We start from the raw sequence: 57,671 nt of genomic DNA, 5'->3' as shown, positions 1-57,671 counted from the left end.
GTCCAAAATGCAAGGTATGCAATACAAAGTAGTGATACATACGTAATTTCAAACGCGCTTGCCCCAGCTATAAATGCACCTATAAAAAATGGTAGCATTAAACACACTATTACTGCTAAAAACCTTACCGTTATACGTGCGCCCCACAAAGCAAAGTACGATTTAGCCGTAGTAACCAGTAAGTCGTGCCTGCCGCTAGTGCGCTCATTTGCAAATAAGTCATGAAACAGCAAAATAATAACCAGTGGTGCTAAGGCGCTAATTACAAATACAAAATCAATTTTACCGGCTTGTGCCAGCTCGGCATTTTGCGCATCGCTTTCGTAAATTTGCCCCTCTATGGCCAATAAATTAATACGGTGTTTCCACGGGAATATATCGCGCTCCCCTAATGCAGCAAATGCAAGGTTAGATGGCTGAGAATACGTTAAATGAAAACTGTAATAAGCCAACATGCCCGGATCGTCTTGCTTTTGCTGCACTTTAGCGCGATCGCTTTGATCTGCAGCTTTTAAACGCTCTATTGTTTGCTGCTGCGCGCTTACTTCGCTAAGCCCGCTGTATATTGCAAAGCCCGATAAAACAAAGCTACATAACAGCAATACCACAAGGTACTTTTGACGCAGTAAAAAGCCCCACTCTCGTGTAAGTTGTGTAATTAAATAACTCATATCAAACGTTTTCCTACCAATTTAATACCGCCTACAAGTACTACAATCCACAGTATTAACTGTAAAAAAGCAGGTACACTTCTTTGCGCGCGAACATCTGCGCTATCTACATCAAAGGTAAAGTTTTGCAGTATTTGCCAGTTCTCTGATCCTACGCGTGCTTTTTTAGTAGCCTCGGTATTGGCGTTTCGGTTCATATCAACTTGGTAATCAAGCTTTTCAATGTGTACTTTGTTAAGCCCTTGCACAAAATCAAAGCGCAGCTGTTCGGTTTCACGTAAAAAGCGATGATGGGTTTCTATGCTGGTACCCACTACAATCATCGACAGCGAGCGAATAGCCACCATAGGCGATACCCAACCAAAGTAACGCGATACCTGCGTTTGTTTAAGCTCACTTTGCATGCGCTGCTCGGCAAACTGGTTTAATACCTTAGTTTGTTTGGCCTCTGATTCACTGGCCACTAACCCTCTAAAGTTTACTGGTAGCTCATCAATGCTGCTTACGTTGTATTTTTTAAGCAGAGATTGTTTAAATTGCTTAAAGGCGGGATCGTTGGTGTTATGGCCATCACCTAGTTTTCTAAGCTCAGCTTTTACTGCAAAGTCGGTTTCTATTTTACCGGCCGATGGCACAGCCGTAGAGGCACTGGTACTTGCTACGCGCGGCATAACAATGCACAGTAAAATCCACACAAACGCAAGCGCTGTAAAGCTACCACTATTTTTACTAAACACGCTCGATGCTAATAAAACAACTAACACCCACACGCTTAAATACAATGCATAGCCCACAATAAAACTAACAACTGCTAAAAGGCTCTCACCCGCGCTAAGCGTAAATAACGCCGACACCGCTAATGGCGCAATGATTAACCCAACAACACACAAAAGGGCCAGCCCTTTACCCGCAATAAGCGTGCTGCCCTTGGTGCCTTGCGCCAATAAATACGACAACGTTTGCGATTCGCGCTCACGGCTAATAGAGCTGTAACCAATTAAAATAAGCAGTAACGGCGCTAATGTTTGCACTATAAAAGCTGGCGTTAAGCTGCCAAGTTTTGTTAAAGCTGTGCCTTGGCGCTGCTCGGCAAACATTGCACTATTTTGCCTATGCCCTTCTAAAAATATTGAGTTACCTGTGTAGGCATCAATCCCCGGATCTAGGGTGCTAAGTGGTGTTGGCGTTCTAAAAGCGTAATGCCCGTAATGCACCATTCTGTGTGGGTGGCGATCGGGTTGCTCAGCAAAGCTTTGCTCGGCATTACTTTGTAATTCATTACGAGTGTGGCTAAGTTCGTGCATTGTTATGGCAGTAACCACCACAGATGATAGCGTAAGTAATAAACCAATGGCTAAAACAGTCATCGCCAGTTTTGAGCGAAGCCAATAGCGCCACTCATCTTTGGCAACTATCACCATCTTTGAAAAATTATTTTTGCTCATTACGCGCCTCTTTGTGCAAACGCGGCATGGACTTGCTCGGTATCAATTCGGCCGTTTTGAGGCGCGTCAAATTCGCCCACCAGCTCGCCCGCTCTTAATAAACCAATTCGGTTTGCAACTTGGCATGCGCCGTATACATCGTGCGTTACCATTAAAATAGTAGCGCCGGTTAATGCAAGCTCACGCACTAACTGGTTAAACTCATCAATAGCAACAGGGTCAAGGCCCGATGTAGGCTCATCGAGTAAAAATATGGGGGCTTGGCGTAAAATAGCCAGTGCAATCGCGGTTTTTTGCCTCATGCCTTTAGAATACGTTTGCATAGGACGCTCCCATGCAGCTTGTTGTAGCGCTACACGGTTAAACGCAGCATTAATTTGCTCATCGGTTTTTTTAATATCAGCAAGCGATAAAAAATACGCCACGTTTTCGCGGGCAGTTAAATGCGGATATAACGTTGCCGACTCTGGCAAATATGCTGTTTTGCCGCGTACAAAATCAAGTGCGTGTGTTACCTCTTTGCCCGCTACTTTTACAGAGCCTTGAGTGGGTTTATTAAACCCAAGCAAAGTTTTTAGCGTGGTTGATTTACCCGCGCCGTTACCGCCAAGTAACGCGTAAATTTCGCCCGAGCCTACGCTAAAGTTTAGGTTTTTTAAAATGGCGTTGTTTTTAATGCTAAAACTTAACGAGTCCACTTCAATAATGGCTTCGCTTTTAACTGCTTGAGTTGTATTTAGGGCTTCATTACGTGTTTGTTCCACACGTGAAGATTCTTTCGGTGATGTTTGATTAACAGCTGTAGGTGTACTCACATTCAAACTCTATTAAGGGAAATTAGAATGCGGTGAATGTTATACTATATCAAACACGTAATGCAACACTATAACATATTAATAATTAACAAATGATGCAGAGGTTTTAATAGTGTTACCCACGTTGATTTATTCAACGGGTTTTGTCTATTACAAAATCCATAACCATTTAGGCTAAAATCATTCATAACGCAGCGTTTAATATTAAGTACTTAAGTTATTTACGCCTTACCTTTAAAGTAAATTGAACTATTAAGTTTTCAATTGCTAAAATGCCCACCTATTTTTCTATCAAGAGATACAATGGCAAATTTCAATACTCATCTTAATACTGCAGTCATCATCACAGGTTTAGGCTCGGCCACTTTATTAACTGCAGGCCATATTGATTTAAACGGCGCACTTTGGTTATGGTTTTTAGGCTCAATTGGCGGCTTATTACCCGACATAGACTCAGATAACTCAACCTCGCTCAATACTATTTTTAACTTATTCGCACTGAGCGCTGTATTACTGGTGCTGCATTACATAACCACCGAGCTAATAATCGAAATTAGTTTTATAGAGCTAATCGTAGTGCCGTTATTGGTGTACGGGTTTATGAAATACATTATTAGGCCTATTTTTGAATGGATCACTGTGCACAGAGGCAGCTGCCACTCATTATTATTTTTAGTGCTATGCGCGCTGTTAACAACGCAAGTAACGTGGCAACTAAACGAGCAAACAACCACACAAGCAGCCACCTTTGCCTGGTTAACAGGTGGGTTTATTTTAATCGGCGGGTTAATTCATTTATTACTCGATGAAATTTACAGTGTAGATTTAAGCAATGTCACCATTAAACGCTCCTTTGGCACCGCGTTAAAAATAGCCGACTTCGACAATAAATTAATTACCTTGGCATCAATAATTGCCATTGCAGGTTTAATCTATGTAGCCCCGCCTACAGAGCAAACTATTACAGCATTAAGTGATTGGTCTCATTTTAGGCTTTTATCTTAATAAATAACATTTATAAAAATACCCATAAACATTGTTTGTGGGTATAAATGCTTTATTAAGCGATTGTTTTAATCACCTCTCGAATAAACAGCCGCTTTAGTTAGTCGAAGTCACTCCAACATTTAATTTAAAAGTTGATTCACAAAGAGGATAAGAGGCGCCTCGCTTTTATAGGCTTAACAGCTTAACTCAATGCGGCTTTGCCAATTTAAGTTTCATTAAAAGCGCAAGTTTTAGCCTATTTGATATTAATTATTATTTTTATTGGTTTTAGTGAAATAATTACTCCGCTTTACCTGTCTTATAGCAGCAATACTTTCATCTGTTTGATGTATGCAAAGCAACTGCAACTGCAACTTTTAAAGCGTCAAATATAAAATTATAAGAGGTACATAATGGAATTTACACATAAACGCACCACCCTAATTACAGCATCGTTATTGTTGGCGTTGGCGATAACTCAGGCTATTTTTACTGCCCTTTACAGTGCTGAAATTAGCTTTTCAAGACAGTATGCATGGGGACTAGAAGCCGTGCTGTTTACTGTGCTTGTGGCCTTTGCAAGTACCACTATGGTGCAAGCTAAAAACGCTCAACTAGGTTGGTCGGCTATCACATTTAGCGCAATACTTAACATAGTACAGGTAAGCATTGGCCTAACGTTGTTTTCAACATTTGGCAAAGTAGCAGGCACTGTAGAAGGCGCACAACCTTTAATTGGTGGTGTGGTGTCTTTATCATTCATGATTTACTACGCAGCTAAATTATTATTAGGATTAGCAGCTGTTGTTTTTGGCCTATCTTTCATTGCTAAAGGTGGCAAAGCCATTGGCGGCCTTTCAGCCCTAGCAGGCGCGGTTGCAATGCTTGCAAATGCTATTTTAATTATTGCTGGGCGTGATGGGTTCTTACCATCAGGCGTTGCTGGTGCATCGGGTATGATTGCAACATTACTTTTAGCAATCTGTTTATTTAGCCTTAACCGTAAAGCAGACTAAGGTTTAATACCTTTTTAGTTAGGTAGTTACTTAAATAAGTTATAAACATCGGCGTGTATTAGTGGTGCTAATTCGCCGATGTTTTATGTTTAGAGCATTGCCCGATTGCAATAAGTGGCTTTTTCAAAGTCGCTTATATTCATAGCTATATTCGGTACATCAGGAAACAAATCCACCAGCTTATTAACTATTTGCTCTGAAAGATTCGCTTTCTGCTCAGTTGTACGCCCTTGCATTATATGCGCAAAAATATAAATAAAGCTTTCCCGCTTATTACCCACACAGTAAGTTTTGAATGGATTTATTCTTACTTTTTATCACCCTCATCAAATAGCCCTGTTGAATAGCTACACGGTGAAATGAAGTCAAGATTTGACCCCGTTGTCTTCCATTGTCTTTAGAGGGTATTTCATGTGAAAATGTTAGACATTAATTACATTCCCCACGTAATACGGACCAACACCATATTCATCATTATTTAAATCATCTAAAGCCATTGAGGTACAAAGTATTATTTGAAAGTCTTTTTTATCTTTAAACATTTCTACGATGGAACGTTGAAAGTTATGACTTCTAAAAGCTTTCATGCCACCATTTTCAATGGCATCCAGCATTAAAAATCTCGGTAGTCTGTAAAGCGGATCTGACAATGACTCTAGTAAAGCAGCAAGATAAAAAGCGTTCTTTTTTATATAGTTAGAGCTACCTGAAAATTTCACCCTTCCATCTATTAGTGTTCTATCTCTTGAAAAATCAATTTCAATATCATTACTCCCCGCAGCCGCGAAAACTTCTTCATAAGGCTTTCCATTATCTCGTAAATCGGAGTGAAGAATAGGTAACATATTTTTACAGATTCCTAGGTTAACCTTATCTCTTCTCTTTTTGCTAGAGACTGCAGCGGCTACAATTTTTTCACGGAGATCTGTAATTGTGCTATTCAGCTCGGATTTCTTAGATTTATATTTATCTAAATCGCTGATTATTTTGATTTGTTTTTCAATATTTTTAATTTCAGACTCTAAATACCCAATCTTCTTTGATCTTTTAATCAACCCCTGAGTTTCTATATCTACAGTTTTTGAACTTGACTGTAACTCACTTTGAGAATTTTTTAGGTGAGACTCTGCAATTATATGTGCAGATTTTAGACCTTCTAAATGGCTTTTGTAATCACCTAAAACTTTCGCATTGCTTTTAATTTGAAAATCAAGCTCTGTCAAAATTTGCATATAATTATTCGAATGATTAGACGCTTTATTTGGGGCATTACATAAATGGCAAGTATCCTCATTTGAAGAATTAATCTCTTCCAAGCAGCAAGGACAGTGTGTGTACTTCATTGCACCTATGCAATCAAAAGCAGATTTTGATTCTAACAATGATTTTTTTCTAAAATCGAGTGAGTCTCCAAATAGTTCACAATCAACTATTTCACCAGTTGTTGCTTGTATTTCAATATTTAAAGACTGAAGTTGTCGGCTAAAAAGTTCGACTTTCTTTTCTAGATCCTTGTACTTAGATGCAGAATCGACTTCAATTTCAGTAGTTGCTTTTAAGTCAATACCTTTATCATGTAAAGATACAATCTCATCAGAAATATTTATTACTTGTGTATTTAAAACATCAAGAGTTAAACCTGAATCACTTCCTAATACTTTATACATTGCATTTAAATCAGCAGCTACCTTATCAAATTCTCTTTCTGCCAAAATAAGTTGTTGTCTCAATTTATGCGTGTCAAGATTATCTAAGCCCAATAAAAATTCAGCAATTGCAGTTCGTATACCTTCACTATCACCACGAGGATTATCTTCTGCACGAAAAATTTTTGTAGATCCAGTTTCTTGATCTACATATAGGAATCTAAGAATTTGGTGCATTGTCAAATTGGCATAATCATCAGACTTATGATTGTCCCAGCCTAACAAATCAAACATTTGTTGTGAAAAAGAAACTCGTTCACCAGATTCACTTCTTCTAGGGCCAAATTTTTTCCAACCTAGATTATCTAAGCTTGTAACATCATAAGAACCATCTTGGATTCGTATTGGGGGAATTTTACCCTTTTCAATATCTCTTTTTATTGTAAAGGAAGTTCCATTAATATTAATCTGACAATATATTTCATCACAGTGATCTGCAGGGTAGAGCCATTGATTGTCTTTAATTTCTCCGCCAAGAACATAAAATAAAAGCTCTAATATTGTTGTTTTTCCAACAGAGTGATCACCCCTAATAACATTTATTCCTTGGTGAAACTCTTCATCATAAACACTACTTCCTGACTTTATGATTACTAGGCGCTCTACAAAAAAATTTGACCTAATCATATTTATATTCCATTAATCCACTTTTAGCCTTAAGACCATTATCCCCATCCAATTTAACTTTAGGTAAACACTCAACAAGGATTTTAAAAAGATCACTCTTTGTAAATTTATCTTTTTTAAATTCCTGAATTAGTTCATTTGGAAGGTTATGTTTTTCGAGACTTACAATATTGCGTTCAATATTAATTAAAGATCTCTGATACAATGAAAAAATTGCTGCTTCGTGTGTTGAATGCATTTCAAAAAACAGACTACTTGGGCTTGGTGTTAACTCAAATGAATCACTTATATTACTAATTTTTTTTGCTTGATAGTTTAATGGTCTTGGAAAGCTTTCCATGCGTTTTAATAGATGGGGATATACATAATAAAAACTAACAATTTTTAGCATGTCACAATGTACTTTATTATTCTTCGCCCCATATAAGATATTCAATATTCTATAAGAACAATGATTTACATCGTGAGCTGGATGATAAATAATCATTATACCCACTCCACATGACACTTTTCTGTAAGGAAATACAACATCCCTTCAATTAACTCAGTAGTGATATAGCCGCCAGCTAAGCTTACCTCTTGATTTAAGGGCTCAACAATAACGGTATTAATCATCGTTTTAATAGTAAAATCGTCTACACCATCTTTAATCAAAGGGACTATATGTGAGCGAAACCTTGTTATAATAAGGCTTAAAACATGATTGAATATAATTTGATATGACTTTATGTTCTGAAACCTTAAAATCATTTTTGAAGCTTTCTGACTAGATATAAGGGCCTCATCAAGAAAAACAGCTTTATTTGCTTTGATTAATTTGTCTTCTAGCCCAATTACTTCTCTAGACTCGCTATCTTTAATTTTACTTTCAAGCTCTTCAAGAACATAAAGATAAATGGGGCTTTCTTCTTTCAATTTTTCATGTTCATTTATTAATACCTTAAGAGACTCAGCTCCCACTGAAATGTTATATGATGGAATTTTAACCACCGTACTTCCAATATTTAAGTCTCCACCAATATCATTATCTTTAATTTCATTACCAGAAATATCTTTAGAATAAATTGGAGTTAATGATCTATCTTGGTCTTGTATACTCATTATTTACTACCAATGTTTATAGAGCCTTCTAACTTGTTTTTAGAAATTTTGTTGTCGACAATACTCGTATCTATACTACCAACTGATAAATCATTACCTACTTCATTATCACAAATTTCATTCCTTTTAATCTTCTTCCCTGTTGGTTCTACCTTATTTTTTTCATTACTACTACGTATCCATAACCACCCCATAATTACACAAAAAGAAAATATGATAATAAGGAGCGTGAAATTTAAATACATACTCGTTTTAAAAATTTCAGAAGTAGATAAATAGCTTTTAATCAGTTCAACAAAAACCCAAGCGGCTATCGCTGATGGTCCCGCGATTTTCAATGCACTCTTCCAATCCATAAACTCACTTGCCCTTAAAATAATTAATATAAACATCAGCAGAAGGCACATTGTAATAAACTAGGCTGTAGAACAACTACATCATCCTAAATCACTAAACTATCTTCTTTAATCAACGCTAAGCTTTTAAAGAATTCGGTTCTGCGTTCGGAAACCATAATATATGAAGTAAAGCGGAATTAACCAACAGTCCTTTGTCCCGCTCTAAACGCATATTATGTTTATTTTTTATCAGTAATTGCTTCAATACCCTTAATTACAAATTGCTTGGAATATAAAGGAGACTTAAAGCGAACTTTAGTCATTTTAACTGCAGAAGAAATTAAAGCACTTATAGCTTCAGCTAAACCTTCTTCTTTATACGCAGTTGAAGGCTCACCAATATTACTAAACCCCATATCAGGGTTTCGAGTAATACACTCTACTCTAGGATGATTTATTTCTTTTAAATATGTAAAAAAAGCATCTTTAGATATTACTAAACCAAACTCGCGCCAAGCATACTTTTTACCCCAATAATAGCCGTCCTGTGCAGTATGGCTGACACGGTCATCATTCTTTCCTTTATTAACTTCATGCTTGCCTTCAGATAGCTTTGTTGCATATAAGTAACTAAGCATAGGGTTAACTTCCGTGTTTTTTGATAAACATGATGTTTCTATTATTTTATTACCATGTTCGTCATCATAATAGCCAATATTATACCGTTCACCTTCTTTGACTTCAGGTGTACCGTTTGCCTCAAACTGGTACACAGTTTTTGTTGTGGCAGGTTTAAAGGAGTGAACGAATTTTCCATTACCGATTGGTTCAATTTTATAATCACTGACAATTAAATCGTGAATAGTTTTTAGATCTCTAGACTTCATTACATCTCCTTATGATGGAATAGGCAGAACAACTTATTTAACGCACCAAAACGGCATCTAATAATTTATTGATAATTATTCTTAATAACTCTATTAAAAACAAATAACTACATGATTTATTTGCAGGCTTCGTTACTTAACCCCATAACGCCTTTTAATAATGTTATGGGACAAAACTTAACTCACTGTATTTATACACAGCGATTAATTAATTCTATTTTTTCAACCTAACATTTAACTAAAAAGCGTATAACTACCCAAGCCGCTAAAACCTTGTATCGTTCTCACAAGGATCGCCATCTCTATCGCCATCCATTTTTGTATTTGGGCAGTTATTTATAAAAAACACCGCCTCTGCACGGGAAGTCATTTGGCTACAGTGCTGCCTGCCGTCACAGGTAAAGTTTTGTGTGTTTTTTGGAATCACAATTTGTGGGTATTGCTCATCAAACGTCGCTAAATCGGCGTTGGTAATAACGGGAGTGTGGTTATTAAATTGCTCGTTACTTTTATAATGGCTGTATTTATTTACTGCGATGAAGCCAAGTACAGCGATAATACTAATTGAGGCGACTTTGCCTAAAAAACTATCAGTAAAATTAGATTTAGCAACCCGATGATGGTTTGATTTTTTAGGCGTGACTTTAAGCGCAGCTACGCCTTCTATCCGGCAATTTACGGCTTTGGTTTTACCATCGGGCTGTGTAGCGACTTCAAAATAAAGGGTGTCGCCCACTTTAGGTTTGCGGCTCATATGTTTGAGCGCTGAAATGTGTATAAAGGTGTCGTGCGCTAGGGTGTCTGATTTAATAAAACCAAAGCCCTTTTCGTCATTCCACGCTTTTAACAATCCTTTGTTCATGTATTTACCTGTGCTGATTAAGCTGCGATTACGCAAATTCCATTTAAGTTAAGAGTCGTTAGTATACGTTCCTAAATTACTACCACGCAACCAAATATTCATATTAGGTTAATTTAAACACACCAATTGGTTGGCAAAACCTTAACCGTATAGGGAAAATACCGAGCTTTGAAGTTTAAAATGCAGCAATAAAATAGCCTGTTTTATTTTATAAATTACGGCCATTTGTCCTTTATTCTAGGACTGCTAACTTTTGCGAAGCGATTAGCTTAACAGCTTGTTTACACTGGTTTTTGTTATTAGTTATTTCTATCTGAATTAAGCGTTTTTAGTGTGATTTTTCATTCGTTATTTACTTAATTTATCTATACAATCCACACCTTATTTTTACGTGCAATTTTCAAGTGATTATCTCATGCTACTAACCGTTGTTTATATTATTGGTATTACCGCAGAAGCCATGACCGGCGCACTTAGCGCAGGGAGAATGAAAATGGATTGGTTTGGCGTTGTACTGGTTGCCAGTGCAACAGCAATTGGTGGTGGCAGTGTGCGAGATATTTTACTTGGCAATTACCCACTTACCTGGGTTCAGCACCCAGAGTATCTATCAGGGCGTGCTGACTTTTGTGGGTTGAGATTTGTTCAATCTAAGGGCGATTAAATCGCGGCGCGAGGTTTGTAACCTAGTGGGCTAAGTAAAAACCGAGCAACAATGAGTTAATCGCCCTAAGGAAGAATCCAAAGGGCAGCACATGTTTGGTCTTTTTGCTGCGTTATCGTCTATTTATGGGGAACAACCACACTGCATAGACTCTGCCTTGCCTAAAACCAAACATACTGCTGCAAATCCAACCACCAAAGGTCAACTCGCCCTAACCTGTATAGCGGGCATTGTTACTACGTGGCTGGCTAAGTGGGTGGTTAAATTTAAAGGCATTTTTATGCGCTTAGATGCGCTAGGGCTTGCGGCGTTTAGCATTATTGGCTGCCAAGTGGGGCTAAATATGGGCTTGCACTATGGTATTTGTGTAGTGGCTGCGGTTGTAACCGGTGTTTTTGGTGGCTTACTGCGAGATTTAATATGTCGCCAAGCACCTTTAGTACTACATAACGAGCTATACGCGAGTGTATCGTTACTGGTTGCCTGCTTATTCTTGGCACTGCACCATTACAATATTGATGACAACATCAGCATTATTGTAAGCCTTGTTGCAGGCTACTTAATACGTATGGCATCAATTCGCTTTAAGTGGCGTTTACCTACCTTTAGTTTGTTAGAGCAGCACGCTAAATAAATTAGGCTTTAAAACAAATTAAGGCAGGTATTAAACCTGACTTAATTAATATAAGTATAAGTACTAGCGCCTTACTTTATTGCTCGCTTACATCACTCAGCGCGGTTTTTAACCCACTGTTATTTTGCTTTAGTACGCTAAAACTGCCGTCGGTTTCTAGCACTACAGCGGCTACATCTTCTATGGCTAATATACCCGCACCACGAATGGCGGCGCGAATTTCTGATTTAGTTACCCGCTGCGATTTAAGTGCCGCCGCGCAATATTCTCCATTACTCAGCAATAGCGTAGGCTCTGCTTTTATAAGCGAAGCAAATTTAGATGAGCGCACACTTAGCCACGTAATAAAATATTGCAGCCCTATTAACACAACAAACGCGAGCATGCCCTCTAGCAGCGCAACGCTTTTTGTAATAATCACCGAGGCTAAAATAGAGCCCAGCGCAATAGTGACTATAAAGTCGAACACGTTCCATTTAGAAAGCGTACGCTTACCCGATATACGCAGCCAAAACACCAGCGCTACATAACCCAGCACGCCAATAATAAGTACGCGTATTAAGCCCTGCATATCATCAAAAAACATAGTTACTCCCTGTAGTTAAAATTACGTATAGCCTTTAGTTAAACCGTACATGCTTACAAATTAAAACTGTATGAATAAGATAGGCAATAGTAATTTAAAGCAGTTTAAATTTAGACGATGGTTGATTATGATAACTTAAGCATTATATCTAAGTTTTCGCTTCTTAATTTATACAAAGGATTACCATGTCTAGCTATAACGAATCGCCAGAGCAAATTGAACAGGCCACTAAAGGCTATGTGATGCAGCAAACTATGTTGCGTATTAAAGATCCCAAACCGTCGCTCGAATTTTATCAAAATGTATTAGGTATGAAGCTGTTAGGTAAGTATGACTTTCCTGAAATGAAGTTTACACTGTACTTTTTAGGCTACGAGCCAGAGCAGCCGCAAGGTGATGATAAAACCAAAGCTAAATGGGTATTTGGTCGCCCTGCACTAATCGAGCTTACCCATAACTGGGGTACAGAAGACGACGATAGCTTTGAGGGCTACCACAGCGGTAACCAAGAGCCTAAAGGCTTTGGCCATATTGGTATTAGCGTACCCGATGTATACGCCGCGAGTGAGCGCTTTGCAAAATACGATGTAGAATTTGTTAAAAAGCCAGATGATGGTTCAATGAAGGGCTTAGCATTTATAAAAGACCCTGACGGCTACTGGATTGAAATACTTTCACCTGAGGGCATTACCGATATTATTTTTGGTAAATAACTTTAACCCTTGATAAACCAGTTACCACATACTAAAAAGCCAGCTAATGAGCTGGCTTTTTCTGTTTTTAAATAAGGGTTAGCTTATTTACGCAGGGCGTCTATTCGCGCATCAAGCGGTGGGTGAGATGAAAACAGTTCAGCCATACCTTTACCACTTGCTATACCAAAGGCCATCATGGAGCCTTGTAATTGTGAAGGATGGTTTTGCTTTAACCGCTCAAGAGCTGAGCGCATTTTGTCTGCACCTACTAATTTAGCTGCGCCGCTGTCGGCTGCAAATTCACGCTTACGGCTGTAACTTGCTACCACTATGCTTGCAAGCACACCAAATACAACTTGGAATAACATGTCGAATAAAAAGTAAGACCAGCTACTACCGCCCTCTTCTTCATCGCCATTTAAAAAGTTATCAACTATGCCTGCCAGTACTTTTGCGGCAAATATTACAAAGGTATTTACCACGCCTTGTATTAGCGTAAGTGTAACCATGTCGCCATTAGCAACGTGCGATACTTCGTGGGCAAGTACGGCTTCGGCTTGGTCTTGATTCATGTTATGTAATAAACCTGTGCTAACCGCCACCAGCGAGTTGTTTTTACTTGGGCCGGTTGCAAAGGCGTTCATTTCTGGGCTGTCGTAAATTGCTACTTCAGGCATTTTTATACCTGCTTTTTGCGCTTGTGCTGATACAGTTTGTACAAGCCAGTGCTCGGTTTCGTTGCGCGGTTGAGTAATTACCTGTGCGCCCGTTGATTTTTTAGCAATCCACTTAGACATAAATAACGAAATAAACGAGCCACCAAAGCCAAATACAGAGGCTATAAGTAATATTCCGCCAAGGCTACGATGGCTTAAACCCAGCGCGCTCATTATTATTGAAAGCACTACACCTAATACCAACATAACCGCTAGGTTAGTTAATAAAAACAAAAATATACGTTTCATATTGTCCTCACAAAAATAGGTTTGATCACCGAACATAAAATAAAATTAGGTTAAAGCAATCATTACGCTATGACACACTATGTCATCACGTTGAGGCTATTCTGTGACAAACTATGTCATAACGCAAGGGTTATTTGCAGGTTTATTAATAAATTTTTTGAGGAGTTTAAAAAGGGAGTAAAGTGTGGCGTAACACAATTATTAAACCTCGTTACGCCAATAAAAACAATTAGTTGCTGGTTATTCCGCTACTTGTAATGCAATTATTAATCGTTGCCATATCTGTAGGAAAACCGCGCTCTTTTGCGAGTAATTGTGCCACCTTGGTTATATCTGCATGGTTGTGTTGTTGAAGATACGTCCACTGGTGATGAGTACGATGCTCATTTATGTGCGCATCGTCGCTTATTAGGCCAAGTTTAGTAAATTCAGCCACTATTTCATCAGCAGCGATTAAGGTAGATGACGCTTTTACGTTTTCGGCTCGTGCGTAGCTAATATGCGAATATAAGCTAACATCGGCGACGCGCAAGGTGTCGTCTTCTCCTGGGATTTGCTGGCCACCAAACAAGGCATTGTTTTGCGTGTTGGCGTTTTTAAATGCAGGAACAAACTCGGCTACATAATCAATGGCTTTTTGGCTACGTGCTTTTAGTACCTGCTGATCCCACCCATTGTTTATGTAATTTAAGTATTTAGCTGGCAATTGCGGCTGTGCACTTTGTTCGTTGGTATCGGCTAGACCATCGTTAAACAAGGTAATTGAGTTGGTCATACCATGAATTTGATAATAGCCATTAGGATAAGGCGTTAGCTGTGCCATGCCCTCTGGCGTGCCACGGTTACCATAAATAATAATTTCTGGTATTTGCCCGCCAGCACCTTGCCAATGCGTAATGTAAGAGGCTTTAAATTCGACCATACGTTTGGCCTCTACGCCTACCATGTCATCTACAATACCGGTTTGAAAGCCGCAAGCATTAATAAGGTAGTCTACCTCTAGTGTTTGCGTAGAGTCGCTTTGGTTGTTTTGGTATTCAATTTTCCAGGTTGGCGATTGGTTATTGGCACTGGTTTGCTCAGCTTGGCTAACTTGCTTTACCTCTGTGCTGGTAAGTACATTAGCGTGTTCGTACTGGGCAAGCGCAAGTTGGGCGCTGGCCGATAACCTAAATATATTCCACCCGTATTCTTGAGCAACAATTAGCGGGTATTTTACTTTGTTTAAGTTTAGGTGCTTAGCAACGGGGATCATCCACTCATCTAGCGTTTTAGGCTCACTAACCTGCTCTTTTTTACTCAGCGCTATCATTTGTTCATGGCTATACAGCTGGTAGTAATTGTCGGGCTCACCAAGTACTTTGTTGTTAGGGTCTTGCTCTACTAACTCTTTATACGCGTTGGTGATTTTATTTAATCGTGGTAGTAAATCATCGGGTGAGTCGTCATCACGCGTTGGCACTGCAAACACGGTTGGGCGTACATCTATGGTGTAGGGGTATAGCCGTAAAATATCAATACATTGTTTGAGTAAATCTATGCAATCTTCGTCTGGTATTTCACGGTATAAATTACCACCGGCATGTAAATGGCACATAGGTGGGCCATCTATAAGTGACTTTTTTTTCTCAAAAATAGTGGTCTGAATCCCTAGCGCTGCCAATCGAATAGCTATTGTTGCCCCTGCTGTGCCGCCACCTAAAATGCCCACACGGGTTTTAGGCTGAGCACTTGGCTTTACCTCGGGTTCACCCGTTACCTGTGTGTTTTGAGCGAAGCGTTTAATATATGGGTGCGTCATGTAGCGGTTTATTTCCTTAGTAACAATAGCTTTAACTTGTAATATGTGTACTAAAGGGGGTAATTTCAAGGCGTAAATACAATTAATAAGCTCATGTATTTAATATAAAAACTGCTTTGCATTTAAAAACGCAAAGCAGTCACAATTAGCTCTGTATATTGAGGGTATTAAGTAAGGTTTTGTATATTTGTAGTTTAGGGGTTTGCTCGCTGTATGGGCTTATAGCCAAAATAGGAAATGGTAAGCGTGCCTTTAACGAATCAAGGTTAGCTTGGTATTCGTCCATATTTGGGTCAACTTGGTTGGCAATCCAGCCTACGCAGTTAATACCTAAACTTTGCATATGGGCAGCGGTGAGCAAAGCATGGTTTAAACAGCCTAGTTTCATGCCTACTACTAAAATTACGGGTAGTTGCTCGTCCTTAACCCAGTCGTATAAATAATCGGTATTATTAATTGGCAGTGCCCAGCCACCAGCGCCTTCGGTTAGGTGGTAATCGGCACCTTGCTGTTTTAGTGTTGAGTACGCTGTACTTAGTTTATCGAGCGTAATATTAACCCCTACTTGCTCTGCGGCTATGTGTGGCGCAATAGGCGGCGCAAAGGCAAAGGGGTTTATTACATCGTATTTAGCACTTACCGTGGCGCTTTCCATTAGCATTAGTGCATCGGCATTAACTAGCTGATCAAACGCCATTTCGCAGCCTGCGGCAAGTGGCTTAAAGCCAATTGCGTTTTTTTTATGTTGGGCAAGTAGCTTTAATAGCAAACTAGTCACGTGGGTTTTTCCGGCGTCGGTGTCGGTACCGGTAATAAAAAATTCTTTCATTTTACTGCCTTGATTAATTTTAATATTAGCTACTCATGGCTTTTTTGTAATGATAACAATACCACATGGTAAGATACACACGCTTGATTGTTTAAAAGCGGATACGCATTGCATACCCGTTGTAGCGCCGACTTAGTTAATAACCCTTGGCGTGAATTAGCATGATTTTGCGTTGTAGCACCAATGGCTTTAATAGATTTAATGGCTTTTAACGGGCTTGAATAACAATCGGTATAAATTACTTTTTGCGAGCTATTAATACTAAACCCTGCCTTTTGGACCGACTGGTTTATATAAGCGTGTGTATTAAAGGTATTTATATGGCTACGGTTATCAAGCGCTGCAAACGCTGTTTTAATTTCGTTAAGCGAACCCGCCACTACGGTACTTATATAAGCCTGCCCGCCAGGCTTTAAGCTTTTATAAAGCGAATGCATTAATTTTTCAAAATTAGCCGACCACTGCACTGCAAAGTTACTAAATATAGCATCAATACTGCTGGCTTGTAGCGGCAGGTTATCCATATCGGCGCAAACTTTTGGGTGAGTTAATGCAGCGCTTTTAAGCATGTTTAAGCTTAAATCTATCGCAATGACTTGGCCGTATTGTTTGCTTAGCTGCGAGGTATTAACCAGTGGGCCAGCTCCTAAATCTACACAGCGCTTATTTTGGTTGTGCGACTGGGAGTTTATTAATTTAAATAAATCGCTTGCTGCCTGTTTTTGTACATTAGCATGGCTGTTGTACTGCTCAGCTGCTTTAGAAAACTTATCACTCGCTCCCTTTTTAAGCGCTGTATGAGGGCGTACTTGTTCAGCACTTTGTATAAGCGCACTATTTTTTGAAGCCCCATTTATAGGTAAAAGCGCGGGCTTTTTATTTAAAGCTTGTTTGCTGTGGGTATGAGCTAAAGCCTGCGCAATCATGCTATGGCGCCTTTTAAGTGCTCAACAAGTGCTGTTATATCTGAATGGGTATGCGCCGATGTTAAGGTTACACGTAACCGCGCGGTATTGTGCGCAACCGTAGGTGGGCGAATAGCAGTTAGCCAAATACCCTGCTGTTTAAGCCTTTGTGCTGCGTGTAACGTTTGCTCGGCGCAGCCAAGTACAATGGGTTGAATAGCAGTGTTTGACTCCATTACCGCAATGGCGTGTTGTTTACAAAGCTGCTTAAAAAAAGCAATGTTACTACTAAGCTGCTCGCGTTTAACATCTGCACTTTTAATGGCTTGCAAGCGCGTAAGCGTAAGTGCTGCCATAAGCGGCGACATAGCGGTTGAATACGTGTAGTCGCGGTTAAACTGCAGCATGTAATTAATAAATTGGTTATTTGCTAATACACAGGCCCCGCTGCTTGCTACTGCTTTTCCAAAGGTAATAACCAGTATATCGGGAAGTGCTAAGCCTTCATCTAATAATGCCTCACAGCTACCTAAACCGGTTTTACCTAGTGCGCCAAAACCATGTGCATCGTCAATCATAAGCCAGGCATTGTGCTCTTTAGCTAAACCAAGCAGCTCTTTTATGGGGGCGGTATCGCCATCCATCGAAAACACCCCTTCGCTAATAATTAGCTTATTGTGTGCTTTTGATTTTTCGAGCCGCGAACGTAAATGCTTTAAATCGTTATGGTTAAAGCGGATCAATGCGGCGTTTGAATGCATTGCGCCGTCAATCAAACTGGCGTGGTTGAGTTTATCTTGAAAAATTGCACTGTTTTGCGCCGCACTTTTATCGTTAAACAGCGCTTTAATTACACTGCTATTTGCACTAAAGCCCGAGTTAAACAACATGCCAGCTTCGTAGCCAAGTGCACTACATAAGTATTGCTCAAGCTGTTGTTGCTGCGCCTGATACCCAGTTACTAAGGGTGAGCTGTGGCTACCGAGTACGTTGTTTTGCTCAAGGTTAATACTGCAATCACCAAAGCCTAGGTAATCATTACTGGCAAAATTAAGGTACGTTGCGTTATTTACCGTAATGGTACGTGCTGTAGCGCGCTGCACCACATGGCGTTTACGTAATAGCGCATGTTGCTGTTGTTGCTGCAAATGCGTATTTAAAAATTCAAATGGCATAAAGGGTAAGCTTAGGCTTCGTAAAATAAGGCTGACGTTGCTTTATCGGCCACTTGCGATGACAGTGATGCGGCAACGGCTTCGTCTGAGTAGTCTTGGTGTTTTTCTGGGTTCATGCCTAATTTTTTAATTAGCTTCATGTCGGCATCGGCCTCTGGGTTTTCGGTTGTGAGTAGCTTATCACCATAAAATATTGAGTTAGCGCCTGCAAAAAAGCACATTGATTGCATTTGCTCGTTCATGGCGCTGCGACCTGCCGATAAACGCACATAGCTGTGTGGCATCATAATACGGGCGGTAGCTATGGTACGTATAAATTCAAAATGATCTAAATCGTCTACGTTTTCAAGCGGTGTGCCTTTTACTTTTACCAGCATATTAATAGGTACGCTTTCAGGCTGTTGCGGTAAATTAGCCAGCTGCATTAATAAACCGTAACGGTCGCTTGCTTGCTCGCCCATACCGACTATACCGCCTGAGCATACTTTCATGCCGGCGTCACGTACGTGATCTATGGTGTTTAATCTGTCTTCAAAGGTGCGCGTTGATATAATTTGCTCGTAATATTCAGGCGAAGTGTCGAGGTTATGATTGTAGTAATCTAGCCCTGCGCTACTTAGCTCATGTGCTTTTTCGTTGGTAAGTTTACCAAGCGTCATACAGGTTTCTAGGCCAAGTTCTTTTACTTCTTTAACCATTTTAGAAATATACGGCATGTCTCTGTCTTTTGGATCTGACCATGCAGCGCCCATACAAAAACGGGTTGCGCCTTTTTGTTTAGCTAGGCGTGCTTGCTCTACCACTTTTTCTACTTCTAGTAGGCGCTCGCGCTCTAAGTCGGTTTTATAATGCCCCGATTGTGGACAGTATTTACAATCCTCTGGGCAAGCCCCTGTTTTAATAGATAATAAAGTAGATATTTGTACTTCGTTAGGATTAAAGTTAGCGCGATGAACCGATGCCGCCTTAAATAATAAATCGTTAAATGGCATTTCAAATAATGCCTTTACTTGGGCGTGGGTCCAATCGTGGCGAACAGGTGCAAGTTCCATAGTAGTCTCTTATTTTTCTCAGTGGTGATGTTGGATTAGTCTACGTCTTGAAGTACCATTGTCAACGAAACCCACCACGTTAAAGTTTACATATGAATAAAAAACAAACGATTGACCTTGATTTTGATCGTGACCATATTTGGCACCCTTACACATCAATGACACAGCCTATTCCGGTTTACCCTGTTACTCATGCAAATCATAATTTAATTTACCTAGAAACCGGCGAGCAACTCATTGATGGCATGGCCTCATGGTGGAGCGCAATTCATGGCTATAATCATCCGGTATTAAATAACGCCATGGTTGAACAAATTAATAGTATGAGCCATGTAATGTTTGGCGGCATTACCCATAACAGCGCGGTAGAGCTGTGTAAAAGGCTTATTACAATTACCCCAAAAAGTTTAACTAAGGTGTTTTTAGCCGATAGCGGATCGGTAAGTGTAGAAGTAGCGATTAAAATGGCGCTGCAATATTGGTTAAGCCAAGGGTTTACACACAAGCAAAAATTAATAACGCCGTATAAGGGTTATCATGGTGATACATTTGCCGCTATGAGCGTGTGCGATCCAGTTAATTCTATGCACAGTTTATATAAAGGTTTTTTACCAGAGCATGTGTTTGTACCCGCCCCTGTAAGTAAATTTAATGGCGAGTTTAACCAAGCAGAAGCCAAAACGCTTGAACAATACTTTAAAACGCACCACCACGAGGTAGCCGCCTTTATTATTGAGCCCATAGTACAAAACGCCGGCGGCATGAACTTTTATCACCCCGCGTATTTAGCCTGCGTTCGTAAATTATGCACGCAATATAATGTATTACTGATTTGTGATGAAATAGCCACAGGGTTTGGCCGCACAGGTAAATTATTTGCTGTAGAGCACGCTAATATAGAGCCAGATATTTTATGTATTGGTAAAGCCCTTACCGGTGGCTCAATGACGCTTTCGGCCACACTAACCAGTGATAAAATAGCCACAGGCATTAGCGAAGGCGAAGCTGGCGTTTTGATGCACGGACCTACATTTATGGGCAACCCGCTTGCCTGTGCGGTTGCGTGCGCCAGTATAGATTTACTTTTAGCGCAGGATTGGCAACAACGCATTAGCGATATAAACACTCAACTACAACAGCTTAAAAAGTGCAATGAATTAGATGCTGTTGCCAATGTGCGTACCTTAGGCGCAATAGGTGTTGTAGAGCTAACTGATGCTGCTGGCAATATAGATGTTGCTAAAATTCAAGCCTTTTTTGTAGAACAAGGCGTATGGATTAGACCCTTTGGTAAACTTATTTACCTAATGCCCCCGTATATAAGTGACTCAGCCAGTATAAACACCTTATGTGATGCCATTTACACTGCAATTGCAGGTAAGCATTACTGCTAAGCGTTAAATTATACCTAAGAGGCATAGTCATTATTTGCCTGTTAGGTATTAATTTTGCTCAGGTTTTGAGCTTTGCATTGACGTATTTGTTATATTGATTTTAGTAAATATTACGGATATGATAATGTCTATCATTTACAATTACCTTTTCGGACTCTTTACTATGAAACACCTTTCTAAATCTGTAAAAACATTAGGTGCAAGCTTATTGTTAGCTTCTGCTTTTGTAACGCAACCGGCGCTAGCTAACGGCCCAATTGGTGAGCACGTAAACCATTTACAAGAAAACATTAAAGACTATTCAGAAGAAGTTGAATGGATGGTTGGTAAGGTAGACACCATGGTAACTGACTACAGCAAAAGCGGTGCTAAGGCTGTAAACAGCGACGATTTAATTGAATATTGGGAGTCGGTTAAGTTTCACAGCGCCATTGAAACTAACTTTGTGCCTGTATATGCCTCAATTTGGCAAGGTATTTATGGTGTAAAAATGGCCATTGATAACAACAAGCCTGCCCAAGAAGTGCGCAATCAGCAAAAAGCCATGAACATAGCCTTGTGGCAAGGTCTTGGTGCTGTTAAGCTTGCGGCAAAATTCCAGCAAAAAGGCTTACTTGATACAGTTAAAGCCACTGCTACAGAAGGCATGACCCAAAGTGCCACCATTGACGAAATCAAGCACAAGCTTGACCGTGTTGTTGCTAAATTTGCAGAGCGCTTAAACGAAGAAGCCACTGAAATTGTTCACGATACGTATTTACACCTTTTTGAAGGCGTAGAAGGTACGCTTATCGAACAAGATGCAAAACTAGTAGAAGTGCTGGAAAAAGATTTTAACGTAACACTACCGCAAACAATTAAAAGCGCTAAAAGCGTTGATGAAGTACGTGACGTGGTAAGTGATATGCACACTAAATTAGACCGCGCTAAAACGCTAATAGAAAAAGCGGAGAAGTCGCGTAAGGATGTTTTTTAAGTGAAGCGTAGGACCTTTATACAAGGCCTAGCTGCGTTAGGGGTTGTTGGCGCTTTGCCACTGCCCCTTTCTCGCGCACTAGCTGCCGATATAGCAAATCCAGTTTCTGTTGATAATTTACCAAAGCTTAAAGGTGATTTAACCTTATACCTAGGCCGTGGTGAAGGTGGTTTGTATGAAAATGTATTACAAGCGATTCAGAAAAAAAATCCTGACTTTAACTTAGCTATTCGCCGCGGCCCGACTGCTGCACTTGCCAATACTATAGTGGCAGAGGCAAAGGCAGGTGTACGCCGTGCCGATTTATTTTGGGCGGTTGACTCAGGCGCTATTGGCCTAGTTACCGATGCAGGCCTTGCAAAGCCCCTACCGAGTGATTTATCTGCACAGTTACAACCACAATTTAGATACGATCAATGGGCGCCGGTTACCGGTCGGATCAGAACCTTGCCTTATAACACATCGCGTTTAACTAAAGATCAAATTCCAACAAGCATAATGGACATTGCAGATAGCGATTTATCAATTGGTTGGGCGCCTGCTTATGCATCGTTTCAATCGTTTGTTACCGCTATGCGTATTTTAGAAGGCGATGATAAAACCGCTAAATGGCTTAAAAAAGTTAAAAAGCGCGCTAAAACATACGCCGGTGAACTCGGTGTTGTAATGGCGGTAGAACGTGGTGAAGTAGATATTGGTTTTGCTAATCACTACTACACGCTGCGTCTTAAATCGGGTAAACCCGATGCTAAATTAGACTTAGCCTTTACCGAGCAAGATGCAGGTTGTTTAGTCAATGCCTCGGGTATTTTAACGCTAAACGATGACCCGCTTGCTACTAATTTTATGCGTTACTTATTAAGCGAAGAAGTACAAGGTTATTTAGCCCGAGAAGCGTATGAAATACCGCTTGTTAATGGCATTACTCAACCGGCAGGCTTACCGTCGCTGAGTGACATATCTCCACCAAAGGTGGATTTAACTCAACTTGCGGATTTACGCCCCACCATCAACTTGATGCGCAACAACGGCGTTTTATAAATGCGAATACCTGCTTCTTACCCAATGGCGCTGCTTGCAGCGCTCATTACGATTACCCCTGTTTATATTTTAATTACCCTTGCTAGCGACACCAGTACCCTTTTTGACAGTCATAATTTAAAAATACTGGGCAATACGTTATCGCTAATGGGCTTAACCGTATTAGGCTCAATTCTGATTGGGGTACCACTGGCTTTTATAAGTGCTTATGTGCATTTGCCTTTTAAAAAAATATGGCTGGTGATTTTTGCCGCGCCCTTGGCTATTCCAAGTTATATTGGCGCGTTTACTTTGTACGCTGCGTTTGGCCCAGGGGGGGAAATAAATAACCTACTTGGCTTTGAAACCCCACCCATGTACGGGTTAAGTGGTGCAGCCATTGTAATGACCTTGTATACCTTCCCTTTTGTAATGATGACCACACGCTCGTCCCTGCTCAGTTTAGATGCCAGCATGGTAAATGCAGCGCGTACCTTGGGTATGTCGATGACACAAAGTGTGTTTAAAGTAATTTTACCCCGTGTAGTTAACGGTATTGCAGCGGGCTCATTATTAGTGGCGCTGTATACACTTTCAGACTTTGGTACACCCGCAATGATGCGCCTAGATACCTTTACTCGGGTAATTTACGTAGAATACAATGCGTTTGCATTAGGGCGCGCGGCAATGTTGTCGCTGCAATTAATGGTTATTGTTGGCTTTTTACTTTTAATAGAATCACAAATAAAAACCGCCTCTGAACGACACGGTCGCCCACTGGTTTTATTTCCAACTAAATGGCAAATAACCGCAATGATTGCTGCGTTTGGCCCTATTTTATTGTTAGCTATTGGTTTACCGCTGGCGATATTTTTTGTTTGGCTAGCACGCGATGGTTACAGCAATTTTGACTTTAGCATCGCGTGGAACTCAGCGTATGCCTCAGCCATTGCTGCCATAGTGGCGGTTATTGTGGCTATTCCTGTTGCTCATGCCGCATTAAGCGGAAAAGCCGGCAGAATAATGGAGCGTGTTACCTATTTTGGTTTTGGTATTCCTGGCATTGTCATGGGCACCGCGCTGGTATATGGCGGCTTGCAACTCCCGTTTTTATATCAAACATTAGCGCTTCTGATTATTGCTTACATGCTACGATTTTTACCGCTTGCCGTTGGCTCTATTCGCACCAGTACAGAGCATTTAGATCAAAGCTTAATAAAGTCGGCGCGCGTATTAGGCGCAAGCCCGCGTGAAGCCTTTACTCGCATTACCCTGCCGCTAACAATGCGTGGTATTATTGCCGGTGCTGCATTGGTATTTTTAGAATCAATGCGCGAGCTTGAAGCAACGCTATTGCTAGGCCCAACCGGGTTTGAAACCCTTTCAACCTATTTATGGCGTGTGTACGAAGCCGGTTATTTTGGCCGTGCTGCCATTCCCGGATTATTGTTAGTGGTGATTTCCGCCTGTGGCTTAGCTATTATGATGTCTGGCGAAAAACGTAACCAACTCGAACATTGAGGATTTAAAAACAAATGCTATCTGTAAGCCAGTTGTCTATAGATTACGGCAGTAACCGTGTAGTAAGCGATTTAAATATATCGTTAGGTGAAAATGAAATTCTCATGCTAGTAGGCCCTACGGGCTGCGGTAAAAGTACAATATTGCAAGCACTTGCAGGGCTTATCCCCATTAGTGAGGGTGAAATAAACGTAGGCAAATGGCGCGCAACGCCAAAAAGTAATGTGCCCCCTGAAAAACGCAGTGTTGGTATGGTGTTTCAAGATTTTGCATTGTTTCCTCATTTAACGGTTGAGCAAAACATTTGTTTTAGATTAAAAGACACCGCCATTGCTGACCATTGGATTAAATTGCTTGGTCTAAATGATTTTAGAGCAAAAAAGCCAGCCACCCTCTCCGGTGGTCAAAAACAGCGCGTAGCACTTGCGCGTACACTTGCTCACCAGCCAGATTTTGTTTTACTAGATGAACCACTTTCTAACCTTGATGCCGCATTAAAAGATATGCTGCGCTGGGATATAAGAAACGCCCTAAAAGAAGCGGGAGTGCCTGCCGTGTGGGTTACTCACGACCAAGAAGAAGCGCTTTCGGTAGGTGACCGTGTAGGTGTATTACAAAACGGTAAAATACAGCAACTCGACAGCCCTGAACAATGTTTTAGCATGCCAAACAACCGCTTTGTAGCGCGCTTTTTAGGTGAAGCAAGCTTTATTGCTGGGCAGTTTGAAAATGGCCAAGCAACCACTAGCATTGGCGTAGCACCAGGGCAAGGTATAGACTGCGACAGTGGCGATGTAGATGTGTTGCTTCGCCCTGACGATGTACAGCTTATTCAAAACTTAAATCAACCTAACGGTGAAGTTGTTTGGGTACGTTTTGAAGGTGGCAGCCGTTTATGTGCGGTTAAATTAAGCTGTAATACGCTCGTTACTAGCCGTGTAAGCCACGAGGTTGTGGTTAACCCGGGTGACAGCGTTCATGTATCTATTGTTACTACTCACCCGCTGGCTGTGTATAAAAAACAATAATTAAACTATGAGGTAGCTATGTCTAAACAGGGCCCTAATCCAAATAACCCTGCCCCTGTTGAGGGCTTTCCTCAGGTTGGCTTTTTAAAAAACTTTATTACCTCGCCTAATATAGTGGTGGGTGATTATACCTATTACGACGATCCTGACGGCCCTGAAAACTTCGAAAAAAATGTCCTTTACCATTTCGATTTTATTAAAGATCGTCTCATTATTGGAAAGTTTTGCGCCATAGCTAAAAACGTGACCTTTATAATGAACGGCGCTAATCATCAAACCGCGGGGTTTTCTACCTATCCATTTTTTATATTTGGCAACGGCTGGGAAAAATCGGCCCCGCAGGCTGGCGAGTTACCCTTTAAAGGCAATACGGTTATCGGTCACGATGTATGGATTGGTTATGACGCAACTATAATGCCAGGGGTAAATATTGGCAGTGGCTCTATCATTGCAAGTAAATCGGTGGTTACCTGCGATGTACCCCCTTATAGCGTGGTAGGTGGTAATCCGGCAAAAGTAATTAAGCCCAGGTTTGATAGCAACACAATAAGTACGTTACTAGATATAGCTTGGTGGGATTGGAGCAATGAAAAAATCACTGCTCATCTAGATGCCATTACTCAATGTGATTTAAGCGCTTTAATAAAGCTTAAATAACCCATAAGTAACACTCACCTACCACTCAAACATGTACGCCATTTTACTAATGGTTTTTAAAGGCACGTTATGCGTGTTGCGCTTAGCGTATAAATGCTGCATAGACTTGTCTTTTACTTCACCAACAATAACTTCTTTAACTTGATAACCAAGCGCATGTGCTGCTTGAGAGTACGCAATAAACTCCCATTTTTTTATATTGGTGTTATCAACAATTACAAGCGGAATATTTTGCGCTAAAGCATTTATAAAACGCGCTAAATTTAAATTATGATATTGCGGAAGTTTAAATTTATCAAAGTGATACTCGCCTTGCTCATTGACAAAGTAGTCATCGGTTGAACAAATTAAATACTGGCTTGTATCTACTCCACCAAGCTCATCGGCTAGGGTTTGTGCATAGTAAGACTTACCACTTCCTGGTAGCCCTCTTAAAATAAAAACTTGTTTCATAGCATCCATTTCTGGGTAATGGTAAATATTAAATAGTTAAAATTATGATGTGCTGATTTACCGGCTTAATTGTTACTTATTATTTCATCATTGTAAGCCATTAGAATAACGCTGAAGCAGTTAGCGCGCCCACTAGCTTACACATTTTGCTCGGTAATTAAATAGCCGCAAGGTTGGCTAATTTCAATCCGTAGAGACAACACGCAGTAATAATGCCACAAAATCACTAAATTTCAGAGCACCAAATAACAATAGTGGTAATTTAAAGCAAAAAACGCTTTAAAAGTAACCCACTTGCATAAAAACTTTTAAAGAGTTGCTCACAATAGTTTTTTTATTTTATTTAACTAGGTAAGATACACGGTTCAAGTTCAACGCACTAAATTTAACCGCTGCGTTGAGTAGTTAATATTATACAGTTAGGCAACTTATATCATTGGAGTGAAGATGAGCCATTTAGCGATTTCAGAGCTATTAAAAGGCAATGTTGCGGTAGACAGCCAAGTAACAGTAAAAGGCTGGATCCGTACACGCCGCGATTCAAAAGCAGGAATATCATTTTTAGCCGTTCATGACGGTTCGTGTTTTGATCCTATTCAAGCGGTAGTTCCTAATTCACTAAATAATTATGATGAAGTTACTAGCTTAACAGCCGGTTGTTCTGTGTCGGTTACTGGTGTGTTAGTGCAATCTGCAGGTAAAGGTCAGTCATTTGAAATTCAAGCTAATTCTGTCACAGTTTTAGGTTGGGTAGAAAACCCAGATTCATACCCTATGGCCGCTAAGCGCCACAGCATTGAGTATTTACGTGAGCACGCTCACCTTCGCCCACGTACAAACATGATAGGTGCAGTAACACGTGTGCGTAACTGTTTAGCACAAGCTATTCACCGTTTTTACCACGAGCAAGGCTTTTACTGGATCAGCACCCCAATCATTACAGCCAGTGACTGTGAAGGCGCAGGTGAAATGTTCCGCGTATCAACACTTGATATGCAAAACTTGCCACGCACTGATAAAGGCGACGTTGATTACAGCGAAGACTTTTTTGGTAAAGAAGCCTTTTTAACGGTATCTGGCCAGTTAAATGGTGAAACATACGCATCGGCAATGTCAAAAATTTACACCTTTGGCCCAACATTCCGTGCAGAAAACTCAAACACGTCTCGTCACTTAGCTGAGTTTTGGATGGTTGAACCTGAAGTAGCATTTGCTGATTTAGAAGATATTGCAAAACTTGCTGAAAACATGCTTAAGTACGTATTTAAAGCGGTACTTGAAGAGCGCCGTGACGATATGGAATTTTTTGCACAACGTATCGAAAAAACAGCGATTAGCCGTTTAGAAGAGTTTGTAGAAAAAGACTTTGCCCAAGTTGATTACACTGACGCCGTAGAAATACTTAAATCATGTGGTAAAAAGTTTGAGTACGCCGTTGAATGGGGTGTAGATTTACAGTCTGAGCACGAGCGCTACTTAGCTGAAGAGCACTTTAAAGCACCGGTTGTTATTAAAAACTACCCGCGCGATATTAAAGCGTTTTACATGCGCCAAAACGAAGACGGTAAAACCGTTGCCGCTATGGACGTTGTAGCACCAGGCATTGGTGAAATTATTGGTGGTTCACAACGTGAAGAGCGCCTTGATGTGCTTGATGCGCGTTTAGATGAAATGGGCTTAAACAAAGAAGATTACAGCTGGTACCGCGATTTACGTAAATACGGTAGCGTGCCACACTCTGGCTTTGGTTTAGGTTTTGAACGCCTAGTTGCTTATGTTACAGGTATGGGCAACGTACGTGATGTAATTGCCTTCCCTCGTACTAAAGGCAGCGCAACGTACTAATCAAATTAATTGATTTTAAAAGCCAGCTTTTTTGCTGGCTTTTTAATGCCTGTTGTTTTTAATTATGGCTTTGTTAAATACTGTTTATAAATTTTGAACTATAGTTTTATTACGTATTCGTTATTTGGCTAATAGCATGATAAAAAACCTTATTTTAGCAACCACCGTTCTGCTTTCATCCTCTAACATTGCAACATCAGTTTCTGATATCGCCCCCGATCACAAGCCTTTACTTATTGGCGGCTCTTCTTCGGTCTCGCACCTATTGCATTTATTAAAGCCCAACTATGAAGAGCAAACTAATACGGCCATGCAAGTCCGCTCTATGGGCAGTACTAAAGGCATTAAAGCCATAGCACAAAACATTATTGATATTGGTGCTTCATCGCGCTATTTAACCAATGAAGAGCAAGAGCAATACCCTCATGTACGTCAAATTGTTATTGCGCAAGATGCGCTGGTATTTTTTACTAACAAAAAAAATAACATTGATTCGCTAAGCGTAGAGCAGCTCAGCGACATTTATGCGGGCAAATATAAAACGTGGCAAGAAGTTAACCCAAATTATAAACCAGAGACACAAAGAGATAATAAAATTCTTTTGTTTAGTAAGGCCTATAACCATGGCACATTTGATATTTTATTAGAGTTTTTAAACCTATCTTTTATGCGGGTTCCAAATGGTAATACAATTAAACTAAAGCAGGCAGGTAACCACGGGTTATTTCCTAAAATGGAAGTGCAGATGTATGACGAATTTAACCAAGCCCTTGGCATAGTACAACGCATGCCCAATGCCATTGCTTTTGACTCTTACGGCGCAGTCTCGCAGCTGCAGGGCTCTAAAAAAATAAATAAAATAAATTTACTCGGTATCAATGGCGTTAACGTTTCAGATGAAACTATTAAAAATGGTGAATATACGTTTGTTCGCCCCCTAATTTTATTGGTAAATAGCCAATCGAGCCGCTCTGTAGAACAAGCAGAGCTGCTGCTCAATTTATTAAAAGATAAGCGTGTTTTAGATACTTTGTCAGCGCATCATTATTCTATGCTTGAGGTGGAATAAAAAAAGCCGCAGGAAGCTAAGTTCACCGCGGCTTTACAACCAGAATATGTTTATAGCGCGTTTTCAAGCTGCGGTAATACCTCAAATAAATCAGCAACCAGGCCGTAATCTGCCACCTGAAATATAGGTGCGTCAGGGTCTTTATTAATCGCCACAATAACTTTTGAGTCTTTCATACCTGCTAAATGTTGAATAGCACCACTTATGCCCACGGCAATATACAGATTAGGCGCCACTATTTTACCCGTTTGCCCTACTTGCATATCGTTCGGTACAAAGCCTGCATCAACGGCAGCACGAGACGCACCAATTGCAGCGCCTAACTTGTCAGCAATACCGTTTAATAAAGCAAAGTTTTCACCATTTTGCATGCCACGACCACCTGATATAACTACCTCTGCTGCAGTTAGCTCAGGACGCTCTGACTCGGTTTGTTCAACACTTACAAAGTCACTTAATTGAGTATCACTTAACGTATCTAATGCATTTATGCTGGCAGGTGATTGTTGGCTTTGTAAGTCAAAACTACTCGCTCGTACGGTGATCACTTTTTTACTATCAAGCGATTTAACCGTGGCAATTGCATTACCAGCGTAAATGGGCCGTTTAAATGTATCACTATCTATTACTTCTATTATTTCTGACACTTGCGCTACATCTAAAAGCGCTGCAACGCGAGGCATAAAGTTTTTACCTGTGGTGGTTGCACTGGCAACAATATGTGTATAATTATCGGCAATAGTTAAAACAAGCTCAGCCATATTTTCAGCTAACTGATGCTGATAAAGTGCATTATCGGCTGTGAGTACAGTTGTTACACCTTCTATACTGGCAACCTGTTCGCTCATTGCGCCTACATTTAAACCCGCAATAAGTACATCTATATCAAAGCCTAATTTACTTGCCGCATTGATTGTTTTTGAGGTTTCTGGTTTTAGTGCACCGTTATCGTGCTCTGCAATTACAAGTGTTTTCATTTAAATCACCTTTGCCTCTGTTTTAAGTTTCTCTACCAGCTGGGCTACATCTTCAACAATAATACCGCCACTGCGCTTGGCCGGCTCTTCTACTTTTATTAACTGTACGCGGGGTGTTAAATCAACACCTAACGAATCTGCTGCTATTACATCAAGTGGTTTACGCTTTGCTTTCATTATATTTGGCAGCGATGCATAGCGAGGCTCGTTTAAGCGTAAATCGGTAGTTACAATAGCGGGCAGTTTTAGTGCAACAGTTTGTAAGCCACCATCTACCTCACGGGTTACATTCACTGTGTTACCGTTTATATCCACCTTAGAGGCAAACGTACCTTGGCCGCGCTTAGTTAAAGCCGCCAGCATTTGGCCTGTTTGGTTGTTGTCTGAGTCAATAGATTGCTTGCCTAAAATAACCAGTTCTGGGGCTTCTTGCTCAACTAATTTTGCTAATAATTTAGCAATGTGCAGCGATTCTAGTTTTTCATCGGTTTCGATGTGAATGGCTTTATCTGCACCTAATGCAAGTGCGGTGCGTAGCTGCTCTTGGGCTGCTTTTGCACCAATTGTTACCGCTATAACCTCTGTTGCTGTGCCCGCTTCTTTTAATCGAATGGCTTCTTCTATCGCAATTTCACAAAATGGGTTCATTGCCATTTTTACATTTGCTAAGTCAACGTCGCTGTTATCAGCCTTTACGCGTGCTTTAACGTTGTAATCGATCACTCTTTTTATTGGAACGAGAACTTTCATAGGAACTCCATCTATATTTAAACCTACAAGCTAACGTGTACGTCAACCTATTTATTTTATGAATTCAGACTACTTCCTGTTGACGTAAACGTCAACCTAAAATAACCTTAAAGTATTCACAGCCTGTAACATTTAATGTGCAAGTATTAAAAAGGCTGCATTGCTTATCTAATTTAGCTAAGCCCGTCATTGATTAAGAGGTTATTATGGTCGAACGTGAAACCATGGAATTTGATGTAGTTATTGTAGGTGCGGGCCCAGCCGGCCTTGCCAGTGCTATTAAACTCGCACAGCTAGCGCAAGAAAAACAACAAGAACAAACTATCTGTGTGGTAGAAAAAGGCTCCGAGGTAGGCGCGCATATTCTTTCAGGCGCGGTATTTGAAACCAAAGCCTTAGATGAGCTTTTGCCTAACTGGCAAGAGCTAGGCGCTCCCGTCACTACACAAGTGACACAGGATGAAATTTATTGGTTTAATAACAGCGAAAAAGCCACTACTCTCCCTCGCTTTGCGACTCCTAAAACATTTCATAATGAAGGTAATTACATTGTTTCTATGGGCAATGTGTGCCGATGGCTTGCCGAGCAAGCTGAAAATTTAGGCGTTGAAATATTCCCAGGCTTTAGCGCTCACTCTTTAATTATTGAGCAAGACACCGTTAAAGGCATTATTACGGGCGATATGGGCGTTGATAAAGACGGCAATGAAAAAGATGGTTATATGCCAGGTATGGAACTTCGCGCTAAATACACTGTATTTGCTGAGGGGTGTCGCGGCCATTTAGGTAAGCAGCTTATCAACGAGTTTGCGCTTGATAAAGATGTGTCACCACAGCACTATGGCTTAGGCTTTAAAGAGATTTGGCAAATAGATGCCAGTAAGCACCAGCAAGGTAAAGTAGTGCATGGTACGGGCTGGCCGCTAAGTGGCGATACCAATGGCGGCTCTTTTATGTATCACTGCGATAACAATCAAGTGGTTGTAGGGTTAATTGTTGATTTAAATTATTCTAACCCGCATTTAAGTCCGTTTGATGAGTTTCAGCGAATGAAACACCACCCTGTTTTTAAGCAAACCCTTGAAGGGGGTGAACGCATTGCCTATGGCGCCCGTGCAATTGCAAAAGGCGGCTTTCACTCGCTGCCTAAAATGCATTTTGCTGGTGGCTTATTAATAGGTTGCGATGCCGGTACACTCAATTTTGCCAAAATTAAAGGTAACCATACCGCAATGAAATCGGGCATGGTGGCGGCAGACGTTATTTTTAAAGCGCTCCAAAATGGCCAAGCTAATACTGATTTAGCCGATTATAAAAACGCGTTTGAAAAATCTTGGGCTTATAAAGAGCTTTACCAATCGCGTAATTTTGGTCCCGCTATGCATACATTAGGTAAGTTTGCTGGGGGGGCGTACAATACCCTTGATCAAAACATCTTCAACGGTGCACTGCCCTTTACCTTTAAAGACAACACGCCCGATTACGATACGCTAAAAGATGCAGCTAACAGCCCTCACATTGACTACCCTAAGCCTGATGGCCTACTTAGCTTTGATAAACTCTCTAGCGTGTTTTTATCTAATACTAATCATGAAGAGTCGCAGCCTTGCCATTTAAAGCTTAAAGATCCCGCCATTCCTATTGCGGTTAATTTAGTAAAGTTTGACGAGCCCGCACAGCGCTATTGCCCTGCAGGGGTATACGAAGTTCAACAAATTGAAGGTGAAGATCAGTTTGTGATTAATGCTCAAAACTGTGTGCATTGTAAAACTTGCGACATAAAAGACCCAAGCCAAAACATTACTTGGGTAACACCCGAAGGTGCTGGCGGGCCAAACTACCCTAATATGTAACTATTTTATGCACAAAGGTGCATTAAAAACCTATCTTTTACATATAAATTATAAACCTATCCTAAATTGCAGGGGCTTCGGCCCCTTTTTTACGGTATGCTCATAGGTAAGTTTCATAAAGTGAGTATTTAATATGCCGTCGTCAAATGTTGTATTTCGTTTTTTAGCAGAGCCTACCGATGTAAATTTTGGTGGGAAGGTTCATGGTGGTGTGGTCATGAAATGGATTGACCAAGCGGGTTATGCCTGCGCTGCAGGTTGGAGCGGCCATTATTGTGTTACTGTTTCTGTTGCTGGGGTTAAATTTAGACGCCCTATTTTGGTTGGCCAAATTGTCGAAGTTGAAGCAAAAATTGCGCATACAGGCTCAACAAGTATGCAAATATTTATTCAGGTACGGTGTGGCGATCCTAAAACTCAAAACATGGTAGAAACAAACCACTGTGTTATTAGCTTTGTAGCAATGGACGAAACAGGTTACCCGGTAGAGGTTCCTGCTTTTAAAGCACAAACAGAAGAAGATATTAAATTAGAGAACTACGCTATTAAAATGAAACAAATTGCAATTGAGACAGAAAATTTGCTTCATAAAGTATAAAAGTACAATGTAAAATTCACATAGACCATGTAAAAGGTACAACCTTTACTTAGAAAACAAAAAACTAAAAAAGTTCACCCTGCTTATAAAAAATACAAAATAGCCGTAAAAATGCCGTATAAGTCGTTTTTACGGCTATTTTGTAACCACACCTATTGTTGGCATGCTCACTGCAAATAACTAATTGTCGTTTGATAAGTTAAATCAAACATTTATTATTTTTTTAAAGGAGCTATACAATGATTAAAACACTTTCTCTTTCTGCAATTGCTTTAGCAACACTGGGTTTTAACTCTGCAGCACACGCTGACATTACGGATTTTGATTCTCCTCGCATTTATACAGGTGTTGGTTATGGCCAATACTCATTTGAATTTGAAGACAGCGAAAACGACACTGAATTTGATGACGATGCACAAATGCTAAAAGGTTACATTGGTACACAATTTAACGAACACTTTAGCGTTGAGTTAGCTTATCAAAACTTTGATGAAGTGAGCGACATCGACAGCAAAGCAGAAGTTGATGGTGTGTCATTAGCAGCTATTTTAGCGGCTCCGCTTTCTGAAAGCTTTTCAGTATATGCTAAAGGTGGTTGGTTTGAATGGGATGCAGATGTAGAGCAAGAGCTTCCTGTTGGTAGCATTTCAGCATCACAAGACGGCGGCGACGTGTTTTACGGCGCGGGTATTCAATACGCGTTTTCTAGCAATGTTCAAATGCGCTTAGAGTACGAACGCTACGAACTAGATGATGAAATTGACCCAGAAATGGATGTTGCATCAGTATCAATTCAATACATGTTTTAATTAGCATTAAAAACACTTAAGGTGAGCCATGTGCTCACCTTTTTGTTGCTTATACATAATATCCATCCGTAATAATAGCTAATCATTTTGCGGCACTAAACGTGTCGTTCCAGTCTCAAAATAGCTCCACTTAATTAAGCAAATTGGTATAAACACTAATCACTATATTTTAAACCGCTTAGTCTAATACTCCATTAAACCAGCCAGTCTAAAATATAACGTATTAACTGTACTGCTATAAATACCAAATAGAGGTAGAATAGCGCCCTATTTTTTAGTTAACTGAGCATTATGAGCGATTATAGCATTTCGGCTGTTGGCCACATTCAATCCCCTTATAAACAAAAGTTTGCAATACCAAGGCAGCCACGTTTAGTGCCTCAAGCTAAAGCCAAACTTATTTTTACTGCTGAGTTTAATCGTGAAGAATTTGTGCGAGGCATTGAAGAATTTAGCCATATTTGGCTGTTGTTTAGGTTTCATGAAACCGCCGATAAAGGCTATTCAGCTATGGTGCGCCCACCACGTTTAGGCGGTAATGAGCGTAAAGGCGTTTTTGCAACGCGCGCCACATTTAGACCCAACGCCATTGGGATGAGCGCTGTAAAACTTGAAGGCGTTGAGTATAAAAACGGCCAACTTAGTTTACTGCTTGCTGGTATAGATTTACTCGATGGCACGCCTATTGTGGATATAAAGCCTTACTTACCTTATTCAGATGCAATGCACGACGCCAGTGCCGGTTTTGCCGATACCCGACCAGAAACACAAATGAGCGTCGCGTTTTCACCCGAGGCAATTGACTTTATTGCCAAGCAAACACACTACCCTGAGCTTGAAGATTTTATTACTAATGTACTAAAACAAGACCCACGCCCTGCCTATAAAAAACAAAAACAAGGCGAGCAAAGTTATGGTATGACACTGTATAATTATAATATACGCTGGCAGGTTAACGGCGAGCATAACTTAGTAACAAGTATAGAAAATAACTAAAAAGTGCAGTTAGCGCTTTAGTGTAAAAGCAAGCGCTGGTAAACTTAGCGCCCTATTAAAAAGAACATATTACTTAATTTCGGAAAAATCATGCGTACCAGTCAATATATACTCGCAACACTTAAAGAAACGCCATCAGATGCTGAAATTGTTTCGCATCAATTAATGCTTAGAGCCGGTATGATCCGTCGCGTCGCTTCGGGTTTATATACATGGTTACCCTCTGGTTTACGCGTGCTTCGTAAAGTAGAAAATATTGTTCGTGAAGAAATGGATAAAGCAGGCGCAATAGAAATGTTGATGCCGGTTATTCAACCTGCTGATTTATGGCAAGAGTCTGGCCGTTGGGAGCAATTTGGTCCTGAACTTGTTCGCTTTAACGACCGCCATAACCGTGAGTTTGCGCTAGGTCCTACGCATGAAGAAGTAATTACAGATTTTGTTCGTAAAGAGATTAGCAGCTATAAACAACTGCCTGTTACTTTGTACCAAGTACAAACTAAAGTGCGCGATGAAAGACGCCCACGCTTTGGTGTAATGCGTGCACGTGAATTTACGATGAAAGACGCGTATTCATTTCATTTAAGTGAAGCGTGTTTAGATGCCACATATAAAGTAATGCACAAAGCGTACTGTAATATTTTTGAACGCTTAAACTTAGAATACCGCCCTGTACTTGCTGATACAGGCTCTATTGGTGGTAGCTTATCACATGAGTTTCATGTACTTGCTGAATCAGGTGAAGACGCGATTGCCTTTAGTGATGCAAGCGATTATGCAGCTAACATCGAAAAAGCAGAAGCGTTAGCTCCAACTCAAAGTCGTCCTGAGCCATCTAAAGAGCTTAAAGCGTTTCCTACACCAGATGCTAAAACAATTAGCGAGCTTAAAAAGCACTACGGCGTTAAACCACACCGCGGTGTTAAAACATTAATTGTGTACGGTACGCCTGATGAAAACGAACAACGTGGTTTAGTTGCGCTTGTACTACGTGGCGATCACGAGTTAAACGAATTAAAGGCTGAAAAGCACCCACTTGTAGACTCTCCACTTGAAATGGCCACTGAGGCTGACATTGTTGCGGCTATTGGTGCAAAGCCAGGTTCACTTGGCCCTGTGGGTTTATCAATGCCAATTATTGTAGACAGAACTGCTAATGTAATGGCAGATTTTGTTGCCGGTGCTAATAAAGATGACGAGCACTTTAGCGGAATTAACTGGGATCGCGATGTTAAAGAATATCAAGTTGCTGATATTCGTAACATTGTTGAAGGCGATCCAAGCCCGTGTGGGCAAGGTACTTTACAAATTAAACGCGGTATTGAAGTTGGTCATATTTTCCAACTTGGTACTAAGTACTCAGAAGCCATGAAAGCAGGCGTACTGAGCGAATCGGGTAAAAACCAAGTAATGACTATGGGTTGTTACGGTATTGGTGTTTCGCGCATTGTGGCAGCGGCTATTGAGCAAAATAATGATGATTACGGTATTATTTGGCCACAATCTATTGCCCCATTTGATTTAGCTATTGTGCCAATGAACATGCATAAGTCGCATCGTATTCCTGATATTGCTAATAATCTATACCAAGGTTTAAAAGATGCAGGCTTAGATGTTTTATTTGATGATCGTAAAGAGCGCCCTGGCGTTATGTTTAACGACATGGAATTAATGGGTGTACCTTATACTTTAGTGATTGGTGAGCGTAACCTTGATGAAAACAAGGTTGAGCTCAAAAATCGCCGTACCGGTGAAAAGTTAATGGTTGATTTAGACACCGCAATTGAGACTATTAAAGCGGCTGTTAAAGGTTAACAACACCCACGCTTAAAACAAACTATAAGGCCGCATTTAAACATGCGGCCTTTTTGATGCGCGTTTAATGGTAATGTATATAAAAGCTGGTCACCTAATCTTCTATCCAGCACAATAAAATTTAATTAGCTGGTTTGATATAAATTGTCATGGAGGCTTCGCTAAAGTGTCTCATAAGTGTCATCAGATTTATCTACAGTGTTTAATTATTACATTATGGATGACGGGCATGACAAACAATCAACAGCGTAAAAAACAACATTATCCAGCCGTTTGGATATCGGATGTACACTTAGGGTATAAAGACTGTAGAGCCGACTATTTATTAGATTTTTTAAACTCAATTGAATGCGATACGCTTTATTTAGTAGGTGATATTGTTGATTTGTGGGCGATGAAGCGCAGTTTTTATTGGCACCCATCTCATTACCAAGTGCTTAGTTGCATTCAACAAAAAGCCCTTGATGGCACCCGTGTAATATACATACCTGGTAACCACGACGAGACCTTTCGCCACTACATAAATCAAACTTTATTTGGTGTAGAAGTCCACCAGCAGTTTATTCATACCACAAAAGCCAATAAACGCTTTTTACTGCTCCACGGTGATGACTTTGACTCGGCAACCCGCTACAACAAGCTCATTAGTATTGCAGGCGATGCAGGTTACGACTTACTGCTGTTTTTAAATCGTTGGACTAACCGAGTTCGTAAAGTGTTAGGCGGTAACTACTATTCACTTGCTGCATGGATAAAAGCACGCGTTCATAAAGCCCGTGAAGCCATTGCGGCTTTTGAAGATGCCGCTATACATGAGGCAAAAAAACAAAAAGTCGATGGCATTATTTGTGGACACATCCATCACCCTAAAATTAAAGTAGTAGATGGCATAGTGTATTGTAATGATGGTGATTGGATTGAAAGCTGTACCGCATTAGTTGAGCAACCAAACGGTAAAATAGAGCTGTTGCATTGGTCTGATACGCAAAAAGTACTTGATACAGCCGATGTAACCAGCTTAGTTAAACCTATTCAAACTGATACCAAACCAAGTAAGTCAGCAGCGTAACTGCTGACTTAGCTCATTTAGTTTAACCAGGTTAGCAGCCTATTTTTAAGCGTTTTAGGCTTTATTGGCTTGGTAATATAATCATTCATGCCGGCGGTAATGCAACGCTCTCTATCGCCTTCCATTGCACTTGCGGTCATGGCAATAATTGGAATGCTAATATACTCAACTCCAGCTTTAGCATTTCTTATCTCGCTGGTGGTATCGTAGCCATCTAGGTTAGGCATTTGGCAATCCATTAAAATTAAGTCAAACGGTTGCTCTTGATTAAATTTAAGGGCCGAAAGTGCTTCTATACCATCACTTGCACAGGTAATTTTTATTCCTGTGCGTTTTAAAATAGCTTTCGCTACCTCAATGTTAATCATGTTGTCGTCAACCAATAATACATGATATTTAGACAACTCAGGCTCTGGCTCTATGTCGTTTGCTTGTTTAGGCGCGGTTAAAACAAACTCATTATTAGCACCAAAAATACTGCCTAGCTTATAGGTAAATTGATCTTGCGTAAGTGGTTTGTGCAAAATGTGGCTATGCTCAGGAAACACTTTTTTAGATTGCTTATTAACCACCATGTCTCGCAATATAAGCACGTACTTTTTATCTGCCTTTTCGCAGTAGCTTATTAGCGCATTAACTTGCGGGTGTTCGTCATCAATAATCAGTAAATCGGCATCAAATTCGCTGTGTTCACTAAAGTAGTCGAGCCTTGTAATATGGCTTGGCTGAATTTTACAGGTTTGAGTTAATAATCCGCATACATTTTTAAATACATTGTCGCGGGCAATAAGCGCCGCTACACTGACCTCTTTAGAAAGCTCAATGCCGGTATTAAGTTTTTGCTGTTGCGCCACATGTAACTCTACCGTTGCAACAAAGGTGCTGCCTACGCCTTTTTCACTGCTAACGGTAATATTACCGCCCATTAATTGCGCCAGTTTTTTACATATAGATAACCCTAAACCGGTGCCACCAAAATGGCGCGTTGTGCTTGAATCTTCTTGGGTAAACACATCAAACAGTTTATCGATGTTTTCAGTGGCAATACCAATACCGGTGTCTTTAATTATAAAGCTCATTAAAATTTTACTGTCGGTAATGTATTTAGAGTTTAAGGTTAAACTTACTTCGCCTTTATGCGTAAACTTAAACGCATTATTTATTAAATTAATTAAAATTTGCTTAAGGCGATGGCTATCACCGATAACCATTCTGTCGACCACGTTTTGGGTATTTAAAAAGACCTCTAGCCCTTTACGTTGGCCCTGCAGCGCAATTGAATTAATCATATCGCTACAGACAGAGATAACATCAAACGAGTGATTATCAATGTCTAGTTTACCCGCTTCAATTTTAGAAAAATCTAAAATATCGTTAATTAAACTCATTAACGAGTGTGCACTGCTATTGGCTAATTTTAAATAGTGTTGCTGTTGCTCAGTGAGGCTGTCTTCTTTTAGCATTTCAAGCATGCCTAAAACACCGTTCATTGGTGTGCGTATTTCGTGGGAAATATTGGCTACAAAGTCACTTTTTGCTTGGCTTGCGGCAAGGGCTTGGTCAATCGCTCGCTCAAGTTCAACAGTACGCTGAGATACCTTTAACTCTAACGTGCTATTTAAACCCTGTAACTGTGATTGAGTATGCTTTAACGAGCTGATATTACGTAAAATAGCAGCAACTTGATAACGATTACTAAATACATCAAATACGCTGGTCAGCGTGATTGAATAGTATTCTTTATTGCCATCATCACCAGTATAAACCGCTTCAAATGGCATTTTAGAGCCGTGCTCTATGGTTTCACTAATGCAGTTTTTATCTTCATCTGCAAGGGTAAATAAGTTACTAAAGCGGGTGTTGTCATTACCTAGCCTACTCGCAAAAACTTTTTTAGCCGTTTGATTACAGTGAATAATAGTTTCATCACTGTCTATGGTAAAAATAGCGTCGAGTGAATTTTCAATCACTTTATTATTTTGCTCTGTTAAAGAATGTATAAGCAGCTTGCGATTAATATAACGCTGATATAACAGCGTAATAATTATAAATATGGTAAAAAATGTGGCGGTGATGGCGATAAAACTTTCGCGCCTTTTTGCAACGCGTTCCAATAAGGTTTCAGAATCAATAGAAACGGCCATCTCTAATGGCAGCATGGCAATATCGCCTTCAAAACTTACCCGTTTATTTAAAAAGTACTGTTTTGGTGCATCACCTATTAACAAGGTTTCGTGAGAATTCATGTTTTGTGTGGGGCTAAATTCATCACTCCAGGTTTTGGCTTGGTTAAATTCAAAGCCAAACCGTAAATCAGGGTTTGGGTGGTATAAAAATTCGCTTTCATTATTAAGCAAATAAATATTAATCCCAGGTGGAAGTTCAAACGTTAAACTTTCAAATAACTTATCTGCGGAGTAGTTTGTCACTAAAATTGCAAACACTTGCTTTAAATGATCGAAAACCGGCTTAGCTACGCGGTATGTACTAACAAAGGGTTTTTGTATTTCACCGTTTTCGCGGTTGAAGTTAATAGGCGATATATACACACTTTTTTCATCAAGCATGCTGGCTTTAAGTACGTAGTCTCGCCCGCCTTTTTTTTGCAGTTGTGCGCCCTGTAGCCTAATTATGTCACCTAAAAAGCGGTCTACACGTACTATCTCTTGGCCATTTTCAGCAAGCATAATGTAACGTGCTTGCAAAATAGAATCGTCGGTTTGCATAAACCCGCTAAAAATATCAGCAAGGCGGTCTTGCCATACAGCAATTGGGGTTTGTAATAGTGGGTCGATTAATTGGTTGTCGGTCGCTCTAGATATACCTTGAATAGGTGGAGTCGCGTTTAAAAAGCGAATAGCGGTAATACTGTCGTTTAAATGATTTTTTAAAGACGCGGCTTTTGTTTCAAGCTCACGATTGAGTTCACTACGAGCATCGTTATATATCTCTGCGCGCACTTTTTTTTCAAACACATACACCGAAGGCAATGCAATAACTAAAAAAACAATAATGGCAACTAGTAATAATTTATTACCTTTTGCTGCTGTTATAAATACATTCCTTTTTAGCATTGAACCCTCACTCCTCACTATTTTCTAGGTTAGATTATAGAGGATTATTTGATAAAAAATAGAAGTAAAAATAATTAGTTACTTAAAAAAGTGTAATTAAAGTTTGAACAAATACTCTAAACCAATCACTTAGTATTACTATTAAAAAGCAGTGTTAATTTAAGATGAATACCACTCTAAAAAACATACAAATTAATATAGACGGCAAATAAAAAATTATAAGCGATAACAGTTAATGGGTAGTAAAGGTAAACGAGCAAGACAATACCCTGCCCGTTTATAAAACCTTAAACTATCTAAATAATACGTCTTCGCGGTTAAACCACTTAACACAAAAGGCAAGTAACGCGCCGGCAATAAGTGCCGTAGCCAAAAATATTAAGCCAACCAAGGTGTAATCTACCGTGCCTTTAACAATTTCTTTAATTGCGAGCGCTACATTAGTAACAGGAATAAAAGCAGTTTTAGCTGTTAGCTCTACATTAGGCATAATGGATACAATGATGGGAAAAAACACCCCCATACTCAAAGGTGCCATGTAATTTTGGGCCTCTTTAAATGTACGAGCATAAATAGATATTGCTAACGCCAATGCTGAGAATATCGCGGCAATAGGTAGTAACAATACAAAAATCATTAATAAATCGCTTACCGCTAATGAGCTAAATGCTGTTTTAATTACTTCTAGGTCTGCAAATGCAAGGGCTACCGCTATCCACCCGCCCATACTGAGTACAGTTATAGTTGTTGATGCAATTGAGGTTGTCAGTAAGGTTATAAATTTGCCTAGTACCAGCTCTGTACGCGTAATAGGTGTAAGCAATAAGGTTTCTAATGTACCGCGCTCTTTTTCACCTGCACCTAAATCTATTGCTGGGTACGTAGCGCCCATAAGAACTATAGGAATCAGTAGGTAGGGCAAAAAGCCACCTAGCTTTTCACCTAAGTTTTCACGTTTATCGGCGGTATCAACCTTTACTACTTCAATAGGGGTTAAAAGTGCTAAATGGGCTTCTTTTTCAATACCAAAACTTATTAATTTTTCTGTTTGTAATGCATCGCTATACTCTTTGGCGAGCTCTTTTACACGCTGAAATAAAAAGTTGATAGATTTAGCATCATTAAATACCACTTCCCACTTACTTTGCTGGGCATCATTTAAGGCTTGTTTAGCGTTAGTGGGTAAATATATACCCATGTCTATATCACCTGCGATTACCCCTTCTTTTAGCTCTTCAATGCTATTAAAGGTTTTAGCACCTTTATAAAGTTCAAAGCTTTTATGATAAAACACTTTTTCGGTAAACTCTGGCGCGTAGTCGCCATTAATAATGGCGTAGGTATGTACCTTTTGTTCAGCGTCGAGTGCCGCTTGAGAGCTAATAAACGCCATAACGGCAAATAATAAGGGAAACACCGCAACGGGTAAAGCGACTACAAACAACAAGGTTTTTTTATCGCGTAGGAGTTCTGTTAATTCCTTTTTAAAAACTTCAAACATCGTGTTTCTCCGTTAATATGTTCATAAACGCTTGGTTTAGCTCTTCACTATTACCTGCCTGTTTGAATTCAGCAAGCGTGCCATCAAAGCAGCTTACGCCTTCATTAATTACCGCAACACGGTCACATAAAAGGGCCACTTCATCTAAATGGTGCGTTGAAAAAATAACAGGCGTGCCTTGCGCCTTTAAGCCTTTTATAAAGTTTATAACCGTTTGTGTGGTCATGATATCAAGGCCTGTGGTTGGCTCATCGAGTACCACCACTTCTGGGTGATGTACCACAGCACGGGCAATATTGGCTTTTTGCTTCATGCCGGTAGATAGGTTTTCTGCACGTTTATCAATGAATTTATGCATGTCGAGCAAAGTAAAAAGCTCCTCACAACGAGCCGCTATTTGCTCTTTGTTCATTCCATGAAGCTTTGCAAAGTATTCAATATTTTCTTTAACGGTCAGGCGACCATACAAGCCAGTTGAACCGGATAAAAAACCAATAGACTTGCGCCCTACTAACGGCTTTTTAATTATGTCGTTGCCGGCAATAGTTATTGTGCCTTCATCGGGCTTAAGTGCAGTTGAGAGCATACGCAATGTAGTAGTTTTACCCGCGCCATTAGGGCCAAGTAACCCTAACACTTCACCTTTTGCACATTGAAAGCTGACATTTCTTACTGAATGAAAAAAATCTTTATCTTCACGCGGGTCTATATCATCAACTTTATTTTTTTTATGATCCTTGGTTAACTTAAACTTTTTTTTAAGCCCTGCGACTTCTATCATTTTCGTATCCTTCGTTTAGCTCTAAAGTAATCGGTATTATCATAGAACGATTCATTCTCATTTGCGTCATGCCATCCTGGTACACCTAATAATGGCAATGGAGAAAGCTGTTTGTTATCGGCTAAGCAATGCTCTATTTTTATCTTCTCATAAAGTACTTGGTCTAGGTACTGATATTGAGTAACTAAATCTTTACAAAATATTTCATCCGGTACACTTACAAATAACGCTTTACCCGTTAAACCAATATAGGGCTTTGTGAGCATTTCATAATTAGCGTGGCCAAACATAAAAGGTTGTATTGTTTTGCCCCACTCTTCTCGGTGAGTTATAAATGCAGTTTTCCATTGGTGGTCTGTTAAAAGCGTTTGCCACTTAGTATCACTAATGGCAAGCACCACGCCGCACTCGTCAAATAATGTGAGTGCATTACGATGTTTAGTACGTTGCTTTAAGCCATGCTGCGCTATTTCTTGTACGTGGCGCTGATTAATAAGCGCCTTGGTTTTTGGAAACAAACACCAAATAAAGCCACCAAATAAATCGTGCCAATTTTTACTGCGTGTAGGCACTACGCCAGTTTCAAAAATGACTTGCTCATAATAGCGCTCACCAAAATCAACGCTTGCATCGTCTTCAAACGTTATTGGCAGGTTATTAGCATTAATGGCATTCAAATACGCAGTGAACCAATCGGGGGCTGGCCAATCAGTTTGTTTATCAATATTAAACAGTGTTCGTAAGTGCTCAAACGCACCGCTTTTCAAACTACTAACTTGCCATTGCTCGGGCGGAGTAAAGCGCTTCATTTATACCTTTAACAATTTATGCTGTTAATTTGCGGTCAGTTTACCGCAAAAACTGGTTCTAATTAATAGAAGTTAATATACTAATCACATCTTAGAACAAGAATAGAGCTACTATGAAACGATATTTCTCTCTCACACTGATTGCTGGCGCTGTATTAGCTGGCTGTGCAACAACAAGTATTACACCTACCGATGTAACAAATGGTTACAACAGTATTAAAGCAGATGAACTTGCAGCGCACATTAAAGTGCTTGCCTCTGATGAATTTGGCGGTAGAGCGCCTTCATCTGAAGGTGAAAAGTTAACGCTTGATTATCTGACCACTCAATTTAAAGCATTAGGGTTTGAACCCGGTAATGGTGATAGCTTTTTACAAGAAGTGCCGCTTGTTTCATTAGAAGCTGATTCAAATATGGTATTAAGTATTGGTGGCAAAGATTATCAATACAAAAAAGACATGGTTATGGGCAGTAGCCGCATTAGCGCACAAGAAGGGATTGAAAATTCAGAGCTTGTCTTCGTAGGTTACGGTGTAAATGCCCCTGAATATAACTGGAACGATTACGAAGGCCTAGACGTAAAAGGCAAAACTGTTGTTATGCTTGTTAACGATCCGGGTTTTGCTACAAAAGATCCTGCGTTATTTACCGGCGATGCAATGACCTACTATGGCCGCTGGACTTATAAATATGAAGAAGCGAGTCGTCAAGGTGCAGCCGGTGCTATCATCATTCACGAAACGGCCCCTGCGTCATACCCGTGGTCAGTGGTTGAAAACTCATGGAGCGGTGAGCAGTTTGGTTTTCAAAAAGAGAACAACAATATGGACCGCGTTGCGGTTGAAGGCTGGGTAACCACTGATGTAGCTAAAGAGTTATTTGCTAAAGCGGGTCTTGATTTTGAGACTGCAAAAGCCAATGCAGCTAAAGGTGCGTATAACGTTGACATGGGCGATTTAACTGCATCGGTTAATGTTAAAAATACAATTAAAAAATCGGTGTCGTATAACTTTATTGCGACGTTGCCGGGTAGCGAAAAAGCGGATGAACATGTTATTTATTCAGCGCATTGGGATCACCTAGGTACAGATACAACCCGTAAGGGCGACCAAATTTATAATGGTGCGCACGATAACGCCACAGGCACTGCGGGGCTTATTGAGGTTGCAGAGGCATTTACTAAGCTGCCAAAGCACCCTACTCGCTCAATGACATTTTTAGCTGTTACGGCTGAAGAGCAAGGCTTACTTGGATCTAAATACTACGCTGCTAACCCGGTTATTGCTGCTGATAAAACAGTCGCCAATATAAACATGGATAGCCTAAACTTATTAGGTAAAGTAAAAGACATGAACGTAGTAGGTTTAGGTAAGTCGCAAATGGACGACCTACTAGCCAAAGCAGCAAAAGAGCAAGGTAGAACAATAGCGGGCGACCCTAAACCATCATCAGGTGGTTACTACCGCTCTGATCACTTTGCATTTGCAAACATGGGTATTCCGGCTATGTATGCAGGCGGCGGTACTGTTGCCGCTGATGAGGATACAGCAAATTATCGTAAACGTATGAGCTTAGTGCTACGTGGTTGTTACCATCAACCCTGTGACAGATACCGCGATGAGTGGGATTTATCGGGTGCGGTGCAAGACTTACAATTGTTTTATAAAGTAGGCTTTGATATTTCTGAGCAAGCACAATGGCCTGCATGGTACGAAAACTCAGAGTTTCAACGCAAATTAGGCTTTGATATTTCTGAGCAAGCACAATGGCCTGCATGGTACGAAAACTCAGAGTTTCAACGCAAATAATGTATTTCGCCTGAGCGTAGGTTATTTACCATCGAAAAACTCAAACTGAGCTATCGATTTAAATAGATGCAAATGATATTGATTATCATTTGCAAAATGTATACAGTGTGTCCTAGTTAAAATAAAACTGGGGCACACTTATGATTTTACTCTCTCAAATAGGATTTATTACGCCAGCTTCCAAACGGTTTGTTAGCCAAAATAAACGCTTACTCCTACCACTTTTTTTATTGGTATGTTTAGCTGTTCCTAGTCTTCGCGAAATAACCATTACTGCTCTCAGTGATGCGTTTTTTCAGGTTAGTGTATTTGTAGCGGCTACGTTACTTATTTACTACTACGCAATAGAACATATCCCTCAATTAGAAATGAGCTACTTAAGCGCTAAATCTAAGTCACTTGAAGTGCTGTTTGCATCCGTTCTTGGCGCTTTACCCGGCTGTGGTGGTGCAATTATCGTGGTTACTCAATACACTAAAGGCCAAGCAAGCTTTGGGGCTATTGTTGCTGTACTTACCGCCACGATGGGCGATGCTGCTTTTTTACTGCTTGCTACGCGCCCTACTGAAGGCTTAACAATAATGGCTATAGGTTTAGTGGTAGGCACACTGTGTGGATTAATAGTTAATGCAATTCACAAACCTGATTTTTTACGTCCCAGCGCACAAGAGCAAAAACATCAAGTTAAAGTTTTGCCCACTAAAATAATAAAAATTAGCAAACCTGTGTGGATGTTTGCCATTATTCCAAGTTTAATCATTGCGTTTTTAATTGCATTTAATGTGGACTTTAACCAATTTGGTCAATATACCAGCACCGGTATTAGCTTATTTGGTGCAGCAATGGCACTGTTTACGGTTGTTATTTGGGCCTACTCTTCTAAAGGTGAAACCTATAAAGAAATTACTTCAGAAGAGGAAGAATGTAATCCGCCTTCTAAGCTTATAAAAGTATTACAAGATACCCATTTTGTAACTGCATGGGTGGTGGCTTCGTTCATGCTGTTTGAAATATTAGTCAGTGTGGTAGGCCTTGATTTAAAAACCTGGTTTATGCACTACGCCTATTTAGCACCGTTAATTGCTGTCGTCATTGGTTTTTTACCTGGCTGTGGGCCACAAATAATTGTAACCACGCTTTATATACAGGGCATTATTCCTTTTAGTGCATTAGCTGCTAATGCGATTTCAAATGATGGCGATGCGTTGTTTCCTGCTATTGCAATGGCGCCAAAAGCGGCTGTAATTGCTACCTTGTATACCTCTATACCTGCTTTAGTTGTTGGTTACGGGCTTTACTTTTTAAGTTAACAGTTTAAAAAATCATAAGTACAAAAAAGCTCAGCAATTGCTGAGCTTTTTTAATGTTAGCGTATTATTTATACAGAAACAGGTTCAGCCGCTAACTCTTTTGGATTTGGGCCATAATCGTTCTCACCTTCATGTGAGTCTTGCGCAAGGAATACAATTATAACAATCCAGCCAATGATTGGCACTAACCAAAGTAGCTGCCACCAGCCAGAACGGCCAGTATCGTGTAAACGGCGTGCGCCAGCGCTCAATTGAGGAATTAACAGTGCCAAGCTATAGATAGTACCAATTACAGCTACACCCATAAGCTCATCAACAACACCTAGTACTATGCTGATTAATAAATTTATTAAGTAAAACATCCAAAATGCTTTACGGCGATTACGTCCTGAAAAATCTGCGTAGCTACGCAGCGCGTTCATATAATGTTCCATTACAATTCCTTAGTGTTAGTTTTTATATTCCCTAGCGGGTTTGACTTATTACCTTTTGGTAACATTTGTATCTTAATTAAAAACACTGCGCTTTAAAACAAAAAACCAGCAAATTGCTGGTTTTTTATAAGTTTAATTATTAACTCATAGCCATCATCATTGCCGATGGGTTTTCTAAATACGATTTCCACAAATTATTAAAGCGCGCAATTGTACCGCCATCAATAACACGGTGATCCCCAGACCAACTCACTTGCATAATAGCTTTGCTAACAACTTGGCCGCTTTCATCAAAGCGCGGTAAGTGTTGTAACTTCCCTAATGCTACAATAGCAACTTCTGGCTTATTAATAATCGGGGTCGCAATAGTGCCGCCAATTGCCCCAATATTTGAAATGCTAATGGTGCCCCCTTTTAAGTCATCTGGTGCTACGCGCCCCTCGCGTGCTGCATCAGTTAAGCTTGTTAAACTGTTTGCAACTTCAACAATACTCTTAGATTGGCAGGATTTAATATTAGGCACTAGCAAACCCACTTTTGAATCCACTGCTACCCCAATATTATGATCGTCAAAGTAGGTAAGCTCAGTGCAATCATCATTTACTTTAGAATTAAGCACTGGGTATTCTTTCATCGCAAGCGATAACGCTTTGATAAAAAATGGCATCATAGTGAGCTTTACACCTTGCGCTTTATACTGCTCTTTTAAACTCGCTCGCAGGGCAATTAATTGCGTTAAGTCTATCTCGTCACTAAAGGTAAAGTGAGGGATTGTAGAGACCGAGGCCATCATTTGCTTTGCCATAGCCGCTTTAATGCCTTTAATTGGCTCTGCACGCATACCACCGCTTTGTGTTTGTGGCGATTGTGGCTCTTTACTTTGAGTAACGCTGCTTTTAGTAGTAGCACTGCTAAGTGGTGATGTATCTATTGTGTTAGGTACCTCACCTTTAATAAATTCTTCTATGTCTTGTTTATATATGCGGCCATTTTTACCGCTGCCCGGTACGCACGTTAAATCAACATCAAGCTCTCGGGCTTTGCGCCTTACAGCTGGTGAGGCAACCGCTTTTTTATTAACAACTTTATTTGCTGTTGTCTGCTGCGTTGCTACAGATTTATCTGCCGCTTTACTTTGTGCTTTTACAACGGCTTCGTTTACATCTACATTTGGTTTTGCTGTACTGCCGGCTATGCTCATTTGAAATAACGGGCTGTGTACTTGGGCAATTTCACCTTTTTGATAGTAAAGCTTTTGCACTGTACCTGTGTATTTAGCCGGAATTTGTACCAGCGCTTTATCGGTCATTACATCACACACAGCCTGATCTTCTTGTATTTCATCGCCTTCGGCCACTAGCCAATCAACTATTTCACACTCAACAATCCCCTCACCAATATCTGGAAGAATAAAATCTTCTAAATGCTCTGACGATGCGTTGTCGCTTTGTGTATTTTGCACTTGCTCTGTGTGTGTTTCATCGCTTTGGCTTTGCTCATCGGCTACATTCATAGCAAACAAGGGTGCATGAACCTGCGCTATCTCCCCTTTTTGATAATACAATTTAGTGATTACGCCATCATGCACTGCCGGTATTTGCACTAGGGCTTTATCGGTCATCACGTCACAAATGGGTTGATCTTCTTTTACTGTGTCACCCTCTTGTATTAGCCATTCAACCACTTCGCACTCAACAATGCCTTCACCAATATCGGGTAATATAAAATCTTTAGCCATGGTATCCCCTAAAAATCCATTGATTGTTTAATTGCGGCCATTACTTTTAGCGCATCAGGCACATATTCTTTTTCAAGTGCTAATGGGTAAGGTGTATCTAACCCACATACTCGCATAATAGGTGACTCAAGGTGTAAAAAGCACTCTTGCTGAATAGTCGCCGCAATTTCGGCACCAAAACCATTGGTAATAGGCGCTTCGTGGCTTATCACTAAACGTCCTGTTTTAGTAACCGACTTAGCAATTGTCTCAACATCCCAAGGTAATATGCTTCTAAGGTCAATCACCTCACAACTAATGCCTTGTTCATTGGCTTGTTTTGCTGCGTTTTCAACAATTTCCATTTGCGCGCCCCACGCAAGTACAGTGATATCTGTACCTTCTTGTACTACTTCGGCTTTACCCAGCTCAATGCTGTAATCATCCTCTGGTACTTCGCCGGTAGAAGCGCGGTATAAACGTTTAGGCTCGAAGAAAATAACGGGGTTATCGTCTTTAATACTTGCTCGTAGTAACCCTTTTGCTTGGTACGGGTTACGCGGTACCACTATTTTTAGCCCTGGCGTATGGGCAAAATATGCCTCTGGCGATTGTGAGTGATATAAGCCCCCCGCAATACCGCCACCATACGGGGTGCGAATCGTTAAATTGCCCACGTTAAATTCATTACCACTGCGGTATCTAAACTTGGCGGACTCATTAACTATTTGATCAAATGCCGGAAAAATATAATCAGCAAATTGTATTTCAGCAAGTGCAGGCGCGCCAAACGCGGCTAAGCCATTGGCAAAACCTAAAATACCTTGCTCTGTAAGCGGTGTGTTAAATACGCGGTGTTTACCGTATTTTTCTTGCAAACCTGAGGTCGCTCTAAAAACACCACCAAAATAGCCAACATCTTCACCAAAAATACACGCCTGAGGGTGCTCATTCATGGTGATATCGAGCGCAGAATTAATTGCGTGTAGCATGTTCATTTTAGCCATTACTTAATTCTCCCTGCTGTTATTGGGTACGCATCTGGGTGCTGCTTTATATGTGCTTTTAAATCGTTATATTGGCGCTCAAGTGAGGGAATTGGCGTATCGTAAACATCTGATATGAGCTCTTCAAGGGCTGGCTTTTGCACTTTTTCAGCACGTTTAAGGGCGGCTAAAATATCTTCACGAATAGTGTCTTTCGCTTTAGCATCGTCCTCTTCATTTAACCACTCTTGTTTGATCAACCATTTTTTAAATTTATCAATTGGGCAAACTTTATGCGTGGCCTCTTCATCTTTTGAGCGGTAACCACTTGGATCATCTGAGGTTGAGTGGGCACCTAATCTGTACGCTATTGACTCAATTAATACCGGCTCGCCCTGCGTTGCTGCAAGTTCGCGGGCCTTTTGTGTTGCTGCAAACACGGCTAATGCATCTGAGCCATCAACACGTATGGTTTTAATGCCATACCCTACGCCTCGCGATGCTATACCATCGCCTTTAAATTGCTCATCTGCAGGTGTTGATATTGCATACCCGTTATTACGTGCAAAAAATATAACAGGGGCTTTGTGTACCGCAGCCATATTTAAACCCGCATGAAAATCACCTTCAGATGCTGCACCCTCACCAAAGTAACAAATCGTCACATTATCAATGGTGCTTGCAAGCTCGCCAGTTTTTGCGTCAATGTGTTTTACTTTTTGCCCGTAGGCATACCCTGTAGCTTGAGGAATTTGCGTACCGAGAGGCGATGATATGGTCATATAATTTAGTTCTTTTGAACCATAATGAATCGGCATTTGGCGCCCTTTTCCTAAATCTAACTCATTAGAAAACATTTGATTCATAAATTGGTCAAGCGTAAATCCACGGTAATGCAAAGCGGCTTGCTCGCGGTATTGCGCCATAATCATGTCATCTTGATCAAGTGCAGCAGCAGAAGCAGTAACAGCGGCTTCTTCACCTAAACATTGCATATAAAAGCTTACGCGGCCTTGGCGCTGCGCCCCTTGCATCCGCTCATCAAGTAGGCGAATAAAACGCATTGTTTCGTATAGTTTAATCGCTGTGTGTTTAGAAATAGTCGGTGCGGTAGCACTAGGATGAATGTCGCCGTCCTCAGTTAAAATACTAAGGGTTGGAATAGTTAGCGCATGACCGTCTATAAACTCGAGGTCGTGGTTAATATTCAGCGATACGTTATTTGGATTACTCATAACCTACCTTCTCTTGTTGTCTGTGATACAGCGCCCCTTTTAAGTTTTTATTATGGGTGAGGCTTGCGAATAAACTTTGCAGCATCTGCGCTGTATTTAATTAAAGCTGCCACCACCTTACGTTAACGTAAGATGTTATTCAACAAGTGTAAGACGAAACAAAAGTAAAATACGATTAAAAAGATGGAAAGTTAACTGTACGAATTTATTAAACTAATAAAAACATACAGTTAAACATTTAAGGTGAGTGGTCTGATGAGTTTTATTAGACGAAATTACTATCTACTTGCATAGGAATAACGGTAAGCAGTGCCCTTTGCCCAAGCGCAACGTGCGCATTTGGAAAAATAATAGCTTCCCCTTCCACATCGGCATAATAAGGGGTATCGCCGTCTGTTGCTAGCAACTCACCTTTAGCAAACCCTGTGAAATTTTCTGCATCATCAGAAAACGGAAAGCTAAAGTCCTGCTGCGTTCTATTAATTGTGCGATGTACGGCAAACAGCTCAAAGTCACTTGCATTAAATTGAGGGTATTGCACTTCTTTTTGGCTAATTAATGCAGTTAGCGTTTGCTTGGTTTTTGCAAAGCGAGCCATGTCGTTTTCACCAAACGGTTTAACTTGACCCAGTTCAACGGTAAATGAATCAGCGCCATGAACAAACGAAGAATAGTAACTGAATGTGGTTGCCGGTGATTTCATCATCAATACGGTATTTACACCGCAGCTAAGTAAAAATTGTAACTGCGATTTTTTCCATGGTTTACCATGAAGATAAGGATACACAGCAAATTTTTCATTTTTTGAGCCACGTATAGCAGTATGTAAATCATAATGATAACGTGCACTGCCTTGCTCGCCCCGTGCAAAAAAGTCAGTTACATACTCTTCTAGTTTTGCTGCGCGTTTGCGCTCATCATTCATTGGCACACCTTTAACAGTGTGGTGGCCGTTAAACAAACGGTTTAGGTTTTCTTCTACAAAGCGCAGGCCAATATTTATTGATTTTGGATTACCAAATATAAAGAGCACACGCTGATTTAATGCAAGCTCACCTTTTATTATGGTTTTTATTAGCTCGTCACATATTTCTATAGGTGCGGTTTCGTTACCGTGTACAGCGCTTGAAAGCACAACATCTTTTGTTGTTGTGCCCTGTGGTTGAAATTCAATAACACCTGTATCGTGAACGGTTACGCGCGTTCCATTTTCTAAAGCAAATTCACTTGCCTCTAAATGCCATTCATTGTCGCGACTGAGTGTTAAAAAATCGCCGCTATTTATTAGTTCATTTAAATAATCTGGTTTGGCTAACATGATAAGCCCTTTTATAGTGTGAGAGATACAAACAAAAACGGCTGAATAAATCAGCCGTTTTTAAATAGTGTAAGCCGTGTTAGCTGATCACAGAATCAACTAATTGCTTCGCTTCTTTTTCTAGTAGTGCTAAATGCTCTTCACCTTTGAAAGACTCAAGATAAATTTTATAAATATCTTCAGTACCAGAAGGACGCGCAGCAAACCAGCCGTTTTCAGTCACTACTTTTAAGCCGCCAATGGCCGCATCATTGCCTGGAGCATGAGTCAGTTTTTGTAAAATAGGTTCACCAGCTAATGTATCGGCTTTAACATCGCTTGCACTAAGTGCTTTTAAACGTGACTTTTGCGCACTGCTAGCAGGGGCATCTAAACGCTTGTATAGTGGAGAGCCAAATTCTTGCTCTAGCTCTTTATAAAGCGCTGATGGTGTTTTACCTGTTACTGCGAGTATTTCAGCTGCAAGTAACCCCATAATAAAGCCGTCTTTGTCGGTACACCATACGCTGCCATCAAATCGTAAAAACGCAGCACCAGCACTTTCTTCGCCACCAAAGGCAAGCTTACCTTTGTTTAAGCCATCGACAAACCACTTAAAGCCAACCGGCACTTCTTTAACTTTACGCTCATTACGAGCTACTACGCGGTCAATCATTGAGCTAGAAACCAGCGTTTTGCCAATTTCTACACTGCTGTCCCAGTCGCGGTGTTTTAATAAATAATCAATCGCTACAGCTAAAAAGTGATTAGGATTCATTAATCCATCTGGGGTAACAATACCGTGGCGGTCGTAATCTGGGTCGTTGCCAATAGCAATATCAAAGTCGTCTTTTAATTTAATTAAATTAGCCATTGAGTAAGGTGATGAGCAATCCATACGGATTTTGCCATCTTTATCAAGTGGCATAAATGCAAAACGCGGATCAACACTGTCGTTTACTACGGTTAAATCTAAATTATATTTTTGCGCTATTAATGGCCAAAAGTTAATACCAGAGCCACCTAGCGGGTCAATACCTACTTTAATACCCGCATCGCTAACGGCTTTTAAATTAACGATATTTTCTAAGTCGTTAATGTATGGCGTCATTAGGTCTTCGTATTTAATAAACCCTGAACGCGATGCTTTAGCAAATGGAAACAGCTCAACTTCTACTAAATCTTCTAATAGTAATTGATTTGCTCTGTCTTCAATCCATTTAGTTACGTCGGTATCTGCTGGGCCGCCGTTAGGTGGATTGTATTTAAAGCCACCGTCTTCTGGCGGGTTATGTGAAGGCGTTACCACAATACCATCGGCTAATTCGTTAGGATTTAATTTGTTATGGCAAACAATAGCATGGCTAATGACAGGGGTTGGCGTGTAATCGTGATTTTGCTGGGTGATTACTTGCACCTCATTAGCCACTAATACTTCTATGGCAGAGTTAAAAGCAGCTTCACTTAATGCATGCGTATCTTTACCTAAAAAAAGCGGACCAAAAATGTCGTTTTGCTTTCTGTAGTCACAAATAGCTTGTGTAATGGCTAAAATATGAGATTCGTTAAACTTAACATCGTAAGAGCAACCACGGTGACCCGACGTACCAAAAGCAACACAATGCTCTGGGTTTTGCTCTAAGTCTGGCTCATTTAAGTAATAAGCCGATACCAGTTTTGGTACGTTAACTAAAGTTGAATGTGGCGCAGTTTTCCCAGCACCTGAATGAATAGCCATGTTTATTTCCTTACAAGTAATCGCGAATTTCTTCTGCTTGCTCTGCTGAATAACCTAAGCACAGCGCAACCTCGTGTAGCATCATTTTTTTACGTGTCGTGTTTGAATTTGTCATTACCCAGTACTCACTGTCGGTAATGTTTTTAGGGTTCATACTACTGCCGCTATTAACTAAGTCTTCTTTGCTGGTTGCAAAGTAAACGCGGTCGCGCCCTTTTATATCAAGCACAGCACTAAACTCTTTTTTATGCGTTCTATAAAAAGCACTTAAAATAAATAAAAACCTGCCTACTACCCCTTTTTGCATTGCTAGTTCTTCTTTATTTAGAATATTAAATACATTAGCGTTTGTTTGCTTCACTGGTGTGACAACCTCTTGCTCTTGGCTGTCGTTAGTAGCTGGCGTGTCGTCAAGTAGTGCTTGAGTAGCTGTTTGGTTGTTTTGATTGTTCTTAGCAACGGGAGTGTTGTCATCACCGTTTAGATTTAATAAACGACGTAAAATAGTGGATGCGCTTTCGCCAATACTTTGTGTATTGCTAGCAATATACTGATATAACTCGTCGTCTATGTCGATTTGTTTCATGTTGTTCCTGTCATTACGGGCCACATTTTTTCTTTCCCCGTGATTATACCCAAACCAAATATAAATGCGAGTTACAACAAGCACTCGCACAAACATAACCTATAAACGCGCTAATAAAGGTGTGTTGATTATTTGCTTATAAACCCAATGTAGTAATTAACAGCTTTTAAAAATACTACCCATATTTTTATCTCCATTAGGCTGGTAACACCAAAGAGCCCATAACTGGCGTAAAAATAAACGGTGTTACCCCATAAAAGGCGCGTGCAGAGCATGTTAACCGTTATATCTTTTGCTTTTTAGGGCAATGCTCGGCAAACTAAGCCAAAATTTTAGGAGGCGGTCATGCTATTAAACTATAAACAATACGGTGAAGGTCCGGATGTAGTGATCATTCATGGTTTATTTGGCTCTTTAGAAAACCTAAATGTTATTGCAAAACCCTTGAGCGAGCACTTTAGGGTAACTAATGTAGATTTGCGTAACCATGGTGCTTCACCGCACAGTAATGAAATGAACTACCCTGCAATGGCCGCAGATATTGTTGAGCTAATGAACGCGTTAAATATTAACAATGCGCACCTTATTGGCCATTCAATGGGCGGTAAAGTGGCGATGGAAGTGGCGCTAATGCATAGCCAAAAAGTAAATAAGCTGGTGGTACTTGATATTGCCCCTGTGAGTTACCCTGCCCGCCACACACAAATTATTAATGCACTAAAAAAAGTGGCAACTAGCCAGGTTACTGATAGAAAACAAGCCGATGCTATTATGAGCGAGTACATTAATGAGCTAGGTGTTAGGCAGTTTTTACTAAAAAGCTTAGCTAAAAATGACGATGGACAGTACAAATGGCGATTTAATTTAGATGTACTTGATGAAAAATATTCGACAATCACAGCCAATGTTAATGAAAACAATTCTTGTTTGTGCGATACTTTGTTTATCAAAGGTAACGATTCTGATTACATACTGCCAGAATACCGCGATGAAATAACAAAGCGCTTTAAAAATACACGAGCAAAAATTATACACGGTGCTGGACATTGGCTTCATGCACAAAAACCCGCTGCAGTTAATAAAGCAATAAATGACTTTTTAACAGGGCTTTAATGCAATTTTAATCATGTGTTTTTGGTTATCCGTACTAAATTAATGCATATTTATATGCTATAGTACGCGCCGTTTAATTTAAAGGTTATACGTTGATGGTCAGTCAGTTTATTAACGAATTTGATACCCTAGGGTTGTACTTTGGCTTAGCCGGTATTTTTGTATTCATCGGCCTGGCAATTAAAGACGTACTTAATAGTGGTAACGTACCTAAGTTTGGTCGCTACATTGTGTGGGGCGTCCTCTTTTTAGGGTGTTCTGGCTTTATTGCGAAAGGACTTATACAAGTTTTTTGGCAAGGTGCAGGTGTAGGTTAGGCATGGCGAAGTCAGAAACAGATAGAACAACTCCCGATTTATTTGAATACGAAAAGCGCCCAGGCAGGCCTAAAACGAACCCTTTACCAAGGGATATGCAGTTAAAGGTTAATAAACGTAATCAAATAAAACGAGATAAAGCACGCGGTTTAAAGCGTGTAGAATTTAAAGTTTCATCACAGTTATATCAGGCACTGAGTGATATGGCAGATGCACAAAATATTAGCCGTAGTGCGCTGATTGAAACAATTTTACAAGAAAGATTGGCTATTGATAGATAAAAGGTTTGAAGTCCATGGCAAGTGTAGGCATTTTTTTCGGAAGTGACACAGGTAATACAGAACACGTAGCAAAAATGATCCAAAAAGAATTGG

Annotated in this window: 54 protein-coding genes and 1 pseudogene (2 of these 55 only partly in view); 25 read left to right on the top strand and 30 right to left on the bottom strand. The window is 40.3% G+C overall.

The annotated features are described in order from the left end of the window. The 3 genes in view from NQT65_RS02285 to NQT65_RS02275 are tightly spaced (each overlapping or abutting the next) and all read right to left on the bottom strand, a layout consistent with a single transcriptional unit that may run on beyond the window. Positions 1-671 carry the 5' portion of a DUF3526 domain-containing protein gene (locus tag NQT65_RS02285; protein WP_256850395.1) on the bottom strand. It extends 592 nt beyond the left edge of the window, so only the first 671 of its 1,263 coding nucleotides appear in the window; its start codon is at positions 669-671; the stop codon falls past the left edge of the window. Then, the gene (locus NQT65_RS02280; protein WP_256850394.1) at positions 668-2,116 is read right to left on the bottom strand and encodes an ABC transporter permease; all 1,449 of its coding nucleotides are present in this window, start codon (positions 2,114-2,116) and stop codon (positions 668-670) included. Before NQT65_RS02280 ends, NQT65_RS02285 begins: the two co-directional genes overlap by 4 nt. Continuing rightward, positions 2,116-2,931 (bottom strand): ABC transporter ATP-binding protein, encoded by an 816-nt coding sequence (locus NQT65_RS02275; protein WP_256850393.1) that lies wholly within the window; start codon positions 2,929-2,931, stop codon positions 2,116-2,118. Before NQT65_RS02275 ends, NQT65_RS02280 begins: the two co-directional genes overlap by 1 nt. Positions 2,932-3,234: 303 nt before the next feature. On the opposite strand from NQT65_RS02275, the gene NQT65_RS02270 reads away from it, so the two are divergent. Further along, complete coding sequence (locus NQT65_RS02270) at positions 3,235-3,936, top strand: metal-dependent hydrolase (RefSeq protein ID WP_024033592.1); 702 nt, start codon at positions 3,235-3,237, stop codon at positions 3,934-3,936. 395 nt (positions 3,937-4,331) lie between these two features. Beyond that, positions 4,332-4,934, top strand: a complete 603-nt coding sequence (locus tag NQT65_RS02265; RefSeq protein ID WP_256850392.1) for a thiamine biosynthesis protein ThiC — start codon at positions 4,332-4,334, stop codon at positions 4,932-4,934. 422 nt (positions 4,935-5,356) lie between these two features. Here the strand turns inward: NQT65_RS02265 and NQT65_RS02260 are convergent, their stop codons facing one another. The 6 genes from NQT65_RS02260 to NQT65_RS02235 form a co-directional block, all read right to left on the bottom strand. Then, positions 5,357-7,267 (bottom strand): SMC family protein, encoded by a 1,911-nt coding sequence (locus NQT65_RS02260; RefSeq protein WP_256850391.1) that lies wholly within the window; start codon positions 7,265-7,267, stop codon positions 5,357-5,359. Further along, a complete protein-coding gene (locus tag NQT65_RS02255; RefSeq protein WP_256850390.1) occupies positions 7,260-7,754 on the bottom strand; it encodes an ABC-three component system middle component 5 in 495 nt (164 codons plus the stop codon). The genes NQT65_RS02260 and NQT65_RS02255 overlap by 8 nt, the downstream gene beginning before the upstream one ends. Continuing rightward, positions 7,754-8,368, bottom strand: a complete 615-nt coding sequence (locus NQT65_RS02250; protein WP_256850389.1) for an ABC-three component system protein — start codon at positions 8,366-8,368, stop codon at positions 7,754-7,756. Before NQT65_RS02250 ends, NQT65_RS02255 begins: the two co-directional genes overlap by 1 nt. After that, entirely contained in the window at positions 8,368-8,724 is a 357-nt protein-coding gene (locus tag NQT65_RS02245; RefSeq protein WP_256850388.1) for a hypothetical protein, read from the bottom strand. Before NQT65_RS02245 ends, NQT65_RS02250 begins: the two co-directional genes overlap by 1 nt. Before the next feature lie 221 nt (positions 8,725-8,945). Next, on the bottom strand, positions 8,946-9,593 hold the full coding sequence (locus NQT65_RS02240; protein WP_256850387.1) for a hypothetical protein: 648 nt from the start codon (positions 9,591-9,593) through the stop codon (positions 8,946-8,948). A gap of 265 nt (positions 9,594-9,858) precedes the next feature. Continuing rightward, a complete protein-coding gene (locus tag NQT65_RS02235; protein WP_256850386.1) occupies positions 9,859-10,455 on the bottom strand; it encodes a cold shock domain-containing protein in 597 nt (198 codons plus the stop codon). Between the two features lie 415 nt (positions 10,456-10,870). On the opposite strand from NQT65_RS02235, the gene NQT65_RS02230 reads away from it, so the two are divergent. Both NQT65_RS02230 and NQT65_RS02225 read left to right on the top strand, forming a co-directional pair. After that, positions 10,871-11,119 carry a trimeric intracellular cation channel family protein gene (locus NQT65_RS02230; RefSeq protein WP_438269812.1) on the top strand — a complete coding sequence of 83 codons (249 nt, stop codon included), beginning with the start codon at positions 10,871-10,873 and terminating at the stop codon, positions 11,117-11,119. A 91-nt stretch (positions 11,120-11,210) separates the two neighbouring features. Next, on the top strand, positions 11,211-11,753 hold the full coding sequence (locus tag NQT65_RS02225) for a trimeric intracellular cation channel family protein (protein ID WP_256850385.1): 543 nt from the start codon (positions 11,211-11,213) through the stop codon (positions 11,751-11,753). A 76-nt stretch (positions 11,754-11,829) separates the two neighbouring features. Here NQT65_RS02225 and NQT65_RS02220 read toward each other — a convergent pair whose 3' ends face one another. Further along, entirely contained in the window at positions 11,830-12,339 is a 510-nt protein-coding gene (locus tag NQT65_RS02220; protein ID WP_256850384.1) for a DUF421 domain-containing protein, read from the bottom strand. A gap of 185 nt (positions 12,340-12,524) precedes the next feature. On the opposite strand from NQT65_RS02220, the gene gloA reads away from it, so the two are divergent. Then, complete coding sequence (gene gloA / locus NQT65_RS02215; protein WP_024033580.1) at positions 12,525-13,052, top strand: lactoylglutathione lyase; 528 nt, start codon at positions 12,525-12,527, stop codon at positions 13,050-13,052. A gap of 83 nt (positions 13,053-13,135) precedes the next feature. Here gloA and htpX read toward each other — a convergent pair whose 3' ends face one another. From htpX to bioB, 6 genes are all read right to left on the bottom strand, one after another. Then, positions 13,136-13,999 (bottom strand): protease HtpX, encoded by an 864-nt coding sequence (gene htpX, locus NQT65_RS02210; protein WP_024033579.1) that lies wholly within the window; start codon positions 13,997-13,999, stop codon positions 13,136-13,138. Positions 14,000-14,228: 229 nt separating this feature from the next. Beyond that, positions 14,229-15,800, bottom strand: a complete 1,572-nt coding sequence (locus NQT65_RS02205; protein ID WP_256850383.1) for an FAD-dependent oxidoreductase — start codon at positions 15,798-15,800, stop codon at positions 14,229-14,231. 145 nt (positions 15,801-15,945) lie between these two features. Beyond that, on the bottom strand, positions 15,946-16,629 hold the full coding sequence (bioD, locus tag NQT65_RS02200; protein WP_256844993.1) for a dethiobiotin synthase: 684 nt from the start codon (positions 16,627-16,629) through the stop codon (positions 15,946-15,948). A gap of 29 nt (positions 16,630-16,658) precedes the next feature. Further along, entirely contained in the window at positions 16,659-17,555 is an 897-nt protein-coding gene (locus NQT65_RS02195; protein WP_256850382.1) for a methyltransferase domain-containing protein, read from the bottom strand. Beyond that, positions 17,552-18,709: an aminotransferase class I/II-fold pyridoxal phosphate-dependent enzyme gene (locus tag NQT65_RS02190; protein WP_256850381.1), complete on the bottom strand. Its 1,158-nt coding sequence runs from the start codon at positions 18,707-18,709 to the stop codon at positions 17,552-17,554. Before NQT65_RS02190 ends, NQT65_RS02195 begins: the two co-directional genes overlap by 4 nt. Before the next feature lie 11 nt (positions 18,710-18,720). Further along, a complete protein-coding gene (bioB, locus tag NQT65_RS02185) occupies positions 18,721-19,761 on the bottom strand; it encodes a biotin synthase BioB (protein ID WP_004586639.1) in 1,041 nt (346 codons plus the stop codon). A gap of 92 nt (positions 19,762-19,853) precedes the next feature. On the opposite strand from bioB, the gene bioA reads away from it, so the two are divergent. The 6 genes from bioA to NQT65_RS02155 all read left to right on the top strand — a co-directional run bounded on the left by bioA (position 19,854) and on the right by NQT65_RS02155 (position 26,357). Then, entirely contained in the window at positions 19,854-21,155 is a 1,302-nt protein-coding gene (bioA, locus tag NQT65_RS02180; RefSeq protein ID WP_256850380.1) for an adenosylmethionine--8-amino-7-oxononanoate transaminase, read from the top strand. Between the two features lie 163 nt (positions 21,156-21,318). Continuing rightward, a complete protein-coding gene (locus NQT65_RS02175) occupies positions 21,319-22,131 on the top strand; it encodes a hypothetical protein (protein ID WP_004586641.1) in 813 nt (270 codons plus the stop codon). Continuing rightward, positions 22,132-23,172: an extracellular solute-binding protein gene (locus NQT65_RS02170; RefSeq protein WP_004586642.1), complete on the top strand. Its 1,041-nt coding sequence runs from the start codon at positions 22,132-22,134 to the stop codon at positions 23,170-23,172. Continuing rightward, a complete protein-coding gene (locus NQT65_RS02165) occupies positions 23,173-24,672 on the top strand; it encodes an ABC transporter permease (protein WP_126007128.1) in 1,500 nt (499 codons plus the stop codon). Between the two features lie 14 nt (positions 24,673-24,686). Then, complete coding sequence (locus NQT65_RS02160) at positions 24,687-25,700, top strand: ABC transporter ATP-binding protein (RefSeq protein ID WP_256850379.1); 1,014 nt, start codon at positions 24,687-24,689, stop codon at positions 25,698-25,700. Between the two features lie 18 nt (positions 25,701-25,718). Then, positions 25,719-26,357, top strand: a complete 639-nt coding sequence (locus NQT65_RS02155) for a Vat family streptogramin A O-acetyltransferase (protein ID WP_126007130.1) — start codon at positions 25,719-25,721, stop codon at positions 26,355-26,357. A gap of 18 nt (positions 26,358-26,375) precedes the next feature. Here the strand turns inward: NQT65_RS02155 and NQT65_RS02150 are convergent, their stop codons facing one another. Continuing rightward, positions 26,376-26,810, bottom strand: coding sequence for an ATP-binding protein (locus tag NQT65_RS02150; protein ID WP_004586647.1), 435 nt, complete (start codon positions 26,808-26,810; stop codon positions 26,376-26,378). Between the two features lie 447 nt (positions 26,811-27,257). Between NQT65_RS02150 and asnS the strand changes: the two genes are divergently transcribed. Then, entirely contained in the window at positions 27,258-28,655 is a 1,398-nt protein-coding gene (asnS, locus tag NQT65_RS02145) for an asparagine--tRNA ligase (RefSeq protein ID WP_024033570.1), read from the top strand. Between the two features lie 136 nt (positions 28,656-28,791). Next, complete coding sequence (locus NQT65_RS02140) at positions 28,792-29,724, top strand: PstS family phosphate ABC transporter substrate-binding protein (RefSeq protein ID WP_256850378.1); 933 nt, start codon at positions 28,792-28,794, stop codon at positions 29,722-29,724. A gap of 50 nt (positions 29,725-29,774) precedes the next feature. Here the strand turns inward: NQT65_RS02140 and NQT65_RS02135 are convergent, their stop codons facing one another. Beyond that, positions 29,775-30,701 (bottom strand): electron transfer flavoprotein subunit alpha/FixB family protein, encoded by a 927-nt coding sequence (locus NQT65_RS02135; protein WP_121637523.1) that lies wholly within the window; start codon positions 30,699-30,701, stop codon positions 29,775-29,777. Then, positions 30,702-31,451 (bottom strand): electron transfer flavoprotein subunit beta/FixA family protein, encoded by a 750-nt coding sequence (locus NQT65_RS02130; protein ID WP_004586651.1) that lies wholly within the window; start codon positions 31,449-31,451, stop codon positions 30,702-30,704. It lies immediately after the preceding gene. Between the two features lie 206 nt (positions 31,452-31,657). On the opposite strand from NQT65_RS02130, the gene NQT65_RS02125 reads away from it, so the two are divergent. The 6 genes from NQT65_RS02125 (at position 31,658) to NQT65_RS02100 (ending at position 38,591) form a co-directional block, all read left to right on the top strand. Then, complete coding sequence (locus tag NQT65_RS02125; protein ID WP_256850377.1) at positions 31,658-33,304, top strand: electron transfer flavoprotein-ubiquinone oxidoreductase; 1,647 nt, start codon at positions 31,658-31,660, stop codon at positions 33,302-33,304. A gap of 133 nt (positions 33,305-33,437) precedes the next feature. Beyond that, positions 33,438-33,902, top strand: coding sequence for an acyl-CoA thioesterase (locus NQT65_RS02120; protein ID WP_004586653.1), 465 nt, complete (start codon positions 33,438-33,440; stop codon positions 33,900-33,902). A gap of 239 nt (positions 33,903-34,141) precedes the next feature. Next, complete coding sequence (locus NQT65_RS02115) at positions 34,142-34,711, top strand: outer membrane beta-barrel protein (protein WP_024033565.1); 570 nt, start codon at positions 34,142-34,144, stop codon at positions 34,709-34,711. 291 nt (positions 34,712-35,002) lie between these two features. After that, complete coding sequence (tsaA, locus tag NQT65_RS02110; protein ID WP_004586655.1) at positions 35,003-35,707, top strand: tRNA (N6-threonylcarbamoyladenosine(37)-N6)-methyltransferase TrmO; 705 nt, start codon at positions 35,003-35,005, stop codon at positions 35,705-35,707. Positions 35,708-35,797: 90 nt separating this feature from the next. Then, positions 35,798-37,522: a proline--tRNA ligase gene (locus NQT65_RS02105; RefSeq protein WP_004586656.1), complete on the top strand. Its 1,725-nt coding sequence runs from the start codon at positions 35,798-35,800 to the stop codon at positions 37,520-37,522. 229 nt (positions 37,523-37,751) lie between these two features. Then, the gene (locus tag NQT65_RS02100) at positions 37,752-38,591 is read left to right on the top strand and encodes a UDP-2,3-diacylglucosamine diphosphatase (protein ID WP_256850376.1); all 840 of its coding nucleotides are present in this window, start codon (positions 37,752-37,754) and stop codon (positions 38,589-38,591) included. A gap of 17 nt (positions 38,592-38,608) precedes the next feature. On the opposite strand, the gene NQT65_RS02095 is transcribed toward NQT65_RS02100, so the two are convergent. The 4 genes from NQT65_RS02095 to NQT65_RS02080 all read right to left on the bottom strand — a co-directional run bounded on the left by NQT65_RS02095 (position 38,609) and on the right by NQT65_RS02080 (position 44,756). Beyond that, positions 38,609-41,665: an ATP-binding protein gene (locus NQT65_RS02095; protein ID WP_256850375.1), complete on the bottom strand. Its 3,057-nt coding sequence runs from the start codon at positions 41,663-41,665 to the stop codon at positions 38,609-38,611. A gap of 292 nt (positions 41,666-41,957) precedes the next feature. Then, entirely contained in the window at positions 41,958-43,166 is a 1,209-nt protein-coding gene (locus NQT65_RS02090) for an ABC transporter permease (RefSeq protein ID WP_256850374.1), read from the bottom strand. Then, a complete protein-coding gene (locus NQT65_RS02085) occupies positions 43,159-43,947 on the bottom strand; it encodes an ABC transporter ATP-binding protein (protein WP_256850373.1) in 789 nt (262 codons plus the stop codon). The genes NQT65_RS02090 and NQT65_RS02085 overlap by 8 nt, the downstream gene beginning before the upstream one ends. Beyond that, on the bottom strand, positions 43,944-44,756 hold the full coding sequence (locus NQT65_RS02080) for a DUF3025 domain-containing protein (RefSeq protein ID WP_256850372.1): 813 nt from the start codon (positions 44,754-44,756) through the stop codon (positions 43,944-43,946). Before NQT65_RS02080 ends, NQT65_RS02085 begins: the two co-directional genes overlap by 4 nt. Positions 44,757-44,869: 113 nt before the next feature. Here NQT65_RS02080 and NQT65_RS02075 point away from each other — a divergent pair. Then, positions 44,870-46,492 (top strand): annotated as a pseudogene (locus tag NQT65_RS02075) (M28 family metallopeptidase); the annotation flags it as partial. A gap of 212 nt (positions 46,493-46,704) precedes the next feature. After that, on the top strand, positions 46,705-47,874 hold the full coding sequence (locus tag NQT65_RS02070) for a putative manganese transporter (protein ID WP_055253679.1): 1,170 nt from the start codon (positions 46,705-46,707) through the stop codon (positions 47,872-47,874). 68 nt (positions 47,875-47,942) lie between these two features. Here the strand turns inward: NQT65_RS02070 and NQT65_RS02065 are convergent, their stop codons facing one another. The 7 genes from NQT65_RS02065 to seqA form a co-directional block, all read right to left on the bottom strand. Beyond that, positions 47,943-48,308 carry a DUF805 domain-containing protein gene (locus NQT65_RS02065; RefSeq protein WP_054982556.1) on the bottom strand — a complete coding sequence of 122 codons (366 nt, stop codon included), beginning with the start codon at positions 48,306-48,308 and terminating at the stop codon, positions 47,943-47,945. Positions 48,309-48,447: 139 nt separating this feature from the next. Next, complete coding sequence (locus NQT65_RS02060) at positions 48,448-50,046, bottom strand: dihydrolipoyllysine-residue acetyltransferase (RefSeq protein WP_256850371.1); 1,599 nt, start codon at positions 50,044-50,046, stop codon at positions 48,448-48,450. Between the two features lie 8 nt (positions 50,047-50,054). After that, positions 50,055-51,032 (bottom strand): alpha-ketoacid dehydrogenase subunit beta, encoded by a 978-nt coding sequence (locus NQT65_RS02055; RefSeq protein WP_024033553.1) that lies wholly within the window; start codon positions 51,030-51,032, stop codon positions 50,055-50,057. Beyond that, the gene (locus tag NQT65_RS02050; RefSeq protein WP_126007153.1) at positions 51,032-52,246 is read right to left on the bottom strand and encodes a thiamine pyrophosphate-dependent dehydrogenase E1 component subunit alpha; all 1,215 of its coding nucleotides are present in this window, start codon (positions 52,244-52,246) and stop codon (positions 51,032-51,034) included. Before NQT65_RS02050 ends, NQT65_RS02055 begins: the two co-directional genes overlap by 1 nt. 265 nt (positions 52,247-52,511) lie before the next feature. Then, positions 52,512-53,564 (bottom strand): succinylglutamate desuccinylase, encoded by a 1,053-nt coding sequence (astE, locus tag NQT65_RS02045; RefSeq protein ID WP_256850370.1) that lies wholly within the window; start codon positions 53,562-53,564, stop codon positions 52,512-52,514. 79 nt (positions 53,565-53,643) lie between these two features. Next, on the bottom strand, positions 53,644-55,281 hold the full coding sequence (pgm, locus tag NQT65_RS02040; RefSeq protein ID WP_004586669.1) for a phosphoglucomutase (alpha-D-glucose-1,6-bisphosphate-dependent): 1,638 nt from the start codon (positions 55,279-55,281) through the stop codon (positions 53,644-53,646). A 10-nt stretch (positions 55,282-55,291) separates the two neighbouring features. Continuing rightward, a complete protein-coding gene (seqA, locus tag NQT65_RS02035; protein ID WP_256850369.1) occupies positions 55,292-55,867 on the bottom strand; it encodes a replication initiation negative regulator SeqA in 576 nt (191 codons plus the stop codon). 345 nt (positions 55,868-56,212) lie between these two features. On the opposite strand from seqA, the gene NQT65_RS02030 reads away from it, so the two are divergent. The 4 genes from NQT65_RS02030 to fldA form a co-directional block, all read left to right on the top strand. After that, complete coding sequence (locus tag NQT65_RS02030) at positions 56,213-56,980, top strand: alpha/beta fold hydrolase (protein ID WP_055253688.1); 768 nt, start codon at positions 56,213-56,215, stop codon at positions 56,978-56,980. Positions 56,981-57,075: 95 nt separating this feature from the next. After that, positions 57,076-57,297 carry a DUF2788 domain-containing protein gene (locus tag NQT65_RS02025; protein ID WP_004586672.1) on the top strand — a complete coding sequence of 74 codons (222 nt, stop codon included), beginning with the start codon at positions 57,076-57,078 and terminating at the stop codon, positions 57,295-57,297. A gap of 2 nt (positions 57,298-57,299) precedes the next feature. Further along, on the top strand, positions 57,300-57,578 hold the full coding sequence (gene ybfE, locus NQT65_RS02020) for a LexA regulated protein (RefSeq protein WP_004586673.1): 279 nt from the start codon (positions 57,300-57,302) through the stop codon (positions 57,576-57,578). 14 nt (positions 57,579-57,592) lie between these two features. Further along, positions 57,593-57,671 carry the 5' portion of a flavodoxin FldA gene (gene fldA, locus NQT65_RS02015; RefSeq protein WP_004586674.1) on the top strand. The gene runs 449 nt beyond the window's last position, so only the first 79 of its 528 coding nucleotides appear in the window; its start codon is at positions 57,593-57,595; the stop codon falls past the right edge of the window.

The organism is Pseudoalteromonas agarivorans, assembly GCF_024518735.1.
Taxonomy (GTDB): domain Bacteria; phylum Pseudomonadota; class Gammaproteobacteria; order Enterobacterales; family Alteromonadaceae; genus Pseudoalteromonas; species Pseudoalteromonas atlantica.
The sequence above is the reverse complement of the archived record's forward strand: the minus strand, read 5'-3'. Positions and strand labels throughout refer to the sequence as shown.

Bases quoted from the DNA above. Each gene is read 5' to 3' on its own strand.
- htpX (WP_024033579.1), bottom strand. From the start codon at position 13,999: ATGAAACGTATATTTTTGTTTTTATTAACTAACCTAGCGGTTATGTTG.
- NQT65_RS02205 (WP_256850383.1), bottom strand. From the start codon at position 15,800: ATGACGCACCCATATATTAAACGCTTCGCTCAAAACACACAGGTAACG.
- NQT65_RS02125 (WP_256850377.1), top strand. From the start codon at position 31,658: ATGGTCGAACGTGAAACCATGGAATTTGATGTAGTTATTGTAGGTGCG.
- NQT65_RS02085 (WP_256850373.1), bottom strand. From the start codon at position 43,947: ATGATAGAAGTCGCAGGGCTTAAAAAAAAGTTTAAGTTAACCAAGGAT.
- NQT65_RS02155 (WP_126007130.1), top strand. From the start codon at position 25,719: ATGTCTAAACAGGGCCCTAATCCAAATAACCCTGCCCCTGTTGAGGGC.
- NQT65_RS02120 (WP_004586653.1), top strand. From the start codon at position 33,438: ATGCCGTCGTCAAATGTTGTATTTCGTTTTTTAGCAGAGCCTACCGAT.
- NQT65_RS02245 (WP_256850388.1), bottom strand. From the start codon at position 8,724: ATGGATTGGAAGAGTGCATTGAAAATCGCGGGACCATCAGCGATAGCC.
- NQT65_RS02270 (WP_024033592.1), top strand. From the start codon at position 3,235: ATGGCAAATTTCAATACTCATCTTAATACTGCAGTCATCATCACAGGT.
- NQT65_RS02230 (WP_438269812.1), top strand. From the start codon at position 10,871: ATGCTACTAACCGTTGTTTATATTATTGGTATTACCGCAGAAGCCATG.
- NQT65_RS02190 (WP_256850381.1), bottom strand. From the start codon at position 18,709: ATGCCATTTGAATTTTTAAATACGCATTTGCAGCAACAACAGCAACAT.
- NQT65_RS02175 (WP_004586641.1), top strand. From the start codon at position 21,319: ATGAAACACCTTTCTAAATCTGTAAAAACATTAGGTGCAAGCTTATTG.
- NQT65_RS02265 (WP_256850392.1), top strand. From the start codon at position 4,332: ATGGAATTTACACATAAACGCACCACCCTAATTACAGCATCGTTATTG.
- NQT65_RS02070 (WP_055253679.1), top strand. From the start codon at position 46,705: ATGATTTTACTCTCTCAAATAGGATTTATTACGCCAGCTTCCAAACGG.
- NQT65_RS02115 (WP_024033565.1), top strand. From the start codon at position 34,142: ATGATTAAAACACTTTCTCTTTCTGCAATTGCTTTAGCAACACTGGGT.
- NQT65_RS02130 (WP_004586651.1), bottom strand. From the start codon at position 31,451: ATGAAAGTTCTCGTTCCAATAAAAAGAGTGATCGATTACAACGTTAAA.
- NQT65_RS02050 (WP_126007153.1), bottom strand. From the start codon at position 52,246: ATGAGTAATCCAAATAACGTATCGCTGAATATTAACCACGACCTCGAG.
- seqA (WP_256850369.1), bottom strand. From the start codon at position 55,867: ATGAAACAAATCGACATAGACGACGAGTTATATCAGTATATTGCTAGC.
- bioA (WP_256850380.1), top strand. From the start codon at position 19,854: ATGAATAAAAAACAAACGATTGACCTTGATTTTGATCGTGACCATATT.
- tsaA (WP_004586655.1), top strand. From the start codon at position 35,003: ATGAGCGATTATAGCATTTCGGCTGTTGGCCACATTCAATCCCCTTAT.
- NQT65_RS02250 (WP_256850389.1), bottom strand. From the start codon at position 8,368: ATGAGTATACAAGACCAAGATAGATCATTAACTCCAATTTATTCTAAA.
- NQT65_RS02105 (WP_004586656.1), top strand. From the start codon at position 35,798: ATGCGTACCAGTCAATATATACTCGCAACACTTAAAGAAACGCCATCA.
- NQT65_RS02025 (WP_004586672.1), top strand. From the start codon at position 57,076: ATGGTCAGTCAGTTTATTAACGAATTTGATACCCTAGGGTTGTACTTT.
- NQT65_RS02260 (WP_256850391.1), bottom strand. From the start codon at position 7,267: ATGATTAGGTCAAATTTTTTTGTAGAGCGCCTAGTAATCATAAAGTCA.
- NQT65_RS02235 (WP_256850386.1), bottom strand. From the start codon at position 10,455: ATGAACAAAGGATTGTTAAAAGCGTGGAATGACGAAAAGGGCTTTGGT.
- gloA (WP_024033580.1), top strand. From the start codon at position 12,525: ATGTCTAGCTATAACGAATCGCCAGAGCAAATTGAACAGGCCACTAAA.
- NQT65_RS02165 (WP_126007128.1), top strand. From the start codon at position 23,173: ATGCGAATACCTGCTTCTTACCCAATGGCGCTGCTTGCAGCGCTCATT.
- NQT65_RS02135 (WP_121637523.1), bottom strand. From the start codon at position 30,701: ATGAAAACACTTGTAATTGCAGAGCACGATAACGGTGCACTAAAACCA.
- NQT65_RS02225 (WP_256850385.1), top strand. From the start codon at position 11,211: ATGTTTGGTCTTTTTGCTGCGTTATCGTCTATTTATGGGGAACAACCA.
- NQT65_RS02095 (WP_256850375.1), bottom strand. From the start codon at position 41,665: ATGCTAAAAAGGAATGTATTTATAACAGCAGCAAAAGGTAATAAATTA.
- NQT65_RS02055 (WP_024033553.1), bottom strand. From the start codon at position 51,032: ATGGCTAAAATGAACATGCTACACGCAATTAATTCTGCGCTCGATATC.
- astE (WP_256850370.1), bottom strand. From the start codon at position 53,564: ATGTTAGCCAAACCAGATTATTTAAATGAACTAATAAATAGCGGCGAT.
- NQT65_RS02090 (WP_256850374.1), bottom strand. From the start codon at position 43,166: ATGTTTGAAGTTTTTAAAAAGGAATTAACAGAACTCCTACGCGATAAA.
- bioB (WP_004586639.1), bottom strand. From the start codon at position 19,761: ATGGAACTTGCACCTGTTCGCCACGATTGGACCCACGCCCAAGTAAAG.
- NQT65_RS02160 (WP_256850379.1), top strand. From the start codon at position 24,687: ATGCTATCTGTAAGCCAGTTGTCTATAGATTACGGCAGTAACCGTGTA.
- ybfE (WP_004586673.1), top strand. From the start codon at position 57,300: ATGGCGAAGTCAGAAACAGATAGAACAACTCCCGATTTATTTGAATAC.
- NQT65_RS02100 (WP_256850376.1), top strand. From the start codon at position 37,752: ATGACAAACAATCAACAGCGTAAAAAACAACATTATCCAGCCGTTTGG.
- pgm (WP_004586669.1), bottom strand. From the start codon at position 55,281: ATGGCTATTCATTCAGGTGCTGGGAAAACTGCGCCACATTCAACTTTA.
- bioD (WP_256844993.1), bottom strand. From the start codon at position 16,629: ATGAAAGAATTTTTTATTACCGGTACCGACACCGACGCCGGAAAAACC.
- NQT65_RS02220 (WP_256850384.1), bottom strand. From the start codon at position 12,339: ATGTTTTTTGATGATATGCAGGGCTTAATACGCGTACTTATTATTGGC.
- NQT65_RS02060 (WP_256850371.1), bottom strand. From the start codon at position 50,046: ATGGCTAAAGATTTTATATTACCCGATATTGGTGAAGGCATTGTTGAG.
- NQT65_RS02280 (WP_256850394.1), bottom strand. From the start codon at position 2,116: ATGAGCAAAAATAATTTTTCAAAGATGGTGATAGTTGCCAAAGATGAG.
- NQT65_RS02080 (WP_256850372.1), bottom strand. From the start codon at position 44,756: ATGAAGCGCTTTACTCCGCCCGAGCAATGGCAAGTTAGTAGTTTGAAA.
- NQT65_RS02195 (WP_256850382.1), bottom strand. From the start codon at position 17,555: ATGATTGCGCAGGCTTTAGCTCATACCCACAGCAAACAAGCTTTAAAT.
- NQT65_RS02140 (WP_256850378.1), top strand. From the start codon at position 28,792: ATGATAAAAAACCTTATTTTAGCAACCACCGTTCTGCTTTCATCCTCT.
- NQT65_RS02150 (WP_004586647.1), bottom strand. From the start codon at position 26,810: ATGAAACAAGTTTTTATTTTAAGAGGGCTACCAGGAAGTGGTAAGTCT.
- NQT65_RS02255 (WP_256850390.1), bottom strand. From the start codon at position 7,754: ATGATTATTTATCATCCAGCTCACGATGTAAATCATTGTTCTTATAGA.
- NQT65_RS02240 (WP_256850387.1), bottom strand. From the start codon at position 9,593: ATGAAGTCTAGAGATCTAAAAACTATTCACGATTTAATTGTCAGTGAT.
- NQT65_RS02030 (WP_055253688.1), top strand. From the start codon at position 56,213: ATGCTATTAAACTATAAACAATACGGTGAAGGTCCGGATGTAGTGATC.
- asnS (WP_024033570.1), top strand. From the start codon at position 27,258: ATGAGCCATTTAGCGATTTCAGAGCTATTAAAAGGCAATGTTGCGGTA.
- NQT65_RS02065 (WP_054982556.1), bottom strand. From the start codon at position 48,308: ATGGAACATTATATGAACGCGCTGCGTAGCTACGCAGATTTTTCAGGA.